Origin of the sequence: Haladaptatus halobius (assembly GCF_020618475.1) — an archaeon.
Taxonomy (GTDB): Archaea; Halobacteriota; Halobacteria; order Halobacteriales; family Haladaptataceae; genus Haladaptatus; species Haladaptatus halobius.
Window position 1 is genome coordinate 1107506 of the sequence record NZ_CP085335.1, and the last position, 57356, is coordinate 1164861.

A 57356-nucleotide genomic window follows, 5' to 3' on the forward strand; every position below is an offset into this window, starting at 1 on the left:
CCTTTGTCTTACCGGGCCCAAGTGAAGTAGTTTTGCTCGCACCACTAGATCTCGGACTTCCGCACTGGGCGCGTCTAGCAATCATCATGCTCTGTAGTGCTTTTGGTAAGGCTTTTGGGAGTTTATTGGCGTTTCATATTGGCCAAGAGGCGAAAAAAGCCGGGCCAATTGTTCGGTGGTTGCGTCGTTCTCGATTTACTGTCCTTGAGTGGTCCGAAAAACGGACTGTCAATTTGGCACAGTCCTACGGCTATTGGGGATTGGCAGGCGCTTTGTGTGTCCCCTTTTTCCCAGACACGATCTCGATCTATGCCTTCGCCATACTCGAAGAAAATTATTTTAAATTCGCTCTCGCCACGTTTCTCGGCAGTCTTGGCCGACTCTTGGTCACTGTTCTCTTCGTTGGAAGTACTTTCTCAATACTCTGACCAAATAAAGTCAATCTAGGCTATAAAACTAATGTTATTGATATGTGTTAAGTGATGTAAAATATCAAAACCGGGTCAAAAACCTCTAGTAAAGCAAATGCTTTTATGGCGGTTACGGCTCGGTTTCTGGTATGGATTCAGCGATGCCAGAGGATGCGATCGAATGGATGATTGCTGTAACGTTGCTCCTTTCGCTCCTCGGTATATTCAACGCGTTAATATCAGATAACAAATTCTTGCTCCTAGTAATTGTATTGACGATGCCGGTGCTGGTTGGAGGTGGTCTGTTATGGCAACGGTACGTGGCACCGTCATCAAGACACTAAATAGGAAAGATACTTCGAAGCAATCACAAAAAAGTCAATAGAATACAAAAATGTGGCCAACAAGTTTTGGTGGCCATATCGGAGAATTCATCTCTAGCGAATTCGCCCGCTAGGAGCATGTCGTTCTCCACTGTATCCAAATCAAGGATGAGTCCATAAACTATGAGAACTGTGGCCAGCAGGTGTTTGACGTTAAATTCCGATAACAGGTCTCGGGAGAGTTCCAGAAGAGCCCGAATCTTCGAAAAGGTATAAACACTGGCTGTACGACAATGATACACGAGTGTAAATGTCAGAACCTCCCTTTCCTCTAGTAATGGGTAACAACACCGTAGAAGTTCTCATAAGTTTAGGTGGCTTCAGTTCCGAAACGCTGATCACTGCCGTCGGGATCACTGTCCTTGTCGTACTGCTTGTGTTGTCTGCGTTCTTTTCCTCGTCCGAAATTGCGATGTTTTCGCTCACTAAGCACCGAATCGACGCTTTGGTTGAGAAAGGAACTCCCAGAGCGCAAACTGTGGCGAGTCTTAAATCGGATCCTCATCGCTTGCTGGTGACTATCCTCGTCGGAAACAACCTTGTGAACATCGCGATGTCCTCGATCTCCACAGCTATCGTAGGCTTTTACTTCAATCCTGGCCCGGCGGTTCTCATCTCAACATTCGGAATTACGGCGTTCGTCTTACTCTTCGGTGAAAGCGCCCCGAAATCCTACGCGGTCGAGAATACTGAATCGTGGGCACTCCGCATTGCACGCCCACTCAAACTTGCTGAGTACGTTCTTTTCCCGCTTATCATCACCTTCGACTATCTCACTCGAATGGTCAATCGCATCACTGGCGGACGATCGTCTATCGAGTCATCGTATGTGACCCGCGATGAAATCCAAGAGATGATTCAAACAGGTGAGCGCGAGGGTGTCATTGAAGAAGACGAACAGGAGATGCTTCAGCGTATCTTCCGCTTCACCAATACGATCGCAAAGGAGGTCATGACTCCACGATTAGACATCGTCGGAATCGAAGAAGAGAGCACGCTGACTGAGGCAATCACACGTTGTTTAGAGAGTGGCCACACCCGTCTTCCCGTCTATGTGGGAACGCTCGACAACATCGTTGGCACGGCTGACATCCACACTCTCGTGAAGGCACGACGTGACGGTATCGAGGGAGAAAATCCGTTGAATGAACTCGATCTATTAGTGCCACCTCAGCATGTTCCAGAGAGCAAAAGTGTCGGCGAACTGCTTAGCGATATGCAAGAGACACGAACCCAGATGGCCGTGGTGATTGACGAATTCGGAACGACTGAGGGTCTCATCACTGTCGAAGACCTCATAGAAGAGATTGTCGGCGAGATTCTTGAGGGGAAAGAAGAGAAACCGATTGAGAAGCTCGACGAGACGACAGCACTCGTTCGTGGTGATGTGGATATCGCCGAGGTGAACGAGACGCTCGATCTCGATCTTCCAGATGGTGAGGAATTCGAGACAGTTGCTGGCCTCTTGTTTAACCGAGCAGGCCGTCTGGTCGAACAGGGAGAACAGTTCGAGTGTGATGGTGTTCCACTACTTGTCGAAGCCGTCGAAAAAACACGCATTAAATGGGTTCGAATCCGGATGAAAGCTACTGGCGGACAGACAAAAATAGAAGCTGAAGCACCGGAGAAGGACGCTGTCTAACTATTAGCTGTCGATCAAATCGCTGATCTTGATCAGAGAATCGGAATTGAACTCAGGGATTAATCGCTCTGACTCCAGCAACTAATCCATCCTGTTCATTAATACTGGGAGGACAGGGATGGAGAACTTATCTCACTCTACCGTCCTTGGTTAAGCGATACCCGTTGATCTCCTCTTGTGACTGAAGGCGTAGGTGTTCATCTCAATAAGTGATTGTGTAAGCTATCCCTAGGAATCCCTTACGTATCATCCTCCACCATGGTATACACAACTGGCCATGTACGAGAATATCCTCCTCCCCGTTGATGAGAGTCCAGAGAGAACTGAAGTGTTGCATCACGCTAGTGAGATTGCACAGTGGACAGATGCAACCATTCAATTACTCTTTGTCGCCGATACAACTCGCGACAGCGTCACTGTCGCCCAAACAAATGTTATAGATGTTCTTGTCCAGGAAGGAGAAGATGTCGTCGAAGAAGCAGGGAAGATGCTCGATACACTCGGTGTTAGTTATGGCACCGACGTCGTTCAAGGCGGTCCGGCACCGACGATTGTGGAGTACGCTGACCGATACGGGTATGACCTAATCGTGATGCCAACGCATGGCCGCAAAGGTCTCTCACGATACCTGCTTGGGAGTGTCACCGAGAAAGTCGTCCGGCTATCGGATGTCCCCGTTCTTACTGCACGCATGCAACCCGATGAGGAATTGACGTTTCCATACGAGAACGTGCTCATCCCCACAGATGGCAGCACCGGGGCAATGAATGCTGCACAGCATGGGCTCGCACTCGCGGACTCCCTTGACGCAACCGTTCACGTCCTGTCGGTGGTGAACGACTCCGCGCTTGGCCCCGATATCCGGTCGACGCTCTCGGAGACGGAAAGTGAACAGGCCGCGACCGACGCCGTCGAGGATATTATGTCAGAAGCTCAGGCACGCGATATGACGAATGTCGTCAGCCACGTCACACATGGAACCCCTGATGAAGAAATTCTCAGCTTTATCGAATCAAACGACATCCACGCCATTGTCATGGGTACAACTGGTCGGCGTGGTGTCGACCGAATCCTGCTCGGAAGCGTCACCGAAAAAACTGTCCGCTCTTCCTCTGTTCCCGTAATTACCGTGGCTCGCGAGGAATAACGATCCGACCTTGATTGACGGCTCTGTTTTGATTCTCTTCTTCATACGTATTTTGATATGAATCAGTCGATCACTATGCGTGCATGGTTACCAAACTATTGCTGCCAGATGGACTTTGCTTATTCGCGTCCCACGACCTAAAGTGGGAGGGGCCAGTCGACCGATATCTAAACGCAGATTTGGTTCTATGAAGAACGGGATTCCGTCTCTGTTCAGATTTCTTATGCTACGTTTTCTCGGTCAAGCGGATCTTCGATTTGACCCATCACAGCCTCAAGGGCATCCGTTGCAGTGAGGAGACCAACAACCTCTCCCTCAGAGAGAAGAAGTGCGAGTTCTTGGCCTTCCGCCTGAAACTGGTCGATGGCACCGCTCACGCTTGTGTCGGTCGAGATCGTCATTGGTGGAGCAGCGATATCAGCAAAGTCAACGGTGCCGGATTGTAGCTCCTCTATCTGATCGATGATCGCGGGGACGTAGATGATCCCCTCGAAGTCGTCGTACTCGTCACCAATAAGCGGGTACCGAGTATAGTGTGTCCCCGAGATTCGATCAAAATTTTTGGCTGTCGAAATAGTCGTTGACAGACTCACGACATCATCGATATCAACCATAATTTCGCTCACTGGCCGTTCGTCGACGGCGAGTGCGCTGAGCACTTCCTCGTGGCGCTCATCGGAGAGTTCACCTTGTGCGAGGACTGAATCGACTTGGTTTCGAAGTTGGGAACGTGTCTCGATAATTTCTTCTTCGGTGTCGAGCCATGCACCGGTCATTTCGATCCCAAATAACCGAAGTGTCCACTTGGCCACGGCATCACCGACTCGCATCACAGGCGAGATCACCCAGGCGAACCAGTACAGCGGTGTTGCCCCATATCGACAGACCATTTTCGTTCGTTCAACACCGAGATACGTCGGCGTCTGCTCGCCATGGGTGAGATGGAGCAAGTTGATGATGAGGAATCCGAGGAGAGCACCAGTACCGACCGAGGCGAAGACTGTGTCTGCAAAAAACGGTTCAAACAGTGCTGCAAGAGCTGGCTCTGCGACGATTCCAACTGCGATACTCGACGCCGTAATGCCAACTTGACAGCTTGTCAGATATATCTCGAGGTCATCGGTCATCTCCCATGCTCGTCGAAGCCTCGGAGTATCAAACTCTGACTCGGGATACTGCCGAACACGCGTCAACGCAAATTCGATCGCGACGAAAAACCCGTTCGTCAAGATAAGCAGGAGACCAGCGACTAACCGGGCTCCGATTTCGAGAGAGTTCATCGTTCTAGCTGGTAAAGCACACTACATAATTTCTGTGGACTTCAATACTGAGATGCTCCTCTTCTCGTAATACTGCTCATAGAGAGTTATCGTTAGCGATTTGCTGAACTCGTGTATGTCTTTTGCTTAGGTGATCTCCCTAAATCATGGACTGCAGCCTTTATCAGCGAAGTACGCATACGAAGTAGACGATGCCCGAAGAAATCCTGTTCAAGAGCGAACGTACACAAAGCCGAGACGAGATCGCTAACTATCTCCGGACGGTTGCCGAGAAACTTGAAACCGGTGACGCAATCACGCTGCGTGCCGGTGAGGAGTCCGTAACGCTCGATGTACCTACTCGACCAACCTTTGAGGTCAAAGCCGAGCGGGAAATCGAAGGAAATGAGACGGAACTGAGCGTCGAATTTGAATTGGAGTGGGATGAAGGGGCGGATAGTGGAAACGGTACGCTCGAGATTGGCTGAAAGGAGCTGTCAGTGGCGTCTGAAGCCAATTTGTTCACGGCACTCGGTAGCAATGCTATCTTGGGCTTTATATGGAAGTGTCAGATGTACGTCTTTGATATCCGATGACCATTTTTAACTCTCTCGCCACGAAGACTTATCCATGCGTCACCTCATTTTGATGGCTCGAATGGCGATCGTCGGCTCTATTCTCTTTGCATTCTATGCCATTGCGGCGGTCATCGTGATGGGTGTGTTCGGCTGGCCGCTTTGGCTCGTCCTTGTCGAAGTATCGCCTTCGTGGGCGTGCAGTACAAAATTGGCAAGTGGGCCGCGATTCGCAGCGTCGGCGCCGAGGATATGTCGGAGTCCCAGTACAGGGAGATTCACCATCGCGTCGAACAACTGAGCGACGAGCTAGGCATTGAGAAGCCTCGGCTGATGGTCGCTCGGATGGGCGTGCCGAACGCTTTTGCGGTCGGGCGCAAAGGGGCAGGCACGGTCGTCGTCTCTCAAGAACTTATCCAACAACTCTCCCCGGATGAACTCGAAGGTGTCCTCGCCCACGAACTCGCCCACATCGACAATCGGGACGTTGTAATGATGATACTTGGGCAAGGAGTAGCATCCATTGTTGCAATCGTCGCACAGTGGGCAGTCTTGCTCACCGGCGAGAACGACCTCGCGGATTTCTTCCTCGCGATTGAGGTCGGTCAGATCACCCAGCTGTTGGTAATGCTGTTCGTCTTTGCGATCTCTCGGTATCGTGAGTACGTCGCCGATAGCGACGCTGCCGACGTCATCGGAAGTGGTGACCCACTTGCTCGTGCGCTTGAGAAGATTCAGCGCGGCAATGAACGGAGTCGTGAATCCTCGATCGACTCGCAGGTAAACGCATTAGCCATCTTTGGCGAGGAGCGAGGGCTTGCTCAATTGTTTGCGACTCATCCGCCGGTCGAGAAACGGATCAAGCGCCTGCGGGGCTAATGAGATGGCAGGTGTTCGGGAGACTCTCGCGGCCGTTCTCGGAATCGGAATCGGCATCCTCCTGGTTGCGTATCCCGAGGTTTTTATTCGTATACAGACCGTCGGGCGGCTGCCGTATGATCGCGGTGGGGAGTACGGAACGACCGCATCCCTGCCGACTCGCTGGCGGCGACTCGTTCAACTAGTGGGTATCGGGTGTCTCCTATTTGGGGTATATCTTGCAGTAACTGCCATCAGATGAAATCCCGCAAGTGATTTCATCAGTAGAAAATGTACCTTGCTGTCAGCTATACTTCAGATATCTTCACGACCACAGGATTAATTGTTTTGAATTTGTCAAATTCATAGCGCGTCTTCAACTCTTCGATCAGAAGATTTACTCCATCGACACCGGTAGATCATCATAAGATTCGCCGAGAGAACGGTTCTCATGAGAGATTCGTGATGCAGCCCGCTATTCTATTGAATATGGGTCAAGGGGACTTACAGGCCGGTACAACATTTGTACGTCTGTTTTCTGTCCATAAGGCAACACAAGTTATTCGTTAGTTCTGGCTCTTTGAACGGAGCTGTTGTCGGAAGAAGGTAACGAATCCATCGAAGTAGTCTGTCCCCCAGATAGCCACAATCGCTGCACCGACCGTATTGAAAATCATATCAGTAACAATGTCATCGATACCATAGACAATGACCGGTGACTGAGCACCGAGCACACGAGAAAGCTGCGTAGAAGCGAACTCAAAGACTTCCCAAATAACACCGAACGCGAGCACAAAGACAATGATGAACACTGCCCTGAACGCAGACGGCACGTCGATTTCGTCGGAGTGGCATTCGAACGCTCGGAGCACTGCATAGCCGATACCAGCAATAATCGTCGTGGAAATCGTGTGTGTCACTTCATCGTACCAGGAAAACCGACCATAGAGACTGAGTATGCCGACGCTGTTTAGAAAGATGGCGAGGGTGATCCACAGGACGAGTCCGGCGTCCATTGAATACCCGTACTCTCGGCGCAACACCGCCGGAAGAAGTGTCACGCCTAGTGCAAGCCCCCCGTTTACAGCCATCCCTAGCTGAAACGTCACAAGACCATAGAGGAGCAGCCCCAAAAGAGCAAGTTGCAGAACCCGGGCGAGAAGTCGTTCCTGGGGATCTGACAGCCCCAGTGTATCGCCGAGGGTCATGAGGATCTCACCGAATTCATTGACCGCTTGTATGATCCGACATGGCCAACCCGCTCGAAATACCATGTGAATACCCCACCCATAACGAGGGCAACGACCGTGACGATGACGATATCCCATTGAAGTTCAGTTTGCGAGCGCAGAAACTCGGTTCCCAGTAATTTATCTGAGACAAACTGGGCAATAATCCAAAGCCCCTGGAACGCCATGGTCGTCAGGACAGCGAAGCCGATAGCAAAGCGCCGACTCATATCGACTGGAGTAAACGCATCGAGTTCAGTGGCGACGATGAGTGCAAGCGATGCGACAGCGAGATACCCCGCTATCTCAAAGTATAATCCGAGTGCTCCAACAAGCATGGCTGTGGCTGCAACCAACAGGAGTGGCCAGGGAATCATTACTGTCCATTCTTTGGTTGACACCACTGGTACCATCGTAACGACGATGATGAAGAGCCCGAATCCTCCCCAGAGGAGTGCGTTTGTGAGGAAGCTCTCAACAACCGTGAGAGCCACAATGCTCGTTAGCACCCAGCCGATAACAGCGTTTACGCGTTCACTGTGGACGACTTTGAGTGGTGCCATATTGGATCCACGTGAACTGAACGGATAAATCGCGGGGCCACGCCTATCTTTACTCTATCGTATTCAAGCATGCTTTCTTCGATATTTAACAGCCTCTCCTAAGCGGTCTCTAGTTCTCCATATAGGAAGCGATTCTTTACGAGAGAGATCTAGGTAGCTAGTACAAATACACCAACAATAGATAGGGAGAGTTCGGTTACAGAAAGGGTGTTTTGAACTTCATGCGCCCGTAGGTACTCGACAGCAAGCAGAGCGAGAAACAAAGCGATGGATGCTGCATACCTTGCTTTAAGGTATTTCAGTTAATTCATTCTGATGTGCTGAATACATACCACCCGGCGCGAGTCCAAAGAGGAGCTTGCCGTCGCTCTTCTCACCACCACTGAAGTGATTTTTCTCCTTCGACGTATGTGATAAATTCTTGGTTCTCCTCGCATTAGTCAAGGCTATCCTGGAGTTCACAGCATCTCTTTCAGTACCTGGATCGGAATAACGCACATAATATATAGATTAATTATTTATGCAAATAATCACAGAGGTACTCAAATAAATCGGTTAGACCGAATATGAATTCCCCCATCACAATAAGAAATATATCGACTATTCTAAGTAACCGAAGGCAAAAGAGCAAGTATGGTACTGTTGGCAGTCATCAAGACAGGGTTTGGCGTTGCTGGACTTCTTACGCTCCTCATTGCAGGGCATTGGGGAATTGTTAGACAAGATCATCGACGCGCACTGCGAATTGGCGCTTTCGTAATTCTGTGGCTCGCGGCAATGCTGCTCAACGGATGGCAGAATATTCTCACCATGGCGGTTGCAATGGGGACATTGGTCTTTGTTTGGTTTCTCACACAGCGTAATGCCGAATCTTCACCGCAGTAAACGGATTACGTAGTAAACCATAATCTACCACTGCTGACCGCCTTTCGCGTCTGAAACTGAAGAACCCACAGGATAGTATGTAGATTGCCGTCAATGTCTGATAGAGTTAAAATAGAACATTCTTATTCTACTGATTTATGTATAACATAGTGCTTTGTGGGCCAACTTATCTGTTTTAGATATCGAAATCCAATGGCAAATAATCCCTGGCCGCAAAACAGCAAGAAGAGCAGTTTAATAGGCACATCGTATTCTATTATTAAGTGGATGGCTACTAGACTTATAAGTATACCACCAATTGTAAACCACGACAACATTTTCACAGTTTGTTCAGAGAAAATGAATTCAGTGAAGCGAACTTTGTCTGAGCGCACAAGCGAATCCTCCCACTCTTCTTGATCAGACTCTTGGATTGGCATCCCTATGTTGCTATAGGGTATCGCACCATATGAATTCCGTGGCGTATTAGCAGTCAAGGCTTAGATATAGCATCATTAATTACTGAGAAGAATTCTAGAGCATCACCATGGTGAAGTACGTCATACTAGCATAGATTGCCGAATAAGCTCCGTTCTTCCTCGTCGACTGCTTCTTTTTATTCGGTGCAGGAATCGAACAATGGCGTTCCTTTCATTGAGGTAGTCCGCAAATGATGCCATAATAAGCAGAGAGGAAGAAAACATCACAGCGTCTTCTTAGGTATCGTCTCTAATCTGCGTTCAATCTAGTTCTGTATCGGCAAGAAGTATAATGTTTTCCCGACCGATTGTGATTTTCTCTATCTGCCCATTATCTTCCATCTTCGAAAGGAGACGACTCACTTTCGATTTCGACCACTCGGTCTGCTTAATGATTTCACCTTGTGAAAGACAATCACCATTCTCGTGCAGGAGTTTGAGTACACGATCACTGTCAGTTACGATCTCCTCGGACGGAGGAGGTGACGGCATATCTGAATTAGAGTCGTACTGCTGGTTATCGGATACAGGTGGAACCTCGTCAGTAGAAGAGCGTTGGTACATGAATACAGTCCCTGCTAGAAGTAACGCGAAACCAAGATACAAACCTCCCGCAACAAATGGGTTTGTAGCACTTGTTCCAAACTGACGCTCAAACCCATCGTCAAGACCATCATTATCGGTATCAGCATCGGTTGGATCTGTCCCGATTTGGATCTCAGTGCTATCATCAAGCCCATCGCCGTCGGTATCGACAGCCAACGGATCTGTTCTTAGTCCGACTTCCCGTCCGTCGGCCAATCCATCGTTATCTGAATCGGGGTTTGTTGGATTCGTACCCAGATTCAGTTCAAAGAGATCTGTAAGCCCATCACTGTCTGTATCTGCTTTACTTGCGTTCGTCCCGAGTTCGTTCTCACGGCCATCTTTCAAGCTATCATCATCAGTATCCGGATCAGTTGGATCAGTTCCAGCTGAAATTTCTTCGCTATCACGAAGGCCATCATCGTCGGTATCAGCCTGTGTTGGGTCTGTTTGATACTCATCCACTTCCTCTTCATCCGTGAGACCATCCTCGTCTGTATCTGAGCCGTTGACGGCGGTTGCCCGTTCCAATTCTGCTTCGTTTGTTAACCCATCGTCGTCAATGTCACCGGTTTTAGTTAAGACATCTATTTCGGTCGTTTGCTCAGCGATAGACGTGTTATTGGACGAATTTGAGATCGTCGTCCTGACTGTTGTATTACCAGTCATATTTATCGGGATTCTATTGAAGGAAAAATTGACTTGCCGTGTTGAATTTGGAGACAGTGAAACGTCTTTGCATGCAAGTGACTGAGTGGAGTTGTTCGTAGGCTTGCGCAACGATGTACAGACAGTATATATTCCTGTTTTATTTCCAGTGTACAGAGAAACACTGAGATTATGTGGGTCAGACTGCCAAAGATGCGTGGAATCATATTCCCCATCAATAACTGCTTCTCCTGTGTATGATATTTCCTGAATAGCAAGCTGATTTCCAGAGGCTCCAATAATTGTCGGTGCACCACTAGTGGCTAGTAATAAACAGCTACAGAGTACAACGTGTGATCTGAGACTCATTCTGAGTTGCTATGGCGTGTTCTTCAAATCCATACGTATTTTTTGTTCCGACTAGTGCTTACTATAGCACCTTTAACGAGATGCCGTATCACTATCAGGAAGGGCTAAGTACTACCGTCTGCAAAACCTTTGGAGAAGTTCGACCGCTTAGTAATCAACGTACTCTTTCTTCTGTGGCCGCGTGAGGATCATTATTATCTCCTGTACGGGTTTCCTCAATTCCAAAGACGGTGCGACTTCATTCAACAAGATTTTCCCTTCGTGAGACATCCGCCACCCTTGAGTAGTTTGGCATGAACCGTTCTCAATAGGCAGTGTTTCAATAGGGTCACTGCGTCACTAAAGAAGCATCAGATCCGCTGTAGACGTATTTCGGCAGGTCACCGTCGGCGAAACCGCAATGAAGATAGGCACTAAGCAGTATTGGATTTACGCCACGATCTACGTCGAGACGAAACTGTTACTTGGTATGGCGATTCAGGATTGACGTGGAACAGATCCGATAGCTGAGTTTCTCGGCTAGCTGGCCAAGAATTACGATCGCACACACGATAACGCGAACCGATGATGAGCTCTCCCATCACCGCTTAACCACCAAGAGCGGGAATTTCTCGATCAAATACTTGCAAGGCTCCGTCGTCCGAACGCGTGATGAGTTCCACCAGTTCTGCGAGATTGCGCTTATAGCTTGCATTCACAACGTCGAATGGGCGATAGACGAGTGAATACACCAGAACTTATTGGATTCAATTGAGCCGATTCGGCCAGAAGATGCGACAGGATCTACCGAATTACTTAACCAATTGGAGTATGAGTATATTGATCACGAAATTCAATGGTAACTGACCTCCTTACTACCAGTATTGTCGTGCTAGCGATAGGGATTGGAGTGGCGTTCACGTACTTCGGCTACTCATTCGTGACGCGATTCACGTCGCTCCTTGGTGGGCTGGGCGGTGCGCTAGTCGGTAGTTTCGCCGCCCGGCTTTTCATTTCGTTCACGTTCGGCACTCCTTCCGCCTTGGACTTACTTCTCGTCTCGTTCGGTGGCGCTATCGTTGGCGGCATCGTAGGTAGCTATGTCGCCCTCTCGCTCCAGCGAGTTGCCATCATCGGAACCAGTTTCATCATCTCCTCGTCCCTCCTTTACTGGTTAATGACTCACCCAAAACAGACTGGCACAATTCCCTCTCTGTCACTCATCTCCGAGTCATTTCATCCACTTATCACTTCAATTCTCTTCGGTGGACTTGTGAGTATTCTTGTCTGGAAGTTCTACTTTCTGTTTTTGGCCGGTGCGACGAGTCTCCTTGGAGCGAGCCTCCTCCAGCAGTTTGCTCTCCATTGGAGTACACTACTTCCGATTTTTCAGGATAATACTTGGACGACTCTCGGGACGAGCCAGGTACTCTGGCTTCTACTTCTTGGATCGGGAATCATCGTTCAGTATCGACGATACCGTGGTATCAGCCCACACCAATCTCTCCGCCGCATAAACCCTCACCGACTGCGCTAACCCTATCTTGTCTAGTTTGATATTCGTACTCCAAGAATGCCAATATGGATCTGCAGATATTTTGAGCTAATATTGGATAAATCATTATCAAAATTTTGATATTACCTCTTCGCGTTAGTCATATCTGCCGTTGTCGGGTTAAGATGCCATAGGGGTCACATCCATGTTTCCCGATCCGTGGCCAAGCGTGCCTATGGGAGATCAATGACGAGCGGGCAAATGCGACCGAAATCAGCCAGAATTCACTTGTTTTAGTATCCGATCCTTACAAGTTCACCCATGATAATGAGAGACCATGGTAGATTTGATTTCCGTGGGCGGGTTGCTCCTTGCCTTCTTCCTCGTCGTCATGAACGGGATATTCGTGGCCGCCGAATTCGCCTTCGTGAAAGTCCGGCCGACCCGGGTGAATACACTCGTCGAACGAGGGAAGCCCGGTGCGGGCCTGGTGCAGGATGCTATCCAGAACCTGGATGGCTATCTTGCAGTCAGTCAGCTTGGGATTACGCTCTCCTCACTCGGTCTCGGGTGGATCGGTGAACCAGCTGTAGCAGCGCTCATCGAACCCGTTCTCGGTCAGGTGCTGCCCGCGGGAACGATTCATCTTGTCGCGTTCGCGCTGGGATTTGGCTTCATTACGTTTCTCCACGTCGTGTTCGGTGAACTCGCACCGAAGACGTTCGCCATCCAGGAGGCAGAACGGGTGGCGATCTTCGTTGCTCCGCTCATGAAATTCTTCTATTACGCGTTCGTGCCGGGCATCATCATCTTCAACGGCACTGCGAACTACTTCACCAGTCTCGTCGGTGTCTCGCCTGCGTCCGAAGGCGAAGAAACCCACTCTGAGGAGGAAATTCGGATGATCCTCACCCGCTCGGAGGAGACGGGGCACATCGACCTTGACGAGGTCGAGATGATCGAGAGCGTCTTCGAACTCGGGGATACGATCGCCCGTGAGATCATGGTTCCGCGCCCGGACGTGGAAACCGTGACGGCCCCCATGTCACTCTCTGATCTCCGGTCAGTTGCCGCCAACGGAACCTACACCCGCTATATCGTGCTCGACGAGGACGGAGAACAACCGGTTGGGTTCGTCCACGCAAAAGACATTCTTCAGGCGAGCGAAAACGAAACGGGTCACGATGGCCCGATCACTGCTCGTGACCTCGCACGAGATGTCCTCGTGGTCCCAGAGACGCGACGGATTGACGCGATTCTCGCCGAGTTTCAGACGCATGGTGGGGGACAGATAGCCGTGGTGATCGACGAATGGGGTGTCTTCGAGGGAATCGTGACCATCGAGGATATCCTCGAGGAGATCGTGGGTGACATTCGAGACGAATTTGACACGGCACCACAGGGCCCCGCTATCGCGAAACGAGACGACGAAACGTACGTCGTCGACGGCGGAGTACCAGTCCAAGAGGTGAACGAACGGCTCGACACCAAGTTCGAGACGGACGAGGTCGAGACGATCGGGGGATTCGTCTTCAGCCATCTCGGGAGAGAACCCGAGGTGGATGATCAGATCGAACACCACGGATATATCCTTCGAGTCGATGCCATAGACAATGCTCGAATTGAACGTCTCGTCATCCAACCGGCAAAACCGTCCCAAGAGACCTCTGGCGAGTAGCTAGGCTCACTCGCGATCCAGAAAAACACGTACTTCCTCGTGTTTTGCCACTATGCCGACAAACAACAAGCAGGAATCCTCGTTGACAGCTCTCCAGTGTAGTCATGAGGTTCGATACAGCGTCGGTTCAATGGATTTCATAGCATAAATCAATGGCATAGGATAGTTCTATGGCATCCTCTTTTGTGAGGTATGTGCTTCTGCCAGTCTCTCGTGCATTGGGGGAACCAGACTCAATTCTGTAGACACTGTTGTATTCACAGTTTCGGAGGATGGCGTAGTTGGTAGTCAGGGATTCAGTTTTCTAGTTTTGTTCCAGCGCCCCTGCTCACGGTTAACACGGGTATATCGGCGTGCCGAACGACTGTTTCGGTTACGCTCCCCCTCAGCGCACGTTTAACGCCTGTTCTGCCGTGCGTTCCCATGACGATGAGATCGATGTCGTGTTCGTCTGCATATGCGAGGATAGCATCCTGAGGGATTCCTCGGCGAACGGCTGTTTTCGTTTCGATACCGATATCATCGGCTTGCGCCGCAATTTCTGTCGTGGAGCGTTCGCCTTCTTTCTCGAACTGTTCCATGAGGTCGTACCACCAGCCAATCCCTCCGCCGAATTCAACAAACGGCTGTTGTTCTTTTACTACGTAAAGTACATGGATTGTAGCACCGTGGGTTTGAGCAATCTCAAATCCCGTCTCGGCGGCCGGAAAAACTTCCTCGCTGCCGTCAGTCGGAATGAGTATTTGGTTGAACATGCTCGGCTACTCCCTAGACTATGTTAGTGAGTACCATATAAGATAATGATGGTTTCCGCGATTTATCGATTCTTTTAGCAGGACTGTCGCGCCATCAGGTGTTTGGGGAGGATAAACAGAGCAGATATCGGCCCCCGGACGTGATCACGTTCGTCTATCCGATTACCGCGACGATTCAAGACTTTCTAGACGACGGTGAATACAGTGTTGAGGAGCTCAATTGCGATGTACCATGCCTAGTTCAAATCCGTCATAAATTATCCCCTCCTCATACATGTATAAGAATTTATTAATGGCCTTTGTTCTTAAATAGTTCCTGAGCGAGTTCTCTCGGTGAGTACTTGTACCACGTTCCGTGGAGCACCCAGTGACTCAATTCTATCGAAAGAAGAATCGGGTACGCAAACACCCTACTGAGGAGGACTGTCAAACCCTGTTTGGTCTTTTCTCGATGTTTAGCAGTCATTATTGAATACCCTCATTGGTTCTTTTTACTCCCTTAAAAATGGCCGTGCTATATCGACTACTTGCCATATTTGCCGGACGACGATCTTCAGATCAAACCAAAACGATGGCGCTGGATATACTCAAGATCGTACCGGAGTTTCGTCACAGGATCAGTGCTCTTGACATCATAAATTTGTGCTAAACCAGTCAATCCAGGCTTGACAAACCACCGTTTGCGCCATATATCAGTCTCAACCTCTAGTAACGGCTCTTTATCGATCCAGACTGCCTGTGGGCCAACAACGCTCATCTCTCCGGTCAGGATCGTCCAGAGTTGTGGAATTTCGTCCAGATGTGTCTTCCGTAGCACTCGTCCAATGCGTGTGATGCGGTCTATCTCTTCATCCTCCTCGGGCGTTGCCGACTCGCTATCTGGTAACATCGTCTGGAATTTGTATACTGGGAATGTCTCTCCGAGGATAGTTGTCCGCTTTTGACTGTAGAATATTGATCCAGAACTATCAATCGCTATTGCTATTCCAATAATGAGAATAAATGGTGTGAAGAATAACAGGCTGACGGTAGCAAAGAAGATATCGAAGATTCGTTTACAGACGTGATCCTGCCAATCCCAAGGATTAAGATCAATTTTGACGAAGTTCTTGTTCTCCGTTGTTGACGCCGTGATAACACAATCAACGTGCTGGTGATGTGCCATTGCAGTTACACCGTGCTCGTAGCAGGCATTGAGCGCACCAAAAAATTCGGCCCGATCAGATGTAGAGAAGGCGAGAAATACAGTATCAATATCATACTGAATTAATATCTCATTTAGACGTGAAAGACCGCCGAGTTGGTTAACTTCTGGTAACGGTTGTTCAGTGCCACCGTCGGCGATGGCCACCTCTTGATCACCAGAAAACCTGTTCGCCGAACTTGGGGGTGAGACGTATCCCACGATAGGGCTATCGATGAGAGTGAGGGCCACGAGATCTATTCCAAGAATGTATACGGTGTCTAGTGCGATTCGTATCAGGGCCAGCGGGCGTTACCATCATCGCCCCATGACGTTTCACTTTTACAGATAAAAGATGCAATCCCGTGTTCTCAGACGCTAGTAGCTCATACTAACCAGTGATTGCCGCTGTTTTATACGGGATAAGAGAGTAGACGCGCCTGCCTGTGAATGAAAAGTAGCAGGCAAAGAGGTATGCCACGCAAATCCTACCCAGGATTATCCGTGGCGCTCATCACCGCCGGCGCGACTATCGTCGCCAGTCAACAACAGGTTGGCTGGCTACTCGTCACTGCTGAGCTGTGGTGGGCAAAACGGGATCGGGCTGAGTGACGTCGGTTCCAAGGAAGCACTAAACCCGATTACCTCGTATTTGTTTACGACGCCGACCAGCGTGTGGTCGACAAGTGAGCCTACAGTAGAGAGGTTCATCAGTTTTTCGTCGGATCGTTGGATCACAACGATCGAAGTATGGGGAGGGTATGGTACCGTTCGGCTGACGCACGGAAGGTGTGTGACCGAACTGTGGCCTCCCCACTGTGCGGTGTGTGCTCTATCCACATGAATTCTTGGAGACACTGCTCTCTTCTATACTAAGCGTCAGTCGTTCCCTCCGTGACGATAGAGCGTGTCGATTGAGCAACTGGTTGGCGTCGTGTATACGTAATCGTCGGGGTGTCTTGCCCTCTCTCGAATAGATTTATTTCTATCCTATATAGAATGATTTATCAGAGGGGTTATTACGGTTAGCCCAGTAGCGGACAGCGACGTAGTGAGAAGATAACGCACATGGAATCAGAGAACAACTCACGCCGAACCGGCGGAACACGACCAGGGTGGCACAACGACCAATCACTTGCGACAGCCATTGTGGAGCGAGTCACTGCGCAGGAGGATAGCTTAGGTGACGATCTCAAGCCACTCTATGAGTCTATCGATCCCGATGCACTCAATGCACTCTTTGCTCCCTGCACTGATGGAAGTGACCGACCCGGTGGACAGGTCACGTTTACCTATGCTGGATATGAAGTAACGGTTACCAGTAATTACGGAATTGAAATCAATCCACTCGACAGATAAAGCGAGTAGTGCCGTCGACTCAACTACTCCTCATCGGTTTCTTCAGTCTCAAACGTAATCGCGACCGGTCGCAGCGATTATCACTGAATACATTCATGAGTTCGTCATCAATATCGTCGATCTGTCCGTTGATGGAGAAGGCGATTTGATCCCCCTCAGTTGAAATCCCCACGTCGGTTAGTACAAGATCATCCCCGTCCTGAAGTCGCACCGTGTACTCCATAAGGAAGATAGTTTACCATCGTCTCTTCTCTCTGTCGGTGGCTGTCTTCGAAGCGCTGGTGAGTGACCGTCCAGTCCGTATGGGTATTCTTGTGGAGGAAGTCGAGAGAGCTGTCGGAACGGGCGGTACACCCCTCGATAATTTCTGACGTTCGATGGCTCGCGCATCGATTACAGCGGCACTCCCGGGGCAGTTCTACTTCCGCTTAGTAAATTATGCGGCAGTACCAAAGACACCACCGCTTCCAGTGTAAAACGCCGATACAAGCCTTCTAACGTACGTTATTGGCCCTTTGGATATCTACAAATTGCATGCCGCTACATTAAACTCGTCGTGCGGAAGATGAGACTACACCGGCTATAGCGTCCCCAGAATGCACGATTTTAGCCAATCCACCCTTCTGCAAGCGCTTCAAACTGAACCTCAGAAGCCGTTTCTAACATTGAACAAAGTTTACGAAGCAGCACTCGCAATCTTTGTGCCTGTCCGAGATGGTCAAGAGAAAATGCCGGTATTCGCCGAAAATACGCAGGATTTCCCAGAACAATGGCTGAGTACTTATCTCGACCAAGCAAAGGAAACAGTTCGCTATGGCATGTACGGTGGCGATCGAGACGCTCCCTTCTTAGGTGGACTTGAAGGAACGACAACGGCCTACTCAGAAGCTATTTCTGGTATCCTCGGATCCGGCAACGATCCCGCTCAGGCATTGGTCGACATGGCTAACAAAGTTCGCGATGGCGTCAACAAAAAAATGGATTATAAGCTCTCGAGGAATAACAAGAAGCCCACACTGGAGAACGTCCCCGAGTTCGCTCAGCCGTGGATAAATGGCGACGGTGATACACCAAAAATCTGGAATCCTTACGAGTAACAAGTCTTCTCGAATCTACTTCGCAGCTACACTGAATCAGTCATTTGTTTCTGTCGGTAAGCTTGAGTTGTCTTTAACTGGCAGAGTAATCAAATTTGTCATCGTGAATAAATATATTATACATGGTGGGCACTGAAGTATCAGAACGGTTCTATCGAATCGAGTATAAGATTAATCTCGATCTAAATTCGTAATGAAAACCAATTATATATGATTAATTACTAATACATATCATTTTGAAGATGGACGTGTAATAGAAATTGATGTCCGTTACAGTCACTGATGACGAAATTGAGCAGTTCAGAAACAAGGGATATCTAGTGATCGAGGACGCATTCGATGAAGATGAGGTCGCGAAAATGCGGGCAGCAGCCGATCAAGTACTCGAACTAATGGTCAACTCTTCGCTTGCGAATGAGCGTACGAGTGGACGCTTAGCGCTCGTCGAACATGAGGATGGATCACAGATGATCAAGAAGATCCAGCCTGTCAACGATCTCTCCCTCGTGTTTTCCGAAATTGCCCTCGATGATCGGCTGACAGAGCGAATTAGCGAATTCATGGACGATCAACCACGCCTGATGGAGGAAAAACTGAACTACAAGCAACCCCTCCCCGAACCGATCGAAGGACTAGATACAAATCGTCCCTCCGAGGCGTGGCCCATTCACAGTGACTGGGCGTACTTCCGTGCTCAAGACTATCCGAAGAGCGTTGTCTCTTCGGCGATCGCGCTCGACGATCTCACTGCGAAGAACGGTACGATGCGTTTCTGGCCAGGTACCAATGACGAGTTCATCGAACACGAACGAACAGACAACGGTCTTGAGGTGCCACCCGAACATGTTGACGACGATGCTGCGGAGCTGCTGGAGGCACCAGCTGGCTCACTCATCTTATTCAATTCAGTCGTCTGGCATGACTCCTCACCAAACGAAACTGACGATCCTCGCCGACTGCTGATTTATAGCCACTACCCGGCAAGCGCAGGTCAGGAGCGCGGAATCGTCGAAGATGAGCGAAATGCACCTACCCGACGCCGCGAGAGTCCCTACGAGTGGCGCTATCAAGAACTGAAGGACGACGGCGAATTCGAGGACCGCTTCCAGGCGCCCGATACCGCTTAGCGATTCCCTCACAGCAAAGAGTTGGGGGGCGTCCAAATATTCATAAATAAAATATAATTATCATCAGTTCTGTAGATGTCAGCTTATATGATTACCGGCACGTAAATTAACGCTCAAAAGAATCTATTCAACTGTCATGACTGTACCCCCTACAAATGAGGAGATACAGACGTTCCACGATCGAGGGTATCTCATCCTTCAGGAGACACACCGTCGACAGCTGGTGGGCAATGGCAAATGTTGTCCGGTCATCGAGACTCTCCTTAATTAGAAGCTCGGTCCGATTGTCAACGTGGGAGGTCGCCTCGTCTAGCAGGAGGATTGCTAAATCGGTCAGTACGGAACTGCTTCAGATCAACCCTCAAACAGTCTTTCTTGCCTCACTAACGACTACTTCGATTGTTTCCCGAGATTACTGCCAGTGTTGCTACTCAACAAATCGGCGTTCGTCCGGAGTGAGCAGTTTTCTACCCGATTTCGGTCTGCCTTTTCAGCAGCGTGAGTGTGTTGTCGGCCATCACGATCGGCGAGTGCTCGTACTCGCCAGCCATAGCGGCTTGTATGAACAAGATAAAAATATGAGAGGCGAAATGACTAAGTATTGACCAACGGATCTCTGAATATGGTATCCGTTTCCTATCTCATGCGGTGGCTGACTTTCTGGGAAGCGGACAGTGCCAGTAACGCGGTTTTCCGAGCGTCACTCGGCTGATCGGGTGCGGGCGCTCCCTTCGCTTCTTTGGCTTGCACTACGTGCTGAGTACCTCATAACCCACAAACCATGATACAAACTACCGACGCGATCGAAGTATCGGCACATTGTTTGAAAGAGATCACGAATGACTGACAATCACCACGACAGAGAAGGTCAAACAGCAGATAGTGATCACCGCTACCTGGAAATCCATCCCGAGCGGTACTATGACGATCTGCACGAAGATGAATGGGAACGACTCAACTCGGGAGCAAAAGCCCGTTTGGAGTTCGAAAATACCGTCGACTATTTAGAGTCACATCTCCCCGATAAGGGGCACATTCTCGATGCTGGTGGCGCTGCTGGCAGGTACGCTATCTGGCTGGCAGAGCGGGGATACAACGTGACCCTCACAGATATCAGCAATGCACAACTCGATCTCGCTCGGAAGAAGGTTGCTGAACATGGCGTCGCTGAACAGGTAACCGTCAAGTATGGCGATATTCGGGATCTACCCTTTGACGAGAGAAGATTTGATGCAGTGTGCTGTCTCGGTGGCCCGCTTTCGCACGTTATCGATCCGGCAGAGCGACAGCGTGCTGTCCGTGAACTGTCCCGTGTTGGCACCGTGGATGCCCCTGTTTTCGTCTCCGTGATGGGCTTCATCGCGGTTGTCGAGCGGATGATGCAGGTCGCACCAGAATTCGAGCAAGGTGTTCGTCAACTCCCTGATCTCCTGGACTCACAGACGTATTCGGCCGATCTCCTTGCTGCGACTGATTGCGAGGGTCCAACGTTCGTCGAGTGCCATTTCTTCCGGGCAGATGAACTTCGACAACTCCTCTCAAAGAATGGGTTCTCTGTCGTGGCAGTCGCAGGGCTGGAGGGTGTTGCATCAAACTTCGAGCAGCCACTTGAGGATGCTTCCGACGAGGCACTTACATACATCCGTGAGATTGTCCGGGAGCCCTCCTTTCGGGAAGACCCGACTGTAGCAGATATATCAAATCATATCTTGGCAGTCGCCTACGCAACCGAGGATAGTCAACCATAAGACTGGATAGCAGATCAGAGAAACTGGAAATCTCGATTTTTCTTTACAGACTGAAGATGAGTCTCCAGAGCTACAAATGGCTATAAGTTCGCAGGAATGCTGAGCGGCTATTTCGACTGTTGAAGGGCGTGTTACGAAAACAACAAACGATGCACCTATTATGCATTGAGTGCGCCAGTCTCAACTTCTGAGCGACCGTGAGAAGATGAGACTACAGCCAGTATAGCAGCCGCAAAATGTACGATTTCGACTGATTCACCGATCTGCAACCACTTCACACTGGAGTTCGAAAGCCGGTCTATTAGTAATTTAATTTATTTACAATTTGATGCCATTTGAGCTAAAGCAGTGGGTTACCCAAAAATGAAGCCTAGTTGATAGCTCCCTGTACTTCCTATGGTGGATTACTCGCGGCGTTCAGTGGCTCGTAGGAGTCTGTATGATAGGCAACACGCCATAGTTTGAGAACAGCACGAGTGACGAGTGCTTCGACAGACTGCTTGATGCAGGACTCTTCAATGTCGTCAGGATCAGAGGTGGCGTCAGGAGGTGGGTGATAGTGTTCATGACCAGGGACATGGATGTAGTCACCGTCGTGCGGATGTTTGCCCCAGCGGAAGTTCACGCCGTCAGGATCCGTGTAGTGGAATTTGTAGTCTGCTTGGGTCGTCCACTGAACGTCAATCCGGGCGGATTCGGCATTACAGAGTCCGTCGTCGAGCGGGACTTCCAGAACCGTCGGATTGAGGTAGTCATCTAGCGATGGCGCTGCGAGCGGCTCTTCTCTCTCGATGATGTCACGAATCGTGAGGAGTGCTGACCGGTCGATCGGCCCTCGGAGCGAGTGAGACTCGTCTGTCTCATTTCTCTTCACCATCGGTTAGACGCGGACACTACCGTCAATTGTTCGTGAGTCACCGTCAACGAACCGTTCGGCGTTCGCAATCGAGAGTGCAGCGTTTGCGAATGCGAGATTTCGGCGCGTTGTCTGCCAGTCCTGGAGCGTTTCAGCGTCGATATCGGACTGGTCGGAGTCAGTCTCGGAGAGAATTTGATTTGTCTGCTCGATGGTCATCTCCTCGGGTGAGTCGACGCCGTATTCTGCCCGGTAGTCGGTGAGCCGATCACGCATCTCCGCGATGCGTGTGACGAGCTCGTCGGTCGAGACGTGTTCGAGGATGTCGGCGGCCTGCTCAACGACGAGCGACTCCGGCGACCGCTGATAGGTCGTCCCACCGTGTTCCCCCGTTGTGGTACCGACGAACCCCTCGTCGGCGAGTGCGTTCAGATGTTTCCGTGCCGTCTTCGGTGAGGTTCGCGCGTCTTCAGCGACAGTATCAGCCGACACGGGCGAGTAAGTGTGGGCGATAACGTGACGAACGCGCTCGTAGGGAGTTGTCTCCGACTCCCACTCTTCGCTAACCACCTCGTTAATGTCCTCGAATTCGTCCGGTGAAGTTGTGTCGGTCATGTCTTCACCAACGAGATAGAGGAGTATAGTTCTTTGGCAAAGCAGTATTCTACTTCTCGTTTGTGTGAGTTCAACGCGTATGCATTGAGCGCGCCGGTCGCAACTTCTGAGCAACGCTGAAGTTGAGACTACAGCTGGTTTAGCGGGGCTGTAATGCGTGGTCTCGGGCGAATCAGTGAGCGGGAGCTGCCTCATCTCGGCTCTTAATCGCGCTCTCCAGTCGTACTACCAACCACATCAATCAATTTCTGAGACTTCCGATAGCGTTGCCACTTAGAAATCCGCGCTATTCCGGATTAAGCGCCGTACTGCCCGATTTTTGTAGAACCTATATTACTTCGTCGAGAGCCAGGAGGTCTTCTTCAGAGACAGTACCCGCAGGGTCGAAATAGGCAACGAATACATCGCAGCCCTTGTTGAAACAGAGGCCATGTTCGAACTCAATCTAGTTAGACGAAAGTGATTCCGCAAAACCAGTGAGCGGAAGGGAAGGGGAACGGATGATGAATTCGGCAATAATCGTCATGGGACGGGTATTCGGTGCGAACACAGTTGATTTGCTTGCTTCTTAGAACGCTCAGAGCCGTATTGGCCACGATGTGCACGATTCCTGTAGGTGTTTTGCCAACACGATAGTGATCGAGTCACAGACTAGTTCTCTACGAACCTCATCGTAACCAGACCCACGCGAGCCGAGGCTGTGGCCGGCTCTCTCCACCCCCGAGACAGCCGTCGAACAGCGAGCTTGCGCCGAGTGCGAGGAGGGCACGCCGCTTCACACGGGCAGTCGCCAGCGAACCATAATGGTGGCGAACGATCAACCGGTCGTACTGCTGTGGTTACTACCTCTCTGCAGCAGCCCCGCAGGAACATCTCAACGATCGCGGGGTACCAGATTCAGACATGGACGGTCTCCTGCGATCGGCGACGGTCGCTCTCGGCATGCACTGGCTCGCGAGAATCCGGGTGCACCGAGCAAGCCGTGGCGTATCTTCTTGCAACTGGCCGCCGAAGCAACGGCGTATGGAATACGTAACTACCCAGGGTGTGGACGTCCCAGCGCTGGGCTTCGGGACGTACCCGATGAGAGGCGAGACGTGTCAAACCGCCGTCCACCAGGCGTTGGAAACCGGGTACCGGCACGTCGACACGGCCCAGATGTACAATAACGAGCGGGCAGTGGGCCAGGCAATTGCGGCTGCCGACGTGCCGCGCGACGATATCCTCCTCGTGACGAAGATCCTCCGCCAGAACCTTGCGCACGATGACGTCCTCGAGTCCGTCGAGGAAAGCCACGAGCGATTGGCCACCGACATCGATCTGCTATTGATTCACTCCCCGAGTCGTACCATCCCGATCGAGGAGTCGATTGCGGCGATGAACGACCTCCAGGAGCAGGGAACAGTCCGGCACATCGGGGTCAGCAACTTTTCTGTCGGCCAACTGCAGGACGCAATCGCGGCCTCCGACACCCCGATTCTCACCAATCAGGTGGAGTATCACCCGTTCAAGGAGCAGGCCGACCTGCTCGAGTTCTGCATCGAAAACGAAGTTATGCTGACCGCCTACAGTCCTCTCGCGGAAGGCCGGGTCATTGGCAATGACCGCCTCAAGGGGATCGGCGCTCGATACGGGAAAACCGAAGCCCAGGTCGCGTTGCGGTGGCTCCTCCAGCAAGACCAGGTCTCAGCAATCCCGAAGTCATCGAGCCCCGCACATATCCAGGCGAACTTCAACGTTTTCGACTTCGAACTCACAGACGAGGAGATGACGCAGATCTTCGATCTCCAGGGCGGGCTTCTCACCAGGCTCCAAACCGCACTTGGTCTCTGACCCAGCACCGGTGTGGCGCTGGGTCACCGGCAGGACGACGCAGTGATTCGGGCTCCTACCTGTTTGATCCTATTCCCAAATCCGTCCACCGTGCCTTCGAGGCAGCAGCCCCGCCGAAACCAAGCACCGACTGCGGAGTCCAGCAGGCCGGCTGATGCGAGCTGAGTTGGGAACGGGTGTAACGACGGACGCTTCACTCATGCATTGAGAGTAGCAGTTTCAGGTTCTGATTTCGTTGATAGGTTCGGAGGATGGCATAATACGTGCCAGTTGCAACAAGGCACTTTATGTTGTGACTCTTGGAAGCCGCTACCTTGTCCAATCGACCCGTCTTAATCGGTGTCATCGGGCGGGCGATCGCCTCCATTCGCAGTAGTTCGGTGAGGGGTCGACACTTCAACTGGTGTATGGCCGATCGACCCGTCGGCTTCGTCGGTACGGTTCGTAAACTCCCACGTATAGAGACTACTACGTGCCAGTTGACGAACTTCGGTGTCGTCGAGATCCGTGATGTCAACGGTTCCTAATTCCACCTCGCCGTGCTTGCTAAGGCGGTGTACCCCATCGTCACGCCACACAACCCGGCGGCCGTCCTCGGTGTCCTGCTCGCGAGCGAGAACACCGCGCTCGCGGAGATTTTCTAAGTGGTTGAACACCTGTTGACGGGAGAGGTCGACGGCCGGGTGGTCGACGACCTCGGCGGTCGTCGCCGTAGTGAGGTCCTCGAGGGCACAGACGACGTCCCGCATCCCGTCGCTCCAGGTAGTCACTACGCGTCCCTCGCCGGCAAGGGGTACCCACTCGGGGAGGGTATCGGTGTGTACGTAGACGACGGCGCCGTTTCCGTCGCGACCGAACCGCATGGCCGCCTGGAGGGTATCGTGCTCGCGCATATGCTGAAGGACGTCGTCGCCGATCCCGCTGTATGAGAGGCCGGCACCTTTCTCCTCGCCTCGGTTGACCGCCTCGCCGGCGTAGGCGCCCCACTTCTTGATATAGTGGTCGCCGTAGTGGTTCGACCCTATCACGGCGCCGAGCCGAGTGTCGTCGAACTCGTTACTCCCGAGGACGTTCCCGTAGTGTTTCGTCTCGGCGACGTACTCAAGGACACCCTCGCTGTCGTATTCATACTCTGCGGTCGACGTCGTAATTACCGACGCCCGCTCGCCGTGTTTCTCGGCGATAGCCTCGAGGAGGGCGGCGTCCTGCTCGGTGTTGACGTGGTCAGCCGAGTTGTAGGGTTTCACGTACTCAGTGGTCCGAACGAGATTGAGATTTAGAGCGTCACGGACGTACTCGGCGCGCTCCTTGCCCTGGAGCACCGATCGGTGGTTCAGTCGTCCGCCGAGGGCGAGCTCCCACATTCGTTTCGTCGGCGTCCCGTCGAGGGCGACGACACCGCTGGCGTACTCGAGCGCCGGCGCCTGGAGGACGGATACCCCGCCTCGCGCGCGGTCGAACACACCGAGACCGACGTCCCCGAGGTCGGCGCGTTCAAATCCGTTCCCGAGATCGTCGCTTGCGAGGAGCGTAAACACCGCGAGGGGCGCGGCGGCGTGTGCGCTCGTGTCGTCGAATACATGGGTTTCGTCGGGTTCGACATCGTGCTCGTCGAACCACAGCAGAGCGTCGGCACGTCGGCGTTCGTCTTCGCGGTTCTCAAGGAGGTCGGTGTAGTCGTCGAACGGGACGCCGTCGGTCGTCTCGAGCCAATACGATATGGCGCCCTGAAGCTCCGGTCCGAGGAGCGTTTCGTAGGCGTCGGGGAACTCGTCGAATACGACTGTCCGACCAGCGGCGACTTTCGCCTTGTGAGCGTGATTGTAGTGGCCGATGAGGACGTCGTACTCGTCGGGGTCGAAATCCCATTTCGAGGCGTAGGGGCACCGCTGACCCTCATGCTCCTGGCACGGGAGCGGGCGGTCGAGGACGTACTCGGCCGCCTTGTGAATCTCCTTCGGCGTCGCGCCTCGGTTGTACCACCCGTTGACGGTGTCGGCCCACTCATAGCCGTGCTCGCCGTTCGCCGTCTCACAGTCGCGGGTGAAACTCGGAAGGGTGTAATAGTCGAGGCCGTGCTCGTCGCACCACTCCCGGAATTGCTCGTACTGTTCTTTGTGTCCTCGGCCGGTGAGCACCGTCACTTGCTCGCCAGTGTCGGCGGCGGCTTTCACGGCGCCGTAGGACTTGCCCATCGTCGGGAGGGCTTCGACGAGCACCCGGTCGCCCGAGATGTAGGCGTCGGTGATAGCGTCGACCGTGCGCTCGCGGGCGTCCTCGACGGTGAGGGTCGCGTCATCCCGCTCGGCGGCGTGTTTCCAGTCCCACCCGCTCGCGGCCGTGGTGAGGTCGCGAACGGCGGCCGGGAGGACGGCCGTGTGCTCGCGCTCGCCGGCCGATATTTCGCCTCGGCCAGGGTCGGCGTCGTACTCGTCGCGAACCGACGCGAGGGCGCCGTTGTACGCCTGGCAGGGGAGTTTCCACCCGTCGACGAGGTCCTCGGTGTCAGCGAGGCCGTGCTCGCGAGCGACGTACTGGAGCGCTCGGTGAGGTATCGGGTCGTCTTCGGGGATGACCCCCTCCCGTTTCGCGTATCGCCAGGCCGCGAACACCTCGGCGTCCTCGAGTCGACCGTTCGGTGAGGCCGGCCGTCGCTCGCCGGCGTCGACGAGGAGGTACGTGAGGGCATTGTACGCGGCTTTGTACTTGTGGTCGTATGCGACACCGTGCTCCTTGAGGAGGACAAAATAGTTCTCACTCTCGCCGTGGTGGCCGAGCGGGTTCGGCCCTCGGTAATCCCACGAGATGCCGGTGACGTCCTGAATCCCGAGGTCGAAAAGCGCGGAGTGGTCGCCGTCGGTGTCGACCGCGTCGGTAGTAATCGTGCTCGCCTCGGCGCTCTTGAGGGCGACGTCCTTCGCGGTGTCGCGGTCATACGCCGGGTGTTGGTCGACGGGTTTCGCACTCGCGAGGAGTGGCGTGAGGTCGTCGCTCCAGCCGTGGAGGTAGTCGTCGAGGTCGACTTTGTCGAGGCCGCGGCGCGGTAAGTCGGCGACTCTCGCCTCGAGGCCGTGGTCCGACAGGTACGCGGCCGTTCGAACGGCACCTTTGACGCCGTCGCCGAATTGCTGGAGGGTGAGCCGGTCGCGGTCGTCAACATCACTCGTCGGCCGCTCGGCGTCCTGGATCAGGTACGCCCGGTCGACATCCCGCTCAGCGAGTGCCTCGAGGAGATCCTCGCGGTCGCTCGTTTTGAATTGAACCGTCACTGGCGAGAGGCAGGGATACCCGGCCTCATGCGCGGTGATCGCGTCGGCGATCCCTTCGGTAATAAGGACGGGCTCATCCTCGCGAATCGTATCGAGCCCGTAAATTGGCTCCTCGACTGTAACGTCCGTGCGCGTTACCTGGAGTTTGTCGTACTTGTTGCCCTTCCAGTCCGCCGGGTGTACTGGATCGGTCGCTCGAGAGATCGCGAACACCAACTGGCCGTCGGCGTCGGTGTACGGGAAGACGTACCGGCCGCTCCAGGTCGCGTATAGGTTCCCGTCGTCACGTTCGCCGAATAGCCCCGTCGAGAGGATCGCCTCGCGGTTGTGCCCTTGGTCGAACAGGTAGCTAATCAGCTCGTGTTTGTAGTTCGCCGGCGCGTACCCGAGGATCTTTTCGTCGATCGTCGCTGCATTCCACCCCCGCCCATCGAGATAGTAGTCGCGAGGCGTGTCATAGGCGACATCTTCGGGAAGTTCTCGATCCAGTTGCCGGTGGAACCATTTCAGAGCGTCAACGAGGGCGTCGTTATTCTCGACCGTTGACCCCGACGTATCCGCCTCAAGTGTAAGGTTATCGTCCTGAGAATCGTCCTCTACCGTGGTATTTTCGCCGTTCGAGGCGTGTTCAGGACAGGTGGCCGGCGACGTCGTTGGATCGACCGCCCTGCAAGAACAATTGGGGTGGTCGCATTGTCGCGCTGACGGAACGCCATCAGTCACGCCGACCACCCCCCGAGAAGCTGCCAGCTATTTAGTTGGGATACCCCCTTTTTACCGTGGGATTGTAAACAAAATCTTGTAAGCCGGTGGAGGGATTTGAACCCTCGGCCTATTCCTTACGAAGGAATCGCTCTAGCCAGTCTGAGCTACACCGGCGCGGTGTCGCTAACTGCACTCGAATATACAACGCACTGGAAGCATAAGGGTTGCGGAATCGCCGCGGGCTAGCGGGTTAGTCGCACGTCGAGACAGACGTTCAACTCGTGGGGCGCGTACGACCGCACGATCCGGCGCGTCTCGACCGAAACGTCGTACTCCGACTCCGCGGCGGCGCGGATGGCGCGCTCGCCAGGGCCGAAGTGGTCGTCCTCGTGCTGGATATCGTAGTAGTGGATGACACAGTTGTCGCCCGCGAGCGCGACCGCGGCGTCGAGGAACTCGTCGGCGCTGTGCGGGAGGTTCATCACGAGGCGGTCGGCCCAGTTCTCGTACTCCGGCGCGACGTCCCGGACATCCCCGCGGATGGCCGTCACCCGGTCGTCGACCCCGTTTCGGCGCGCGTTCTCGCGGAGATACTCGACGGCAACCTCGTTCACGTCCACGCCGACGACGCGCGCCCCGCGCTTCGCGAAGGGGATGACGAACGGGCCGACGCCCGCGAACATGTCGAACGCCCGCTCGTCCGCGTCGACCTGCTCGGCGACGCGGTGGCGCTCGGTGGCGAGGCGGGGGGAGAAGTACACCCGGGCAACGTCGAGGGCGAACTCGCAGCCGTACTCGCGGTGGACGGTCGTCGTTCGCTCGCCCGCGAGCACGTCCCAGTCGCGGACTCGGGTTTCGCCTTTCACCTTTGACGCCCGGTTCAGCACCGTCTCCACCGGGAGCGCGGAGTCGACGATGGCGTCGGCGACGAGTCGTGCGCGCTCGGGGTCGTCCTCGTCGACGAGGACGATATCGCCCAGTCGCTCGTAGCTCGGGTCGAATCCGAGCAGGTCGGCGGGGGTGTCCTGCGTCGTGCGAGCGGGGACGTCGCGTTCCACGACCGGTAATCCGTCGGGAACCGCGTCGGCGTCGGTCACGGGGACGTAGAGCCAGTCGTCTTCGACCACGATCTCGAGGTCGTCGGCCACGAGGTTCGCCTCCGCGAGTTCGCGGCGCGTCGCCTCGCCGCGTTCACGTTCGACGCGCACGCAGGGCGCTTCCATACCGTTCTCTTGCCGGAAGCGAGCGTTAACCCTGACGCTTCGGGTCGGGGCGCTTAAGCGTCCCACCTCCCAAGGGCGGATATGCTCACCTTCATCGGTCTCGGCCTGTACAACGAGCGTTCCGTCACCGTCGAAGGCCGCGACGCGATCGCGGACGCGGATCGCGTGTTCGCCGAGTTCTACACCAGCAAACTCGTCGGCGCGGACGTCGCCGACCTCGAACGGTTCCACGACAAGCCCATCGAGGTGCGAGACCGCGTCGGCGTCGAACAAGACCCCGAGGACATCCTCGCTGCCGCCGAGTCGGGCCGCGTCGCGTTCCTCACCGCGGGCGACACCATGATATCGACCACCCACGTCGACCTCCGACTGCGCGCCGAGGAGCGAGGTATCGACACCAGGATCGTCCACGCTCCGACCGCCGAATCGGCGGCGAGCGGTCTCACCGGCCTTCAGAACTACCGCTTCGGGAAGGCCACGACGCTCCCGTTCGACTACGCCCACGGCGCGGACGGCCTCCCGGCCAGCGTCACGGACGTGCTGGACGACAACCGCGACCGCGGCCTCCACACCCTCGTCTACCTCGATATCAAGGTCGGATGGACGCCGACCAGGAATCGCGGTTCCGGGAGTTCCGACGAGGGACGCCGCGACGAGTACATGACCGCGGACGTGGCGAGCGAGATGCTCGCCGAGGGGTACGAGGACATCTTGGCGGTCGTGGTCGCACGCGCCGGAAGTCCGACCCCGCGGGTCGAAGCCGACCGCCTGTCGGAACTCACGGGGCGGGACTTCGGCGACCCGCTCCACCTGCTCGTCGTTCCAGGCGACCTGCACCACATCGAAGCGGACGCCCTCGAATCGCTCGCGGGCGCGCCGCGCGAACTGCTCAGCGTCGAATAGAATCTAGTGACTATCGTAAATACCTTATAAAACCCCTAAATCAAGCCTGAGGCGTTGCTTCGTACTTCTGAAGACGCTATTCATCGAACCGTGTCAAGCCAAACGATATCATTTGTCACCGGACGAGTGAGGATGGACACAGACGTGCAGAACTCACGGTGCCGGATCCACGATCACCATCTCTTCGGCGAGTCCGGTCACCTTCACCGGGAACTGTCCCTCGTCCTCGACACAGACGAGCGCGTGACTGTAGCCTCGTTCTCGGGTTCCTGGCTTCGCCTGTCGGAGGAAATCGGCTTCCCACTCGTTCAACCCGAGTTGTTGTCGATGGTCGTCCGACAATCCCGGTAGTCGCTGGAGGATTTTGATCGACGATTCCTTTGCCAACACCTCTGCTTTCTCGTGGACGAAGAAGTCGCTCAACTCCTGCGTGACGAGATGGATGCTCAAGTCGTGATGACGCGAGTGGCGATACGCACGCTCCAGCCAATCGAGCGATCCCGCGTTCTGCATCAAATAGTGGGCTTCGTCGATGACGAGGATGACGCGCTTGATCGTCTGTTTTGCTCGCTCGTAGACGGTATCGAAGAGCAGTTGCATCATCTGGGCGATCTCGCGATCTGCTTCCCCCTGTTGGAGATCGAGATACGTAATCTTCGCATCGCGGAGGTCGATATCCGACTGTCCAGCAAGATTCGCGTACTCACCGTCGCCCATAAACGGTCGCATCCCGATTCGGAGATCCGCCGCTCGGTCTTCCCATTTCTCGAGTTCGTCCTGCGTCGGTGCGGTCTCGTCCTCGCCGCCGAGGAACGAACTTGCGTCCTCGGCCATCTGCCCGAGGATGTGGAACACATCTTGGACGGTCGGGCTCGTGTTCCCGTGTGTCGTCGGATCGCGGGTGATTCCGCGCCATTCGTACGCCTCTTGGACTGCCCGCTCGAGGACGGCTCGTGCGTTCGTATCGAGTCCTGCTCCGCTCGAATCGACGTGCGCGAAGTACGTCTCGAAAAAACCCATCACGCTCGACAGTCGCTGTGCATACGGATCGAGATCGTCCGTCGTTTCGAGGATGTAGGCCGGCGTCTCCTTGATTTCCAACGGATTCAGTTGACGCGTCCCGCCGACGACAATCTGGTCGGCGTCGAGGGCGTCCGCGAGGGAGCGAAACCTTCCAGTGGGTCGATCATGATGAGAATCACTTCGGAATCGGTTGCGATTTCGCGGAGACTCAGCAGTTTCGCGGTGACGGATTTTCCGGAACCGATCTCCGCGGCCGCAAGGACGTTGCAGCCGTTCGGTCATTGCCACCGGTCGACGACGACCGGTGCGTTCGTCGTCGCGTGATAGCCATATTGGACGCCGGTCTCCTCAATAACCGTCCGCGTCGAGAACGGAAACGCCGCACCGAGTGCCCAGCCGAGCATCGGCGTCCGAGCGCTAGGGAGTTCCCGACTGACTGCGTCGTCGGCCACCGGGCTCCCGCTGATGAGACCCTTCGTTTGGATGTAATCGACTGATTTCACCGTCAGCTGGCGTTTCGCCAGCCCCATCGAGACGCGTTGACACGTCTGTTCGACTGCGCGTTGCGTTGCACCGCGGACGGTGATGTACGTCGCAACGTCAAACACCGACTGCGAGCCGTCGGTGAGCTGCGTGAGGATCTCCTTGTGTTCCTTAATCCGCCGGTTGGTGAGACGAATGGACGGGTCGCCGTTTTTCTCCTTGCCGAGTCGCACCGTCTGGAGATCACGGATCGCGTCCTCGAACTCTGTGATACCACGCTCCGTTGGTCGTGGGCTCGCGTGAATCGAAAGGATCAGATCCACGACCCGATGAAAAAGAGCGGGAACCAGCCTTTGAGTCGTAGGCTCCGTGCTCGCTGAGCGGACACCGTCCCCGAGGGCAGGAAGACGCTCATTCGGAGCAACACCATCGAGAGCGCACACACGAGTAGGCCAGCGGGAAGACCGAGCGTGAGCCACTGATCGTAGACCGTATCCATCGGGGCGTTCGTCGGTCGGTCAACGAGTTCCATCGCGCCGTTCCGTTTCGGGACGGGGCGACTGACGAGGAACTCGACGGCCCACTCCGCGGTACTGCGTGCGAAATCAAGGAACTTCATGGCGATTTCCTTCAGCGCACTGAGGAAGCCGTTACAGAGCCAATTGCTGACCACACCCATCCCGGTGCAGGTGCCGTTGAATGCGGCAGTGCCGTTCGACAGACTCCTCGAATTATTCGTCCACGTATCGGTCGTGGTCGTACTCTGATTCGTCTCGGGAGTGGCCGGTGGTGTCGGAGTAGTCTGTGCATGGCTGACCGTACTCCCCCCCGGTGAGAGTCCCCACTACGACGACGGTGAGCAGACTGACCGCGACCGAGCGTGACCGAATCGTCGTCATCCGTCCTCCGAAGATCAGATGAACGGGACGATGTCCACACAGCCGGCGATGTCGACGCCCGTCGACCGGATGAGTAGGTCGAGCACGACTGCGAATAGCGGCGTCGTCACCGTCGCATACGCAGCGCGATTACGCCAACCCTTGATGGCTTCGACCGACTGTGGCTTCTTGGGGAACGCGGACGCATTGTGGAAGACGTACGCGAGTATCGCAGAGGCGATCATGGTAATTCCGACGAACAATGGGCGGCGAAGTTGACCGTGTCCGCGAGCGCCGTTCCACAGATATCGGAGCCGACGTTCTGCTGCGCCGCAACGGTGGTTGAAATCCCGAGGAGAAACGCGTTAGCAGTCACTCCTCAGATGATTGCCATCCGCATATCGTTCCGGGAGAACGATGGAAAACCAGTCGTCCAGCTGTTCTCGGCGTTCGGAGTTGAGGGCTTCTCTTGCATGGGGCTCCTCCTCCTCACCCGGCATTTCCCGTACTGACCGCCGACACCCGACGGCACTGCGTATTAGGGCGGTACTTGGGCGATAGTATTACTCTCCAATTCTATGACTCAAATATATATTGAGAAAACAAAATCATAATCAAGAAGTAATCACTATGTTCTCAGTTTAAAGAGCAGAAACTGTGAAATTACTCTTTCAGCCGGTTGACTTCGAGTAGGACTAATTTTCGAATTCGCTACGTATCGTGCCACCTACTTTGAAATCAACCCTCGTTCGTCCATTGCGTGGTGGTGTTCGGCGGCCGCGATGATGGTCGTCGCCGTCCGATTGATGCGCGACAGCCGATTCTGCAGTGTATCGACATCGTCCTCCTGCCAAACCACGAGATAAAAGCGTGAGTTCTCGGTGTCCAACCCGAAATACCGACTGACGAGATACGCGACGCTTTCGGCTTCCACCTCACGAGCAGCGCGTTCAGTGTCGTCGTGGGAAGGATCATGGAGTTTGGCGTGTGCGTATTCGTGTGCTAGCGTGTGAGCGACCATCGCTCGGTGCTGGTCTTTCACGCAGATCTGTGGTCGAGGCGTTTCGGGTCGAAACTAACAGACGCCGTTCGCGCTACCGTGTCGCCAGTTCTCTGACGAAACGAGCGTCGCGCGAACATCGAGCGTCGGTGCTGCGCCGAGAAGCGCGGGGACGAGCCGCGTTGCATCGCCATGGACACTCGTTTCGAGTTCCGGGAGTGGCTCGCCCTCCGTCTGTGCGATATCGAACACCGGCACCGGGCGAAAGCCGACGACGCCCTTCGTCCACTCGATCGGCGGTGTCTCATCGTACGAGCAGGAAGATGACGCACAGTAGGTCGGGCTGTTCCCACAGTCGGGACATTGCCGAGCGACGATAGGTGCCCAGATCCAGATGGCCGATTCACCCTTCTTCACCTGGCGGTCGAACTTCGTCTGCCACGTTCGATAGCCCGCGACCTTCGTCGCGTCCAGGCGTTGGATTCGGATGAGGATCGTGTTCCGAATCGAATAGTCGTGGAACTGGCTCTGCGTGTCGAGCCACTGCTGGAACTCCTCGCTCGCGGCGGCAGTGTCCGTCTGATCTTGGAACTCGGTGAGCCACTCTTCGAACACGTCGTGCATTTCATCCGGTCGGTCGTCGGGTCTGCTGTCGTTTTGGACATGGGTAGTCGGGCACTCGGAATTTGGAGAGCGCTTCGCCCCTTAGGGCGCAGAAAAACTTGTTTCGTCGCAACCCAGAAACAAGAAGGATATCCACGTGCCATAAATTGTAAATAAAGTGGTCATCGACGAAATCGTGCCTCTCATCGATTTCTGTGCTGAATTGGAAACCGACATCGACTGTTTTGTGGCTGCGATCAAGAGACCATCCTGAGCAGAATCGTGGCACGATTCTGCTGCGAGTTTCCCGTTAAAGCCTGTTCTGACCGTGTGGTTCTATAATACATGCATTTGAATAGTATATTTATGACCTGGCATATAAATCTCAATTACGATACATACGAGCAGGCACGTGAGGAGTTCGCTTGGAACCTCCCTGACGATTATAATATCGCATGGGATTGCCTGCGGAAACACGACGACCTCGACCGGCCGGCGCTCTACCAAGCCTACCCCGACAACCGTCGAGAGACATACACCTTCCGGGATCTGGATGAGCTCTCAAACCAAGTCGCTCATGCGCTCAGAGAGCACGGAGTTGAGCGTGGCGACCGTGTCGCAGTCGTGGTGCCACAGAAGCCGGCGAACCCGCTGACACACCTTGCCTGTTGGAAACTGGGTGCGGTATCGGTACCGCTGTCGGTGCTATTCGGGCCGGACGCACTTCAGTATCGTCTCAATGACAGCGGGTCACGTATTGTCGTGGCTGACGAGTCGATGCTCGAGACGGTTCGGGAGGTTTGTGATGACTGTCCAGATTTGGAATATATTGTCGCTGTTGACGCTGAAGAGCCATTCGAAGACGTTGAATCGTTTGATGCCCTACATGAGGATCAGCCGAGGACGTTCGATATCGAAGACACTGACGAGGATACACCGGCGATTATTCTGTATACCAGTGGATCAACCGGCCCGCCGAAGGGCGTCCTGCATACACACGGGCTCTGGTGTGGGCACTGCGCAGCCTTCTATATGTACTTCGAGCAAGATATCTTCGACTCGGTGTACTGGACACCGGCTGACTGGGCGTGGATCGGCGCACTGGGCGACTTGCTGTTTCCGGCATGGCACTACGGGCAGCCCATCGTCGGCTACCCGATGGAAGGATTCAACACCGAAACGGCCTTCGACCTCTGCGAGGAGTTCGACGTAACTAACACATTCCTCCCACCGACGGCCATTCGGATGATGAGGAATGTCGCGGATCCAACTAAGCAGTATGACCTCTCGTTGAAGACTATCTGCTCGGGTGGGGAGCCGTTGACGCCCGAAATCCTCGACTGGGCTGCCAAACAGTTGGAAGGTGTCACAGTAAACGAACTCTACGGGCAGACAGAGGCGAACTTACTGGTGACGAACTGCCGGAAGTGGTTCCCGGCACAGGCCGGCAGTATGGGTAAGCCTGTACCTGGGCACGAGGTGGCAATCGTCGACCAAGAGACCAGCGAGCGACTGCCGGACGACGAAATAGGCATGATCGCGATCCGCCATAGCGACGATCCGGTCATCTTTCAGGAGTACTGGAACGAACCGGAGAAAACCGAAGCCGCACGTGTAGACGCGGCCGACGGTGGGGAGCCGTGGCACCTGACTGAAGACCTGGGCTACCGTGACGAGGACGGGTACTTCTGGTTCAAGACACGAGACGATGACATAATCATCACATCGGGCTACCGGGTCGGCCCTGGTGAGGTCGAGAGTGCTATCCTCGAACATTCCGACGTTGAGCAGGTCGGTGTCGTGGGCATTCCTGACAAGACCCGCGGCGAGATAATCAAAGCATTTGTCCAGCCCGTCAGCGATGCCACCGGCGACGATGGGCTCTCCGAGGAGATACAGAAACTGGTCAAAGACCAGCTTGCGAAATACGAGTACCCTCGCGAAATCGAGTTCGTCGACGAACTGCCGACCACGACGACTGGGAAGATTCAACGGCGAAAACTACGTGACCGCGAGACAGAGTGAGAAGCCAAACGCTGAAGACTATCGCTTGTATCGCAATCGACTTCTGCATCACTTTCTTCACGCATTGAGGAACGTGGTCGAAGATACTCCAAGCGGGCACATCCTCGCTCGAAGTCCACGTGTTATCGAATCGGCTGGAATCCGCTCGAATCCCGTCAGCAACGTGGAGCCGAACTTCCGCGGGGTTGATCGGATTGTCGAATTCAGAATCGATGACGAGTGGTTCATATGCCTCAGCGACCGTCCTTGCGCTCTCCATAAGGGATGTATCGGGTGCACCAGTGTCGACCCACTCCCAGTCGTCGTCCATGGGTTAGGCCTCAACGAGTCGATGGGCTTCATCAACTTGGAGTGCGGCCTTCGTGAGTGCGAGATTCTGTCTCGTTGACTGCCAGCGTCCGATATCCGCCCATCCGTCATCACCGGCATCAAGCGCGATAGCGAGCTCCTCTGGACTGTCGACGTCGTACGTTTCGCGGAACTCACGAACCGTCTCTTTCATCTCTTGGATACCGCTCATGAGTTCTTGGTGCGAGTGCGTCGTCCGCAGTTCTTCGATTCGCTTGTCAATGCGTCTGCCTTCGTTTCGTATGTAATACGTCGTTCGTCCGTCCTGTTTGGAGACACAGATGCCGTCGTCGACGAATTCAGCGAGATACTTTCGAGTGGTCGGTTCGCTGGTGAGTGCTTTCGTTGCGATATCACCGGCTTTCGTGTACTCGGTCGTCTGTTCCACAATCTCTTTGACTCGTTCTCTGCTCGTACTGTTCTCTTTCCATTCTCGCTGTACTCGTTCGTTGATGTCCGTCTTACGTGGAGAGTGGCGATTGTAGGAAAAATATATTTCCCAAGTTCGGATTTCTTTCCTAGGGTGCTGGTCGACTCTTCCATTCTATACCGATAGTTGTCATTTATTTGCATCCGAATCACCTCAGTGAGGCGCTTGTTTAAGAACGCCTCGCACCCTTCAGGGGCAGAAAAACGACTGCTGTAGTGCTGACCGCAACTATCGGAAGAATCGGAAGCGACGCGATTCCGTTTATTAGAACGGGCGGAGAAGCGTCCTGTGAGACCATGATTCACGATGCTCGCGTCCTACAGTCCCAGTTCATTCCGGACGAAGTCGAGCATCGGAATGCAGAGATCAACGCTTTGTCGAACACGCTCAAACCCATCATGGATGGCCAAACTGGAGAGACGTCGCTCCTGTTAGGGCCGTCCGGTGCAGGGAAAACCTGCATCGCCAACTACACTGTCGAGCGCCTGCGCGAGAACGTCCTCGACACCAACACGCAGTACGTCAACTGTTGGCAGGAGTACACGCGATTCCAGGTACTGTATCGGCTCCTCGAGGGTATCGGCCAGACGGTCGATATCCACCGTCGGTCGACGCCGAAAGACGAACTCCTCGACCGACTCCAACGGTACGATGGCCCGCAGTTCGTCGTCATCCTGGACGAGGTCGACCAACTCGAAGATAAGAGCGTGCTCTATGACCTCTACCGGATGCGGAACATCTCGATGATTCTCATCGCGAATCGGGAGGAAGCGTTGTTCAATCAGCTCGACAGTCGCCTGACCAGCCGGTTACAGACCTGCGTCCGCATCCCCTTCGAGAAATACCATCTCGACGAACTCGTCGCGATCCTCGAATCACGCGCTCGATGGGGGCTTGCGGAAAACGCTATCGGAAACGAGCAGTTGGCCCTCATCGCCGACGCTGCTGCCGGGGATGCACGGATTGCGATCGGCATCCTCAGAAATGCTGCACGGCGCGCCGTTCAAGCGGGACGGGAAGCGATCACGACCGACATCGTCCACGAGGCGGTTCCCGACGGCCGCCACGAAGTGCGCCAGAAAACTATCGAACAGCTCAACCCGCATCAACGCGTCCTCTACGAGATTTTGGAAGCGAACGGCGAACTCGATCCGAGTGACCTCTACGCGGCGTACCGGGAGCGCGTTGACGAGCCGAAGACGAACCGAACCGTCAGAAACCATCTGGCGAAGATGGAGCACTACCGGCTCGTGGTCGCCGAGGGGAAAAATCGCGCCCGGACGTACCGACTTCGCTGATCGTTGCTTTCGGAAGCTTTGGAAACGACCCTGTCTTGGCTATATGGCTGACAGGAGATGCATCTACTCGTGATGCACCAGAGCCAGCCGGAACTGCCAACTCTCGATAGCGGAGTCACACTGCTCGGAACGGACGAGCGAGCGACCGGCGCGTTACAGTCGCTCGTGCTCGACCAACTCCTTCTTGACGGTGGCTCGGCCATTTGGGTGGACGCCCACGGTCACGGGACGACCCAACCACTCTCGCGGATCGCACCGTCGATGCGCGTTCTCGACCGTGTCCGAATCGCTCGCGCGTTCACGCCGTGGCAACACCAGAGTCTGCTCCACGATACGGCACCGGAATGTATGGCCGACACCGCTCTCGTTGTTCTCCCTGCCGTCGACTGGTTCTACCGCTCGGATGAGCTCGCTCGCGGCGACGGGAAACGGATGCTCTCGACTGGCATCGAACTCGTCGCGGAGATCACGAACGTGTTCGACGTTCCCGTCCTCCTAACCCAGCACACGGACGATGCACTAACGGAACCGGTTCGAGAGTTAGCGGACGACGTCATTCGCTGTGAACAGACGCCGTACGGCCCACGCTTTTCGGGCGAGGAGTACGAGACGCTGGTGTACCCGCTCGAGAACGGGCTCGTGCAGACGACGTTCGCGTTCTGGAAACGCGTTCTCACGACGCACCACCCGGCGGTTGTGAGTACGGATTCTCCAACGGAGGTGAGCGCGTATGGGTCGTACTAACCCGACCTATCGTGACGCACTGCGCGCCATGGAATCGCGATGGGAGGACTACCGCCGCGCGCTGCGACGTGCCGACCAGCAGGTGTTCGACCGGCTCTTCGAGGCCGCACGGGTGCACGACGACGCGAGTGGGCTTCAGAACCACCAGTTCGTCGAAATCCCTGCCTCATCTCGATCGTCCTCGAACAGCAGAAACGGATCGACGATCTCGAAGATCGACTCGACCACATGGAGGACGACCTGAACGTCGAGGGGTGACGCGATGGGGTACAAGTTCGATTATCTCGACGGAGACGTGCTTCAGTGGTCGCTGACCGAATCCGGTGCCGAATACGCGGTCGACGAGTCGTACACGCCGACCATCTACGTCTCTGCGCACAGGGGGGCTCGCTCTCGGCCGCACGCGCCGCGCTTCGTGACCACCCCGCCGTCGCTCACGTCAGCGTCGTCGAAGAGCGAGTGAGCTTCCGCTATGTGCCTGCCGCTATGCTCCGCGTTGATGTCGGTGATCTGGATGCAGTTACGACGGTCACTCGGATGATGAGCAAGTGGGGCGCGCCGGGCGAGTATCGGTATTATAACGTCGATTTCTCGCGCGAGTTCCGCTACTGTCTCGAGCACGATCTCACACCGCTTCCAAAGCGGGCGCTCTCCGAGATACACATCACCGTTTCCGAATCGGAACTCGTGTGCGAGCGCGTCACGAATCTCACGATCGACGACGAAGTCGTGACGGGCGACGGGCGGGACGTACTGGAAACGGTGGCTACTCGGGTCGAACGCGCCGACCCGGACGTACTCATGATGAACACGAGCGACCTCGTTCCCGTATTGTATCGGCAGGCTGACCGCCTCGGTATCGACTTTTCTCTCGGACGACTTCCCGGCTGGCAGCAGCTCGCCGGAGAGTCGACGTACACGAGCTACGGGCGCGTCGGCCACTCACCGGCTCGATACAACATCCCCGGACGCGTCATCGTCGACAAATCGAACACGTTCATGTGGAATCAGACGAATCTGGATGGCTGTCTCTACCTGGTTAAACAGTCAGGAAAACCACTGCAGGAGTTGTCGTGGTCGTCGATCGGGAACATTCTCACTGCGATTCAGATTCAGGAAGCGCGGGAACGTAACGTGCTCGTCCCGTGGCACTCGTGGCGGCACGAGAAGTTCAAGATGATGCGCCAATTGCACGATGCCGACCGCGGTGGATACATCTTTGCACCGGATGTCAGCCTGCACGAGGACGTTCACGAACTCGATTTCTCATCGCTGTATCCGAATATTATCGTCACGCGAAACGTGAGTCCCGAAAAGATCCGGTGTGACTGCCACGCCGACCGTGCGGACTTACCCGGTCTCGGCTATTCGATCTGCGACGAGCGGGGCTATCTTCCTGCCGTGCTCGAACCGCTCATCGACGATCGGGACGCGATCAAAGCTGAGATGCAGGCAACGGACGACCCTGAGCGGTACGACGAACTCGCCGGTCAGTCGAGTGCGATAAAGTGGATTCTCGTCTCGTGTTTCGGCTATCAGGGCTTCTCGAACGCGAAATTCGGGCGCATCGAGTGCCACGAAGCCATCAACGCGTTCGCTCGTGAGATACTGCTCGAGACGAAGACGATGCTCGAGGAACACGGCTGGTGCGTCGTGCACGGCATCGTCGACAGCGTCTGGGTCACGTCGATGGACGATACAGAGCAGACGCCACTCGATGACCTTACTACGGAAATCTCAAAGCAGGTCGACATCCGTCTCGAACACGAAGCGCGCTATGACTGGATTGCGTTCGTCCCCTTGCGTGATTCGGACGCTGGCGCGCTGACGAAGTACTTCGGTAAGGTGGCCGGCGACGACGAGTACAAGTATCGTGACATCGAGTATCGCCAGCGGAGTACGCCGCCGTTTGTCGACGACGCACAGAAGGCGCTCATCGCCGCCTTGAACGAGCACCGAGAACCGAGATCAGTGTGCGAAGAACTTCGCTCGTGGCTCGACCGCCTCCACCGAGGTGACGTCAATCCTGCTGATCTCGTCATCACGAATCGTGTCTCGAAGTCACGCGACGAGTACACGCAATCGACGCGAGGTGTCGCGGCACTGGAACGCGCAGCGGATCTCGGGCTGACGCGTGCGCCCGGTCAGAGCGTCTCGTACGTCGTCGTCGATGACGAGAAGCGGTCGTGTGACCGAGTGGCGCTGGTCTGTGAGAATCCAACCGAATACAATGTAGGATTCTACCGAAAACTACTGATTCGAGCAACTGAAAGCGTCTTGTCGCCGCTTGGTTGGCGCAAGTCACGCATCGAGCAGTATCTTTCGAATCACGAAGACTTCTCGCTCCAATCGTTCGTGTAGGTGCTGTCGTCCGACCCTCAGCACTGCCGCCCGAGTAAGAAGATGCCACGACGAGAGATAGTTCGGCCGTTCAGCAGACGCGGTTCTCTACAGTTACGTCTCGTCGGGGTTCGCATCTTGCACTTCGACGATCTCGGCCTGTGAAATGAACGTTTCGCCGCCGCTCGTGCGAATCTGAAGCGTCTGACCGGGGAGGTCGGGATCGTCGTCGTCAGCCGGTTCTTCCGGAACGGAGACCGCGGCGACCGCATTGATGGTGATGGATCGACGTTGAATCGGGTCGCCCTCGTGTTCGACCGTCTCCCACGTTTCGACGTCAAAATCGCTCATGCTTTTACCGAAGTATTCCTCTGCGTCCTTGTTGACGGAATCTTCGGTCTGAGACTCCCCGGCCGTTCGGTTGCCATCTTGAACCTGTTCGTGCTGGTACTGATAGAGGTGTGCGAGCATCGTCACAGATACAACTGCCATCGACTAAAGAATTCGGAATGAATAATTCTGTAAGACTATTTGCTCTCCGTTTTGCACCGACGTGATAACCGGCCACGTCTCACGATTACTGTACCATAGGCCGCTTTCACAGCACAATGGCTGGAGAATACAATCGTTCGAAATGCCGAAGACGGGTGTCCTCGGCGTGAACGAATAAATCGGCCATCTCGGCCGTTTTCAGGTCGAGTATCCTCCAATGTAAACCTTACTGAAAATAGCGATCGTGGCGGAAGTTAGGAGCGAGGGTAATGTCGCTTGCTCGTCAGCACGAATAGGGGGCTGATTTCACGTTCCCTTCGACGCTCCTACCGAGGTTCATTCGGCCGACGTATCGTCACTGGCGGGCGGTGAAGCGTCGACGAACGAACCATCGAACGGGACAACTTCGTCCGTAAATGCACTGTAGTACCGCTTGAGACACGCCTGTATCAGGCGATGACACAGGCGTTCACGCTGGGTCACCGTCAAGTCGTGCGGTTCACCGACGACGACGGTCAACGTACAGTCCTCCACGGCCAGCGTTCGAGCGGTCGTCGGACGGATTTCCAGAAGCGCGACGAAACAGTCTTGTGCGCGGTTCCACAGCTCCTCATCGGTCGTGCTGTCGAACACCGCTTTGGGAACGGCCAGCGTCGATCCGAGTGGCGTTCGAGCGACGATCTCCGTCTCGCCACAGTCCTTGATGGTCGTTTCGAGAGGCATCGTACCGACTGGATTTACCGCGAGCCAGCGATAGCGAGGATGGAGCACGAGGAACGTATTGATACGGGTCGCGATCCACGATTCGATCTGTGTTGTGGTCTCCAACTGGATTTCCGTCCCCGTGTTCATGCCACCGTCCAGCGGCGATCAGCGATGAACCGTCAGTTGTGTGTCCGCGTAGATGACATGCTCGCCGTTGTTCGTCACACCGACTGCGTACCAGCCCGTTTCAGGGGCATCGTACGCGGCGAGTGTCGGTGGTAGGCGAGTCATCGTCGACCTCGTTCGGGTTGGCACGTTCGGTGAGCGATTCGATGGTCAATGAATCGACGTTCATACATACTCGGTCACGAGGGCACGAATCATGTGCGCCTCACCGCCTCCCGGCGCACAAAAAGCGAATCATCCAGAGCGGACTCGTCGGTCAGCGTAATCATGGATGTATGTATCGAGTTCTCGTTCTCTCCGTCACATTCGCTCTCAAGCGACCGCTATCGCATCCCAAAAGTCGTACACTACTAGATTCCTTCCGTATCGGATTAATCGAGCTTCGCGTCGTCCTCTCGTATTACCGGTCACGGCTACGGAAGACGAAGCTCACCGTGTACGTCGTAGAGATAGCCCTTGTTTAGGAGTTCGTCGAGGGTGGTGCGAGCGAGTTCTGCATCGAAATCAATCTGATGAAGATGAGACCGTGCCTCTTCACGAGAGAGGTGGTCGTCGGTCTCCTCGATAACTGGGGCAAGCTCGTCAAGCGCCTCACGTGCGGAGGGACTGAGCGGCGTTCGTGAGTTGTCGTTTCCTTCCATTTTGAGTCTCCGTACGGTCTTCAGGAACTTGACTTCTAAGGGGGTGACAAATACACCGATCGCAAGTATTCCTGTAATCGCTCGACCGTCATCGATCACAGACCTATGGTTCTGGACTCCATGATTATGATTTCCAATTGAGAATGGGGTATCGCTCCCTTCCTCAGCCCCGCTCGTAGCAGGGAATCACACCTATGTGCTGTATCCTCAGCACCGACGGGATGAGTTCGTTGGTCGTGAAATTGCGCAAAGGTGACTCGCCAGCGGCGAGTGTACGTCGACGCAACCATCAAGAGCCATGGCCTCGTCATATGGTAAGTATGCGCATGGAACTGCGGGTGTGTAAGCATTGTTACGAGGGGACGCACGGTAACCCCGAGAAGACGGCAATAACGCAGGATATGGTGGAGTGCGCCGAACGCATCCGAGAGTATAAGGATCTCATCGGTATCGATTCGCTGTACATCACGCGAGTCGCCGAAGGTGACCCCGGGGGTGAAGAGACGCTCCCAGCAGTCGTTGCCAGTATTGAGAACGATCGTATCACCTTGACTGACACCCAACTCGTGATGGAAGACGACCAACAGAACATGCTCGTTTATCCGGAACCCACTGACATCCTCGACGTGCTGACGCGCAACATCGACCAGATCAGCCAGCAGACCAGACAGGACGTGAACATTGAGCTCTCTGAGGAGTCTATCGAACTAGTGAGGTAGTGGCGGAAGTATCTGCGAAGCCGGTGAGGTTAGTCACCGCCCCGCCCGTCGGTCATGGGCGTCTCACGGCGCTCTTCCCGAACCTGTCGCTCGTAGCGCCGCCGGAGGACGTTACCGTACATCGAGAGGACGAGCCCGACGAACAGTACCAGAATACCGATGTTAATGCCGATAGTCAGCAGGGCATTCGTTGGGCCCCCACCGACCGCGAGTTCGCGAGGCACCGGGTATCCCTCGTCGAAGAGGCTTCCAAGAAGGACGCTTACGATGCCAATGACGACAAATACGCCCATGAGATTTGCCACCCAGTTCCAATTCGAAGCAAGGGTTAGACGGTCGATCCCAGTCGTATCATGCGTTTCTTCGGATGAGTCACTATGATACGACGGTGTGATGTCCTTCGGGACGAACGCCTTGAGTTCGACGGGATAAAATGCCGGGTGAAAGCCGTGTTCGAAGATATGGAACATCACGCCCATCAGCATGATGACCCCGAGAAGGCCGTGGAAGACGACGAAGGCCATTGCTGCGGTTTTCGTGGCCATGATTTGGATTAGTCCCGTTTTGTTCCAGATGAGTAGCCCCGAAATCATCAGCAGGAACAACTCCACGGAGAAGATCCAGACGACGCCCTTCCCGACATACGTAAGCAGCGGCGCTTCTTCGGCGGCGTAACCGGAGAACTGACGGGCATTGGGGTGACGTTCGTCGGCACGCCCTAGCGCAAACTTCACGTCCTGTATCATCGCGTCTATGTCCGCTTTGCCCGGGAGGACTTCCCGAAAACTCCTGCGGCCGCCGGGCGTGAGTACAATTAACGCGATCCAGAACGATGTCAGCGCGACGAGCGTCATTCCAGCAAGTCGGTGAACCGCGAGGACACCAGTATTGCCGCCCATCAACTCGATCAACCACCAGAGTTCGTCGTTGAACATCACCGCATAGCCGGTGAAAAACAGCGCGAACACGTCGAGTGCGAGGAGCGAGTGAAAGACGGTTGTGACGCGGGCAAACTTACCGTGGTCAAGGTTCGTCATCGACGCTCGCCTCCCTCGCGAGCGGATTTTTCACGGCCAGCTCCGCTACCGTCGGTGACGACGGTCTCGCCAGCCTCGGAGCTCGTCGACGTTTGCATTTGATTTGCAAGACGTCGGAACGCTGCCCAGTGGAGGAACACCATTCCGAGTATGAGCACGCCCATGATGACGTCCGCCGCGTGCGTGATAGCGATGAGTGCATCGAGCCATGGGACGGTGTTCCCCGCCACCCAGTCGGATCCGACGCCGCCACCCGCTACGGTCGGCTGCACCCGAGCTAGGGTTTCGTAGAACACCTCGTTTCCGGCCCAGCCGTCGACCCACCAGTAGGCGAGGGCGGTGACGCCGATACCAACAACTGCACTGATGAGAATCGCCGTCCTTCCGGTTAGACCACCGTTCCCATCCGCTTTGCTGTCGTCGTTGTCGGACTCATCGTTCCGGTCACTCATCATCTAAACACCTCCGCATCATCACCGAAGATGATCTCCATCGCTTCGTCATTGAAGAACGGTTCCGCACCCCGTCGGTCGAGTTCGGTAGCGATTTCGTCGGGCGTACCGACGAGGATGGCATCGGTGCTGCACTCCTCGGCGCAGGCTGGTCCCTTGCCCGACACCTGCTGTCGTTCCTCGCACATGGTACACTTATCCATGATATCGCCGTTACCGATGATCGTGGCACTACCATCGTCGGAACTGGGGAACTGGGGCGCGCCGAACGGGCATGCAGACAGGCAGTATTGACAGCCAATACAGAGATCGTCGCGAACCTCCACGAACCCATCATCCTTCTTGATCAGCGAGTCGGTCGGGCAGACCGAGACGCACGGGGCGTTCTCACAATGGTAACACTGCATCGGGATGCTGGTCTCACCCGGCTTCTTGCCCTGCTTGAGTGCTTTTGCACTGTTAGCGTTGAGCCCCTCTGCGGCCTCCTGGCCCTCCATCATCGTGGCGATGCTGATGCGCTGTTCGTCGGCGGGAACGTCCCACGTCCGCTTGCAGGCGACCACGCATCCACCACAGTCAATGCAAGCCTCTACGTCCGGAAAGATTCGGGCGCTGTCGCCCGTGCTCATTACCCCCTGTCGCATGACCTCCTTGTTGGAACCGGGTTTGCCGTCCTGTGATTTGTTTTTTGACATTCACTCTCACCTCATTGCACGGTCGAGTTATCGCGTACGTCGAAGTCTTTCTGCGTCCCGATACCCTCGCGGTCTTGCGGGAATTCCGCGCCGAAACCGACTATCTTGCCGCCCTCCCACATGTTGAGATCCTCGAGCTTGGTCTTCGTCGCGGGTTGTACTTTCACCATCGCAGCCTTCGTCTCCTGCATCTGGGTTTCGGCGTCGTAACCCCGCGACGTGATGATGTTCACGCTGTCGCCGATGGCGAACGGCGCGAGACCGTCGGGGTATTTGTCCTCCAAGCTCTTGCCGTGGAAGACGCCGCCCCAGTGGAACGGGAGGAACACCTCCTTTTCGTTCGGTCGATGAGTCACTCGTGCCTTCACGAGAACCGACCCGCGGTCAGTCGTCGAGACGATCACCAGATCGCCGCCGTCGACACCCATTTGCTCGGCCATCTTCGGATGAATCTCGGCGTACATGTGGGGCTGGAGATCCGCGAGGAAGATGTTCGAACGCGACTCCGAACCGCCGCCCTGATGTTCGACTTGACGACCGGTCGTCATGATGGTATCCATCCCCTGTTTTTGAACCGCGGCGGTCGCTTGCGTTTGAATCGCCGCGTTGTTTTGGTCGAGTCCGAAGAAGTTCTGCTGTGCGCCGTTTGCGGGCCACTTCTTCACGAGATCCGGCCGCGGGCTCTCGATCGGTTCGCGGTGAATCGGCACCACGTCGAGGAAGTTCCACGCGACTGCGCGAGCCTTCCCGCGTCCGGTCGGTGCGTCCGGCTGTTTGTGGTCGTATTGTTCGTAGTCGGCGGGGTTGATATCGGAGACGGCCTGTTTGGGTTTGAGGTTCCCGTTCTGTTGCATCTGTTGTAGCTTCTTCGCGGCGTCGAACACCGACTTGTCTGCCCGAAGCGCGTATTCGTACGGCACTGAGAGCGCGTCGGGATTTCTGATATCCTGCGGCCAGACCGTCGAGAAACCGGGGTATTCGGGGACGCCCTGAATCTGTCCTTGCCCGTTCCACCAGTCAGGGTTGTACGGGGCGCGAAGGAGCTCCAGTCCCTTTTGTCCTTGCCGCTTGACCGTCTCCTTGAACGGATACTCCTTCTGGGACGGGGCTTCCCCAGTCTTCACCTCTTGTTGCCATTCCTGTCTGGTCGGTGCCTTGCCACCCCACCGAGCGCGGAAGTCCTGTCCGCCCTCCCGCGGGTCGAGATCATCTCGCCAGATGATGGGCGTCCCTGGATGCCCCTCTCCCCAACACGGCCACGGCAACTGCCAATACTCACCCTCGACCGGCCCGGACTTCGCTTCGAGGTCTTCGGTGCTGAACGCGTAATCGTACTCGTACTGGCGCTGGAGTCGCTGGGGATCCTGTTGGTAGCCGATGGTTCGCACGCCGAGGTTAATCTCCTTCAGGCACTGCTCGTAGGTGTTCTTCCCGTTGAACAACTCGGGGCCACCTCCCCAGTCGAAGTGCTCGCCGAAGCCGAGTTCGGCGGCCAACTCCTGAATTATCTGCATATCCGGCTTCGCGTTGTGGCTCGGCGGTCGAACCGGATTGCGCCACTGAACTGACCGGTGCGAGTTGGTCACTGTGCCGTGGTGTTCGTACTGACTCGATGCGGGAAGGATGATGACGCCGTCTTTCCGGTCGGATATCACCGATGCCAGTGACGGGAACATATCGACGATGACCAGTAAGTCAAGGTTCTCCATCGCCGCTTTCTGCTTACCCATCTCGCTGATGGAGTTGACGGAGTGACCGTGGAATATCGCCGCTCGGAGCCCCGTCGGCTGGTAGAGTTGTGCGTTGTTCAACCGCTTTTCCTTCGGGAGCGCGCCTTCAAACCAGCGGGCAACGGTCAACCCGTACTGGAACATCATCGACCTGTTGGAGACGTCAACCCCGCCCATGTTCTCGAACGCAGAGACCGCCTCTGGGGCTTGGTCTTGGAACTTCTCCTTGGACATCTTGTCGAATCGCTGGTATAAATCCTTGAACGACGTACTCCCGCTCGTCCACGGACTCTGGTTCCAAACGTCGGCCCAGTACGCCCACGAACCGGGCGACGTGACGCTGTAATAGCCCGGAAGGATGTGACTGTTCGGTCCGAGGTCGGTCGCTCCCTGGACGTTCGAGTGGCCGCGCATAACCTGGAGGCCACCGCCGCTCCGCGCCGCGGAGCCGGATGCGAGACTCAATAGCGCGTACGACCGGATGTTCTGAGTTCCGTTGTTGTGTTGAGTACCACCCATCGCCCACTCGATCTGGACGTTTGGCTTGTTCCGAACGATGAGATCGCCGAGTTCCTTGATGTCGGCCTTATCCACCCACGTGATATCCTCGACGGTGTCGAGATCGTACTGGTCAAGTTCGACGTCCACGTCCGGCCATCCTTGCACCCGCTCGTTCAGCATTTGCTGGTCGAGTTCGCCCTGCTCTTTCAGATACCGAATGAGACCCATGATCAGCGCCACGTCGGTGCCGGGCCGAATGCGGTAGAAATGGTCGGCGTGGGCTGACGTCTTGGTGTACCGTGCGTCCACCGAAACGATCGTTCCACCGCGGCGCTGGCCTTCGAGAATATGCTGCATCGCGATGGGGTGGGCCTCGGCGGGGTTTTGGCCGATGATAATGTCGAGGTCGTAGTTCCGATAATCGTTGATGGTGTTGGTCATCGCGCCGTACCCCCACGTGTTCGCCAGCCCTGATACCGTCGTGGAGTGACAGATTCGGGCCTGGTGATCCACGTTGTTCGTTCCAAAGAACGCCGCGAGTTTTCGGAAGGCGTAGGCCTCCTCGTTAGCGTGGTGGGCGCTGCCGAGCCACATTACACTGTCCGGGCCGTTTTCCTTTCGATACTTGTTCAGCTTGCTACCGACCTCGCCCATCGCCTCGTCCCACGACACCTTTTTCCATTCGCCGTTTTCGAGCTTTAGCGGATGCTTGAGCCGCTTCGGCGAATGTTCGCTCCCGTAGATGCCCGCTCCTTTCGAACAGAGCGATCCGTTATTGACGGGGTGCTCGTGCCACGGCTCTTGGCCGACGAACGCGTCACCCTTGCGTTCTCCCTTAAATCCACAGCCGACGGCACAGAAGTTACAGATGGTTTTGACCATCTCATTTTGTCCTAGTGCTCCTTCAGGTTCTTGCTCACCACCGTCTTCGTTTTGCGCCAGTATTTGCCCGGTAGCGCCACCGCCGAGTGCGACTGCCCCCGCGAGCGCGCTTGCCTTCATGAACGAGCGACGGTCGAGATCGAGCGAAACAGGTTCTGTAGGTTCCATACTCATACTATTTCACCTAGCACGCCCCATGCCAGCATGTGACAATGTCCCTAATGCCTTCTTTCGATAGTATCTATCATTAAGGTTCGGGTGCCGTGGAGTTCGCACGTGGTAACTGACGCATCCTGTGTCATATGGTGACTCTTCGCAAGAACTATGTTCGAGACAACGGTAGGAGTAGAGGAAATGAACACCGGGGCGTTCGTCTGTTCCTGCGCCGGAACGTGTGCAGTAGACTTAGAAAGCGTTCGGGAGGGGGTCGAAGGCGTGGACGTAGTAGCGAGTTCAAGTCTGCTTTGCGATGATGGGTTAGAGGCGATGGCACAGGTTATCGACGAATACGAACTCGACCAGCTCGTTATCACCGCATCGGAGGCGGGGTGCAAGCAAAAATTCCGCCAACTCGGGGTTGAGAAAGGGCTCCATCCCGAGGCGACTTCGTTCGTGAATCACCGCGAAGAAGCCGGCTGGGTTCACGACGAACCCGCCGCGACGGCCAAGACCGCTCGACTCATCAACGCCACCTACGCCGGTCTCCGCGAGGAAGCCAGCTCGCGGAACGTTTCGAAGGAGACTGGTGAGTCGGTTGCGGTGGTTGGCGACGCCGAAGCCGCCGCAGCGCTCGCGGATACCGCGAACGTGACGCTCATCGCGGACGGAACGGATTTTGCGGATTCCGACACTGACCTCGACGACGTGGCCGTTGAGCGCGGTCGCGTAATCGATGTCGAGGGGAGTTTCGGCGAGTTCGAGCTACGCCTCGAGTCGCGCGTAACTGAGGACTGCGTTGGGTGTATGAAGTGTGTCCGCGAGGGGCCGGACGGTGAGGTGACGCGGTATCCGGTCGATATCGCACCGGGCGTGGAAGACGGCGACTGGGTCGAGTGCTGTCCGACCGATGCTATCGCGCTGGAAGGCGTCGAGCGGACGTTGGAAGCCGACCAAGTCGTTTACCCTGACGCGGACGCACAAACGCGGGGTGGCCGTCTCGGCTTCCACACCGGTTCGCTCGACGCGGCCACCGCCGCTGCTGTCGAGAGTCTGCTCGGCGGCATCGAGAAACCCAAACACCTCGACTTGGAGATGGACGTGTGTGCCTCCGGGGCGTCGAGTCAGATGGGTTGTAACGAGTGCGTCGACGCCTGCCCTCACGGTGCAGTCGAGCGCCCTAACATCGACGAAGTGGCGTTCGACGAGGTGGCATGTCAGAACTGTGGTGCCTGCACGAGCGCGTGCCCGACCGGAGCGGTCGAACTCCGCGAGCCGTCGAACGAGCGAATCGCCCGCGAAGTCGAAGCGCTGCTCGAACCTCGGGAGACGGGCGGGTGGTTATTCGGCGGCGCTGACTCGCTGGGCGAACAGGTCATCGCATTCGTTTGTTCGGAGCGTGCTCGGCGCGCACTCCGCGAGTACGGTCGTAGAGCAACAGTAGGAGATGCCGATGAGTTTAGGTATCATCCCGTGCTCCCAGTATCGGTTCCCTGCACGGATACGGTCGGGGAGGCTCACGTGATGCACGCACTGGCAGCGGGTGCCGACGGGGTGGCACTGCTCGGGTGCGGCGAAGCGTGTAGTCACACCGGCCCGGAGCCGAAGGCGGACTTCGTCTCGCGGCTTAATCGCGCGACGACCGATTTCGGACTCGGCGAACGCGTCGCATTTCTCGCACCCGACCCGAACACCCCCGAAGCGTTCGTCGAATCGCTCTCGGCGTTCGTCGAGGATCTCGACGATTCACCGATACCCGCGGGCGGACACGTTGCGACCGGCCATCTGGTCGACGCCGACCGACCAAATCCGTCGTACGACAGTCACGGCTGGACGCTCGAGAGCGTCCGAGCTATTTTGGGTCACGTCGAGCCCGAGCGCGAAGTGATTCGCGGCCTGAAGGATTTCGGGTGGATGGAAGTGAACGACGACTGCGTCCTGACGCCAACCTGCACGAACCTCTGTCCGACCGACGCCATCCGTCGTATCGAAGGGAGTCTTCAGTTTAACCACGAGTTGTGCGTCAACTGTGGTCTCTGTGCGGAGGGATGTCCGGAAGCCGCCATCGAGATGGAGGACGGACTTGATCTCTCGTTACTCCCCGAGAACCGTGAGGGTGACGACCCCGCGTGGGTGACGGTTCGCGAGGGCGAGATGCGAAGGTGCATCCGATGCGGTGACCCATTCACTAGCGAGGCCTCGGCCCGGAAGATCGAAGACGAGGTCGGTGAAACGGTCGCCGGACTCTCATCGGACTCCGAACACAGCGTCTTCGAGTACTGCGGCAACTGTCGCGCGCGCTTTCTCTTCGAGGGGTAATATGAACGACCACGAAATCTACGACGCTCGACTCGAGATACTCGACTACGCCATCGATATTTTCTCGGACGCGCCGGGAGAGTCGTTTATCGGGACCTTCCTCGACGGAGAGAGTAGAATCCCCGAAAAGGAGGTCAACCCCGCACTGGACGAAGGGTTCGCTGAGGTGAAAGCGTTCATCGCGGAGAACGAAGGCCGGTCGGTTGAGGACGTGCGAGACGAGTTGGCGACCGAGTACACTCGGCTGTTCGTCGGCCCACGCCCACCGGTGCTCGCTCACGAGACGTACTACCGAGACGACACCGACTTTCTCGGTACGGGGCTTGCTGATGTGCAAGCCAGCTACGCAGCGGCGGGGTGGGCACCGCCGGAGGAATATCCCGAGGAGGCCGACTTCGTCGTGGTCGAGTTAGCCTTCCTTCGGTATCTCGTCGAGCGACAACGTCGGGGCGACGACGAGACGTTCGGCTTCGAACGGGTCTTCCTCGACGAGCACTTACTCGCGTGGGTCGACACGTTTTCCGCGGCCGTACTAAAGAACACTGACGAGTCGTTCTATCGCGCAGGAGCCAAAATAGTCGAAGGATTCGTCGAGTTTGAGGACGAGTTGGTCGCGCAGATGGTCTAATCTTGTCGCTTAAGTAGCAGGGGTTCACATCAGGCTCGCCCGGCGAGGCTCTGCGCCCGTTTCGACGTACTCCACGACCGGAGTCAGCGGGGAGAGCCCCGTTGCAATCCCCCACGAGATGATGGATGTTTCAAAAATACATCGGATTCGATAATTCGAAGGAGTTCAACAGGGCCGGGGAAGTCATTCTGTGACGAACAGAATCGACCCGAGGAGGGCGGCCAGCGATGTGACCGCCAGCGCCAGTGCGACGGGCGTCGCTGTGGCTATCACCTGCTCCATCCGGAAGTACCACCTCCACGTCTGCTGGGTCTCGGCGATGAATCCCGTGAATCCGACTCCGGCCACGACCGCGACGAGGGCGATGAGGAGGACAAGCGGAATCGTCTGCACCGCTCGCCGGAGGTTCATCTCACGCATCGCCCCACCGCCTCCGCGCGACGACGAATAAGCCGAATAGTGGGAGGAGCACGGCCAGCAGATACTGAACGAACAGGCCGACGTAGCTCAGTGTCGATTCGAGATGAATAGTCCAGTGCCACGTTCCTTTCGCCTCCGCGATGATGGCGATAGTGCCGATTATCAGTAAGGAGAGGCCGAGAAGTGCTGTCAGCGCATACACCGCCGTCCGGAGGGTGTCTAACAGTCGGTGTCGGGTCGAGCGGTCGCGTACGCGATGTTGGTCATGTGGGTCGTGTTCACCTTCCATGTGTTACCCCCAGTACGTCCGATACGCGTCGAAGACGATGAGACCGAAGACGAGTATACCAATCGCTACGATCACCGTCGCACTGTCGAGCGATAGTGGATAGTACGTCTCGGTTCCGCCGTGAATCGGACTGATTGTGGCCAATATTAATGCTCTTTGGGATACAACCGCTTAAACGCTTTTGCCGGCGGTTTTCTCGATGAGAGAGGCTTCGTTCCGTGAACTGCCTCCGGTGCGACTCCGAGACTACTCACCCTGAGATATCAGTATATTATCTCGTCCCTTCCGAACCGTGAATGTAGTTCCGATCAGTCACCAAAACGGATTCCGAGACGGCAGAATCCAGTCCACGATGACAACGTTCGCTCGAACCGTCCTTCCATCGACAGCGAGTGTTTCTGCAGGCTCCCGGGCTCGTTTCTTCAATCGGTTGACTCGTCGGGAAATCCTTTTGCTAATCCGGACGGTAGTCATTCCGACGATTGGTATGAGAACGCGACGCCGCCTGCTTCGAAAGCTGGCGGGGACGGCCGCTGGGGTAGGACTCGCCGGATGTTCGGCGCTCTTGGAGGACGAACCTCGGAAACGCGAGTCCCCGCTCAACCTTCCAACCAATCCGAACGCCAACCGAGTTCCAAGCCGCCAACACGCGTGGAACGGATTTTCGCGGTCGGACTCCGAGGGTAACCCGCTTTTGCCACGCCACCATCTCGTATTGCTTCTTACCCTCTCTTCGGAGCCGTCGGTCGAAGCCGCTCGACGCGTCGAGCGTGCGATGCGGACGTTGGAATCCGCCTACGACTGGTCGTCTGACGGTCTGATCCACATCCTCGCGTGGGGAACGCAGTACTTCGAACGCTTGGACGACCTTGACGCGGCTCCGATCCACCGCCCGACGGTTATTTCGCGAACTGACGACCCGAAGCTACTCGATTTCGATGCCGCGCTGGTGCTCGGAAGCGACGCACCCTCGCACATTCGGGCCGCCGAGTCGGCCATGTTCGGCGGAAAAGGAAGCCTCACCGACATCGAAGTCGGTGACCGCCTAAGCGATGTGTTCGACGTCGAAGAACGACGCACGGGGTTCAGAGGAGCGGGGTTGCCGGTCGAACACACCGACGCTGAGGGGATTCCGAAAAGTCCGCCACTTTCCGAGAAAGACCGGATGTTCATGGGGTTCCGATCCGGATTGCGGGGAACCCAGGCCAGCGAAGATCACGTGACCATCGACTCCGGTGCGTTCGCAGGCGGGACGACCATGCATCTCAGCCACCTCAAACAGTCGCTAGACGAGTGGTTCGAAGCGTTCGACGAGAGTGAGCGCGTCGCGCGGATGTTCTCTCCGGAATTTTCACCGAAGGATGTCGCGGGATTCGCCCACGACGTACCATTCACCGATGCGGTACGTGAACACGCTCGTAAGTACGATGTGGTCGGTCACCAGGAGAAGGTCGCCCAGACGCGACAGGACGATCAGCCGGTGATTCTCCGACGCGACTTCAACACGGTGGACGGCGGCCACGCAGGCGTCCACTTCCTCGCACTCCAGCGGTCGCTGTCGGACTTCGAACGAACCCGGAAGGCGATGAACGGCTGGTACGTCCGTGACGATAGTCGGAAAATCACCGAACGGAAGAACAACGGCATTCTGGACTTCATCACCGTCCTCTCCCGAGCCAATTTCTACGTCCCGCCGCGCGAGAAACGGGCCTTCCCACGGCTCTAAGGACTCTCGTCCTTCCGAATTGTTTGTACTTCCCGTGTTCCCCGGCGATGATCACTCTTCGAGTTCTTCGAGAAGTTGTTCCAATTCTTCGGGAAACTCGATCTCCCCGTCTACTTCACCGTGGTTGATCTCGTGCGGGCCGGTGCCGTGATCCCAGATTTCGTGCCCTCCGTACGTCTCGAACCCGACGCTAGGTCTCCAGCCGGAGTCTTTGTGCGTCATATGATATCATTCTACGAGGGACGACTTATGCGTTCCCCCGTTACATGGCTGAGAGCCGCTTCGCGGTACGAAAATGTTCGAGCGAACGATCACGGCAGATCTCCTTCCCATGGTGCGTTCGGCGGGCGGACGGTATCGTCGTCCCCAAACACGCCCGAGAACAGTTCGACGTGAAGCCCGAGGAGTACAGCTTCGGACACTCCTGTCTCGTCGGATTGGTGGCTTAACAACGTTGCCAGTTCGTCGCTGGGTTCGTGGCGAACGGTTCGGTTCTCGACTTCGAACGTCACGTCGGTCGCGCCGGAGACCACATGTTCGATTTCGAGCAACGCCTGTTCTACTTTGGTTTCGAACGCTTGGTCGTCGTCCATCAGGCGTCGATCACCCCACTCTTTGGCCGCCGCGACGAATCGGTTACCGACCTCGAATTCAACCGTCAAAACGACACACCTGCCCCATCGTCGGCGAACGCAATCTCCCAGGCAGTGGGTTCCTCGCACACCGGACACCGCCGTCGAACGGCGCTATCTTCGAGATACACGAAATCGGCGAGTTGGCCACAGTCCGCGCACTCGTAGTAGGTCATCGTTCTGGCGGGAATCGTTCCGGCGTCGGAGACGTTTCTTCGAGCGCACCGTACAGGGCGATCAGCAAGCCAATAAATACGAACAGAACTGCCAGACCGACCAATCCACTCAATGAGGATTGACCGACGAAGTCTCCACCGGACCAAATCGATGGAATGGTATTGAAGATTCTAAGCGCGCTCAACACGACCCACCCGGCGAAGAGTAGGATAGCAGCCAACAGTACGGGCGATTGCTTGCCAGCAGTTCGTAGGCTCATGGGTTCCTCCTATGCCACAACGTACCACGCCGACCGCCAAAAAACTACTCCGCGATCTCGGCTTCGACTGAGCCGCACATGTCGGGCGTTACTCCGCGATTTCCCAGTCGGCCTTCTCCGCGGCCTCAGCTAGCGGGACGAATTCCCAGTCGGCGGCGGCCGCGATTGCCTCATCCTCGCCTTCGATTCCTACGAGAACCATTCGCTCGGCGAAGAACATCGAGTGGCGGTCGATGTTTGCAAGGCGCTCCGCGGGCGCGGTTCCGCCGCCATTAAAGAAGTCGAGATCCACCTGCTTGTCGCGCTGGAATTTGTTGATAATGTGAGCGGGAACCTCGCCCACGAGGCCGACCCAGTCCGCCCAGCCAGCGACGTCGGCGGCGACGGTTCGAATGTCGGCAAGCCGCTTTGCCGCCTCGTAGGTGAATGCCAGCGTCATGTCGTCTACCCCGCCGCCGTGGGGGCCAACGGTCGACGGTGTCTCGGTCGATTCGTTTGACTGCTCAGAGGTACCTGCATCCACACGGTCATCGGACGCAGCCGTATCTGCAGCGGTCGGGGTTCCATCCGACTGACCACCGGCGGTGCCAGTGGCCCCAGCGCCGGCGCCGCCGGACTCGACTGGAACGCCGACCGGTTTATCCTCGTTTTCACGAGGGACGCGCGGAAGTGAATTCGAACCCGTGTTTGCCGTCGTTGAAT

The 57356-nt window shown here is 55.6% G+C and carries 55 protein-coding genes, 1 tRNA gene and 4 pseudogenes (2 of these 60 running past the window's edge); 26 read left to right on the forward strand and 34 right to left on the reverse strand.

Translation table 11 applies throughout. From position 1 onward, the window contains the following. From LIW51_RS06210 to LIW51_RS06220, 3 genes are all read left to right on the forward strand, one after another. Positions 1-428: the 3' portion of a YqaA family protein gene (locus tag LIW51_RS06210; RefSeq protein WP_227376339.1), read on the forward strand. It extends 124 nt beyond the left edge of the window; 428 of the gene's 552 nt are visible here — the last part of the coding sequence; its start codon lies beyond the left edge, outside the window; it ends in the stop codon at positions 426-428. 642 nt (positions 429-1070) lie between these two features. Then, positions 1071-2435 (forward strand): hemolysin family protein, encoded by a 1365-nt coding sequence (locus LIW51_RS06215; protein ID WP_227376340.1) that lies wholly within the window; start codon positions 1071-1073, stop codon positions 2433-2435. Between the two features lie 277 nt (positions 2436-2712). Further along, positions 2713-3582, forward strand: a complete 870-nt coding sequence (locus LIW51_RS06220; protein ID WP_227376341.1) for a universal stress protein — start codon at positions 2713-2715, stop codon at positions 3580-3582. Between the two features lie 221 nt (positions 3583-3803). On the opposite strand, the gene LIW51_RS06225 is transcribed toward LIW51_RS06220, so the two are convergent. After that, the gene (locus tag LIW51_RS06225) at positions 3804-4862 is read right to left on the reverse strand and encodes a CNNM domain-containing protein (RefSeq protein WP_227376342.1); all 1059 of its coding nucleotides are present in this window, start codon (positions 4860-4862) and stop codon (positions 3804-3806) included. Positions 4863-5053: 191 nt separating this feature from the next. On the opposite strand from LIW51_RS06225, the gene LIW51_RS06230 reads away from it, so the two are divergent. The 3 genes and pseudogenes from LIW51_RS06230 to LIW51_RS06240 all read left to right on the forward strand — a co-directional run bounded on the left by LIW51_RS06230 (position 5054) and on the right by LIW51_RS06240 (position 6536). Further along, positions 5054-5329, forward strand: a complete 276-nt coding sequence (locus LIW51_RS06230; protein WP_227376343.1) for an amphi-Trp domain-containing protein — start codon at positions 5054-5056, stop codon at positions 5327-5329. Positions 5330-5498: 169 nt separating this feature from the next. Then, a pseudogene (locus LIW51_RS06235) lies at positions 5499-6295 on the forward strand (M48 family metallopeptidase). 4 nt (positions 6296-6299) lie between these two features. After that, positions 6300-6536, forward strand: coding sequence for a hypothetical protein (locus LIW51_RS06240; protein ID WP_227376344.1), 237 nt, complete (start codon positions 6300-6302; stop codon positions 6534-6536). A 304-nt stretch (positions 6537-6840) separates the two neighbouring features. Here LIW51_RS06240 and LIW51_RS06245 read toward each other — a convergent pair whose 3' ends face one another. Beyond that, on the reverse strand, positions 6841-7482 hold the full coding sequence (locus LIW51_RS06245; protein WP_227376345.1) for a DUF2238 domain-containing protein: 642 nt from the start codon (positions 7480-7482) through the stop codon (positions 6841-6843). Continuing rightward, positions 7479-8066: a hypothetical protein gene (locus LIW51_RS06250; protein ID WP_227376346.1), complete on the reverse strand. Its 588-nt coding sequence runs from the start codon at positions 8064-8066 to the stop codon at positions 7479-7481. Before LIW51_RS06250 ends, LIW51_RS06245 begins: the two co-directional genes overlap by 4 nt. A gap of 633 nt (positions 8067-8699) precedes the next feature. Between LIW51_RS06250 and LIW51_RS06255 the strand changes: the two genes are divergently transcribed. Continuing rightward, on the forward strand, positions 8700-8951 hold the full coding sequence (locus tag LIW51_RS06255) for a hypothetical protein (protein WP_227376347.1): 252 nt from the start codon (positions 8700-8702) through the stop codon (positions 8949-8951). 719 nt (positions 8952-9670) lie between these two features. Here the strand turns inward: LIW51_RS06255 and LIW51_RS06260 are convergent. After that, complete coding sequence (locus LIW51_RS06260; protein WP_227376348.1) at positions 9671-10663, reverse strand: helix-turn-helix transcriptional regulator; 993 nt, start codon at positions 10661-10663, stop codon at positions 9671-9673. Between the two features lie 1183 nt (positions 10664-11846). Here LIW51_RS06260 and LIW51_RS06265 point away from each other — a divergent pair. Both LIW51_RS06265 and LIW51_RS06270 read left to right on the forward strand, forming a co-directional pair. Then, positions 11847-12527 (forward strand): hypothetical protein, encoded by a 681-nt coding sequence (locus LIW51_RS06265; protein WP_227376349.1) that lies wholly within the window; start codon positions 11847-11849, stop codon positions 12525-12527. 295 nt (positions 12528-12822) lie between these two features. Beyond that, positions 12823-14163 carry a hemolysin family protein gene (locus tag LIW51_RS06270; RefSeq protein ID WP_227376350.1) on the forward strand — a complete coding sequence of 447 codons (1341 nt, stop codon included), beginning with the start codon at positions 12823-12825 and terminating at the stop codon, positions 14161-14163. Between the two features lie 296 nt (positions 14164-14459). On the opposite strand, the gene LIW51_RS06275 is transcribed toward LIW51_RS06270, so the two are convergent. Continuing rightward, entirely contained in the window at positions 14460-14918 is a 459-nt protein-coding gene (locus LIW51_RS06275; RefSeq protein ID WP_227376351.1) for a universal stress protein, read from the reverse strand. 553 nt (positions 14919-15471) lie between these two features. Next, a complete protein-coding gene (locus tag LIW51_RS06280) occupies positions 15472-16269 on the reverse strand; it encodes a sugar transferase (protein WP_227376352.1) in 798 nt (265 codons plus the stop codon). Positions 16270-16575: 306 nt separating this feature from the next. Between LIW51_RS06280 and LIW51_RS06285 the strand changes: the two genes are divergently transcribed. The 5 genes from LIW51_RS06285 (at position 16576) to LIW51_RS06305 (ending at position 21432) form a co-directional block, all read left to right on the forward strand. Beyond that, positions 16576-16713, forward strand: a complete 138-nt coding sequence (locus LIW51_RS06285; RefSeq protein ID WP_227376353.1) for a hypothetical protein — start codon at positions 16576-16578, stop codon at positions 16711-16713. 456 nt (positions 16714-17169) lie between these two features. Next, the gene (gene ddfA / locus LIW51_RS06290; protein WP_227376354.1) at positions 17170-17460 is read left to right on the forward strand and encodes a DdfA family disk-determining factor; all 291 of its coding nucleotides are present in this window, start codon (positions 17170-17172) and stop codon (positions 17458-17460) included. 596 nt (positions 17461-18056) lie between these two features. Further along, positions 18057-18557: a hypothetical protein gene (locus LIW51_RS06295; protein ID WP_227376355.1), complete on the forward strand. Its 501-nt coding sequence runs from the start codon at positions 18057-18059 to the stop codon at positions 18555-18557. A 263-nt stretch (positions 18558-18820) separates the two neighbouring features. Beyond that, on the forward strand, positions 18821-19684 hold the full coding sequence (locus LIW51_RS06300; RefSeq protein ID WP_227376356.1) for a phytanoyl-CoA dioxygenase family protein: 864 nt from the start codon (positions 18821-18823) through the stop codon (positions 19682-19684). Positions 19685-20523: 839 nt separating this feature from the next. After that, a complete protein-coding gene (locus LIW51_RS06305; RefSeq protein WP_227376357.1) occupies positions 20524-21432 on the forward strand; it encodes a class I SAM-dependent methyltransferase in 909 nt (302 codons plus the stop codon). Positions 21433-21826: 394 nt separating this feature from the next. Here LIW51_RS06305 and LIW51_RS06310 read toward each other — a convergent pair whose 3' ends face one another. Further along, positions 21827-22309: a toxin-antitoxin system TumE family protein gene (locus LIW51_RS06310; RefSeq protein WP_227376358.1), complete on the reverse strand. Its 483-nt coding sequence runs from the start codon at positions 22307-22309 to the stop codon at positions 21827-21829. A gap of 3 nt (positions 22310-22312) precedes the next feature. Further along, entirely contained in the window at positions 22313-22903 is a 591-nt protein-coding gene (locus LIW51_RS06315) for a DUF7342 family protein (protein ID WP_227376359.1), read from the reverse strand. Between the two features lie 1023 nt (positions 22904-23926). Here LIW51_RS06315 and LIW51_RS06320 point away from each other — a divergent pair. Next, positions 23927-24736 carry an aldo/keto reductase gene (locus tag LIW51_RS06320; RefSeq protein ID WP_227376360.1) on the forward strand — a complete coding sequence of 270 codons (810 nt, stop codon included), beginning with the start codon at positions 23927-23929 and terminating at the stop codon, positions 24734-24736. 332 nt (positions 24737-25068) lie between these two features. Here the strand turns inward: LIW51_RS06320 and LIW51_RS06325 are convergent, their stop codons facing one another. The 3 genes from LIW51_RS06325 to LIW51_RS06335 form a co-directional block, all read right to left on the reverse strand. Next, positions 25069-28728, reverse strand: coding sequence for a hypothetical protein (locus tag LIW51_RS06325; RefSeq protein WP_227376361.1), 3660 nt, complete (start codon positions 28726-28728; stop codon positions 25069-25071). An 81-nt stretch (positions 28729-28809) separates the two neighbouring features. Continuing rightward, positions 28810-28884: transfer RNA gene (locus LIW51_RS06330), tRNA-Thr, on the reverse strand. Between the two features lie 68 nt (positions 28885-28952). Next, positions 28953-29933, reverse strand: coding sequence for a class I SAM-dependent methyltransferase (locus LIW51_RS06335; RefSeq protein ID WP_227376362.1), 981 nt, complete (start codon positions 29931-29933; stop codon positions 28953-28955). Between the two features lie 81 nt (positions 29934-30014). Between LIW51_RS06335 and dph5 the strand changes: the two genes are divergently transcribed. Then, positions 30015-30836, forward strand: coding sequence for a diphthine synthase (dph5, locus tag LIW51_RS06340; protein WP_227376363.1), 822 nt, complete (start codon positions 30015-30017; stop codon positions 30834-30836). A 153-nt stretch (positions 30837-30989) separates the two neighbouring features. On the opposite strand, the gene LIW51_RS06345 is transcribed toward dph5, so the two are convergent. From LIW51_RS06345 to LIW51_RS06365, 5 genes are all read right to left on the reverse strand, one after another. After that, on the reverse strand, positions 30990-32141 hold the full coding sequence (locus LIW51_RS06345; RefSeq protein ID WP_227376364.1) for a putative type IV secretion/conjugal transfer ATPase: 1152 nt from the start codon (positions 32139-32141) through the stop codon (positions 30990-30992). Further along, entirely contained in the window at positions 32138-32665 is a 528-nt protein-coding gene (locus tag LIW51_RS06350) for a hypothetical protein (RefSeq protein WP_227376365.1), read from the reverse strand. The genes LIW51_RS06345 and LIW51_RS06350 overlap by 4 nt, the downstream gene beginning before the upstream one ends. Next, positions 32656-32961: a TrbL/VirB6 family protein gene (locus tag LIW51_RS06355; protein ID WP_227376366.1), complete on the reverse strand. Its 306-nt coding sequence runs from the start codon at positions 32959-32961 to the stop codon at positions 32656-32658. Before LIW51_RS06355 ends, LIW51_RS06350 begins: the two co-directional genes overlap by 10 nt. A gap of 112 nt (positions 32962-33073) precedes the next feature. After that, positions 33074-33241 carry a hypothetical protein gene (locus LIW51_RS06360; protein ID WP_227376367.1) on the reverse strand — a complete coding sequence of 56 codons (168 nt, stop codon included), beginning with the start codon at positions 33239-33241 and terminating at the stop codon, positions 33074-33076. Positions 33242-33255: 14 nt separating this feature from the next. Further along, entirely contained in the window at positions 33256-33465 is a 210-nt protein-coding gene (locus LIW51_RS06365) for a hypothetical protein (RefSeq protein ID WP_227376368.1), read from the reverse strand. Between the two features lie 36 nt (positions 33466-33501). Here LIW51_RS06365 and LIW51_RS06370 point away from each other — a divergent pair, with 36 nt between their 5' ends. Then, the gene (locus LIW51_RS06370; protein ID WP_227376369.1) at positions 33502-33732 is read left to right on the forward strand and encodes a hypothetical protein; all 231 of its coding nucleotides are present in this window, start codon (positions 33502-33504) and stop codon (positions 33730-33732) included. A 215-nt stretch (positions 33733-33947) separates the two neighbouring features. On the opposite strand, the pseudogene LIW51_RS06375 reads toward LIW51_RS06370, so the two are convergent. Beyond that, positions 33948-34844, reverse strand: a pseudogene (locus tag LIW51_RS06375) (DUF955 domain-containing protein). 345 nt (positions 34845-35189) lie between these two features. On the opposite strand from LIW51_RS06375, the gene LIW51_RS06380 reads away from it, so the two are divergent. Then, positions 35190-36848: an acetate--CoA ligase gene (locus LIW51_RS06380; protein ID WP_227376370.1), complete on the forward strand. Its 1659-nt coding sequence runs from the start codon at positions 35190-35192 to the stop codon at positions 36846-36848. 313 nt (positions 36849-37161) lie between these two features. Here LIW51_RS06380 and LIW51_RS06385 read toward each other — a convergent pair whose 3' ends face one another. Beyond that, complete coding sequence (locus LIW51_RS06385; protein WP_438267367.1) at positions 37162-37707, reverse strand: DUF7342 family protein; 546 nt, start codon at positions 37705-37707, stop codon at positions 37162-37164. Between the two features lie 215 nt (positions 37708-37922). Here LIW51_RS06385 and LIW51_RS06390 point away from each other — a divergent pair, with 215 nt between their 5' ends. From LIW51_RS06390 to LIW51_RS06405, 4 genes and pseudogenes are all read left to right on the forward strand, one after another. Continuing rightward, positions 37923-38924, forward strand: coding sequence for a Cdc6/Cdc18 family protein (locus LIW51_RS06390; protein ID WP_227376754.1), 1002 nt, complete (start codon positions 37923-37925; stop codon positions 38922-38924). 57 nt (positions 38925-38981) lie between these two features. Then, the gene (locus LIW51_RS06395; protein ID WP_227376372.1) at positions 38982-39668 is read left to right on the forward strand and encodes a P-loop NTPase family protein; all 687 of its coding nucleotides are present in this window, start codon (positions 38982-38984) and stop codon (positions 39666-39668) included. Continuing rightward, positions 39655-39926 (forward strand): annotated as a pseudogene (locus LIW51_RS06400) (DUF8156 family protein). Before LIW51_RS06395 ends, LIW51_RS06400 begins: the two are co-directional and overlap by 14 nt. 4 nt (positions 39927-39930) lie before the next feature. Continuing rightward, positions 39931-42029 (forward strand): annotated as a pseudogene (locus LIW51_RS06405) (type B DNA-directed DNA polymerase). A 93-nt stretch (positions 42030-42122) separates the two neighbouring features. Here LIW51_RS06405 and LIW51_RS06410 read toward each other — a convergent pair. The 4 genes from LIW51_RS06410 to LIW51_RS06420 form a co-directional block, all read right to left on the reverse strand. Further along, positions 42123-42479 carry a hypothetical protein gene (locus tag LIW51_RS06410; RefSeq protein WP_368411774.1) on the reverse strand — a complete coding sequence of 119 codons (357 nt, stop codon included), beginning with the start codon at positions 42477-42479 and terminating at the stop codon, positions 42123-42125. Between the two features lie 357 nt (positions 42480-42836). Beyond that, a complete protein-coding gene (locus LIW51_RS06415) occupies positions 42837-43352 on the reverse strand; it encodes a hypothetical protein (RefSeq protein WP_227376375.1) in 516 nt (171 codons plus the stop codon). Between the two features lie 18 nt (positions 43353-43370). After that, positions 43371-43496, reverse strand: a complete 126-nt coding sequence (locus LIW51_RS38445; protein ID WP_255767297.1) for a hypothetical protein — start codon at positions 43494-43496, stop codon at positions 43371-43373. A 308-nt stretch (positions 43497-43804) separates the two neighbouring features. Further along, positions 43805-44032 carry a hypothetical protein gene (locus tag LIW51_RS06420; protein ID WP_227376376.1) on the reverse strand — a complete coding sequence of 76 codons (228 nt, stop codon included), beginning with the start codon at positions 44030-44032 and terminating at the stop codon, positions 43805-43807. A gap of 320 nt (positions 44033-44352) precedes the next feature. Between LIW51_RS06420 and LIW51_RS06425 the strand changes: the two genes are divergently transcribed. Continuing rightward, complete coding sequence (locus LIW51_RS06425) at positions 44353-44751, forward strand: hypothetical protein (RefSeq protein WP_227376377.1); 399 nt, start codon at positions 44353-44355, stop codon at positions 44749-44751. Positions 44752-44780: 29 nt separating this feature from the next. Here LIW51_RS06425 and LIW51_RS06430 read toward each other — a convergent pair whose 3' ends face one another. The 4 genes from LIW51_RS06430 to LIW51_RS06445 all read right to left on the reverse strand — a co-directional run bounded on the left by LIW51_RS06430 (position 44781) and on the right by LIW51_RS06445 (position 50222). After that, the gene (locus tag LIW51_RS06430) at positions 44781-45788 is read right to left on the reverse strand and encodes a cytochrome b/b6 domain-containing protein (protein WP_227376378.1); all 1008 of its coding nucleotides are present in this window, start codon (positions 45786-45788) and stop codon (positions 44781-44783) included. After that, complete coding sequence (locus tag LIW51_RS06435) at positions 45785-46240, reverse strand: hypothetical protein (protein ID WP_227376379.1); 456 nt, start codon at positions 46238-46240, stop codon at positions 45785-45787. Before LIW51_RS06435 ends, LIW51_RS06430 begins: the two co-directional genes overlap by 4 nt. Next, positions 46240-46884 (reverse strand): 4Fe-4S dicluster domain-containing protein, encoded by a 645-nt coding sequence (locus LIW51_RS06440; protein WP_368411775.1) that lies wholly within the window; start codon positions 46882-46884, stop codon positions 46240-46242. The genes LIW51_RS06435 and LIW51_RS06440 overlap by 1 nt, the downstream gene beginning before the upstream one ends. Before the next feature lie 62 nt (positions 46885-46946). Continuing rightward, positions 46947-50222: a formate dehydrogenase subunit alpha gene (locus LIW51_RS06445; protein ID WP_368411758.1), complete on the reverse strand. Its 3276-nt coding sequence runs from the start codon at positions 50220-50222 to the stop codon at positions 46947-46949. 180 nt (positions 50223-50402) lie between these two features. Here LIW51_RS06445 and LIW51_RS06450 point away from each other — a divergent pair, with 180 nt between their 5' ends. Then, positions 50403-52523, forward strand: a complete 2121-nt coding sequence (locus LIW51_RS06450; RefSeq protein ID WP_227376382.1) for a hydrogenase iron-sulfur subunit — start codon at positions 50403-50405, stop codon at positions 52521-52523. A gap of 1 nt (position 52524) precedes the next feature. Continuing rightward, positions 52525-53151, forward strand: a complete 627-nt coding sequence (locus LIW51_RS06455; RefSeq protein WP_227376383.1) for a TorD/DmsD family molecular chaperone — start codon at positions 52525-52527, stop codon at positions 53149-53151. Between the two features lie 183 nt (positions 53152-53334). On the opposite strand, the gene LIW51_RS06460 is transcribed toward LIW51_RS06455, so the two are convergent. Genes LIW51_RS06460 through LIW51_RS06470 form a run of 3 tightly spaced genes read right to left on the reverse strand, consistent with a single transcriptional unit; the run spans position 53335 to position 54004 of the window. Next, positions 53335-53571 carry a hypothetical protein gene (locus LIW51_RS06460; protein WP_227376384.1) on the reverse strand — a complete coding sequence of 79 codons (237 nt, stop codon included), beginning with the start codon at positions 53569-53571 and terminating at the stop codon, positions 53335-53337. Then, positions 53564-53860 carry a hypothetical protein gene (locus tag LIW51_RS06465; protein WP_227376385.1) on the reverse strand — a complete coding sequence of 99 codons (297 nt, stop codon included), beginning with the start codon at positions 53858-53860 and terminating at the stop codon, positions 53564-53566. Before LIW51_RS06465 ends, LIW51_RS06460 begins: the two co-directional genes overlap by 8 nt. 3 nt (positions 53861-53863) lie before the next feature. Further along, positions 53864-54004 carry a hypothetical protein gene (locus tag LIW51_RS06470; RefSeq protein WP_227376386.1) on the reverse strand — a complete coding sequence of 47 codons (141 nt, stop codon included), beginning with the start codon at positions 54002-54004 and terminating at the stop codon, positions 53864-53866. A 343-nt stretch (positions 54005-54347) separates the two neighbouring features. Here LIW51_RS06470 and LIW51_RS06475 point away from each other — a divergent pair, with 343 nt between their 5' ends. After that, positions 54348-55586, forward strand: a complete 1239-nt coding sequence (locus tag LIW51_RS06475) for a DUF7405 family protein (RefSeq protein ID WP_227376387.1) — start codon at positions 54348-54350, stop codon at positions 55584-55586. A 51-nt stretch (positions 55587-55637) separates the two neighbouring features. On the opposite strand, the gene LIW51_RS06480 is transcribed toward LIW51_RS06475, so the two are convergent. The 5 genes from LIW51_RS06480 to LIW51_RS06500 form a co-directional block, all read right to left on the reverse strand. Next, positions 55638-55808 carry a hypothetical protein gene (locus LIW51_RS06480; RefSeq protein WP_227376388.1) on the reverse strand — a complete coding sequence of 57 codons (171 nt, stop codon included), beginning with the start codon at positions 55806-55808 and terminating at the stop codon, positions 55638-55640. An 89-nt stretch (positions 55809-55897) separates the two neighbouring features. After that, complete coding sequence (locus LIW51_RS06485) at positions 55898-56248, reverse strand: hypothetical protein (protein WP_227376389.1); 351 nt, start codon at positions 56246-56248, stop codon at positions 55898-55900. After that, entirely contained in the window at positions 56245-56394 is a 150-nt protein-coding gene (locus tag LIW51_RS06490; protein ID WP_227376390.1) for a hypothetical protein, read from the reverse strand. The genes LIW51_RS06485 and LIW51_RS06490 overlap by 4 nt, the downstream gene beginning before the upstream one ends. After that, positions 56391-56654 (reverse strand): hypothetical protein, encoded by a 264-nt coding sequence (locus LIW51_RS06495; protein ID WP_227376391.1) that lies wholly within the window; start codon positions 56652-56654, stop codon positions 56391-56393. The genes LIW51_RS06490 and LIW51_RS06495 overlap by 4 nt, the downstream gene beginning before the upstream one ends. 88 nt (positions 56655-56742) lie before the next feature. Further along, positions 56743-57356 carry the 3' portion of a DUF7124 domain-containing protein gene (locus tag LIW51_RS06500; protein ID WP_227376392.1) on the reverse strand. 208 nt of this gene lie beyond the right edge of the window, so only the last 614 of its 822 coding nucleotides appear in the window; its start codon lies off the right edge, out of view; it ends in the stop codon at positions 56743-56745.

Bases quoted from the DNA above. Each gene is read 5' to 3' on its own strand.
- LIW51_RS06215 (WP_227376340.1), top strand. From the start codon at position 1,071: ATGGGTAACAACACCGTAGAAGTTCTCATAAGTTTAGGTGGCTTCAGT.
- LIW51_RS06220 (WP_227376341.1), top strand. From the start codon at position 2,713: ATGTACGAGAATATCCTCCTCCCCGTTGATGAGAGTCCAGAGAGAACT.
- LIW51_RS06225 (WP_227376342.1), bottom strand. From the start codon at position 4,862: ATGAACTCTCTCGAAATCGGAGCCCGGTTAGTCGCTGGTCTCCTGCTT.
- LIW51_RS06230 (WP_227376343.1), top strand. From the start codon at position 5,054: ATGCCCGAAGAAATCCTGTTCAAGAGCGAACGTACACAAAGCCGAGAC.
- LIW51_RS06240 (WP_227376344.1), top strand. From the start codon at position 6,300: ATGGCAGGTGTTCGGGAGACTCTCGCGGCCGTTCTCGGAATCGGAATC.
- LIW51_RS06245 (WP_227376345.1), bottom strand. From the start codon at position 7,482: ATGACCCTCGGCGATACACTGGGGCTGTCAGATCCCCAGGAACGACTT.
- LIW51_RS06250 (WP_227376346.1), bottom strand. From the start codon at position 8,066: ATGGCACCACTCAAAGTCGTCCACAGTGAACGCGTAAACGCTGTTATC.
- LIW51_RS06255 (WP_227376347.1), top strand. From the start codon at position 8,700: ATGGTACTGTTGGCAGTCATCAAGACAGGGTTTGGCGTTGCTGGACTT.
- LIW51_RS06260 (WP_227376348.1), bottom strand. From the start codon at position 10,663: ATGACTGGTAATACAACAGTCAGGACGACGATCTCAAATTCGTCCAAT.
- LIW51_RS06265 (WP_227376349.1), top strand. From the start codon at position 11,847: ATGGTAACTGACCTCCTTACTACCAGTATTGTCGTGCTAGCGATAGGG.
- LIW51_RS06270 (WP_227376350.1), top strand. From the start codon at position 12,823: ATGGTAGATTTGATTTCCGTGGGCGGGTTGCTCCTTGCCTTCTTCCTC.
- LIW51_RS06275 (WP_227376351.1), bottom strand. From the start codon at position 14,918: ATGTTCAACCAAATACTCATTCCGACTGACGGCAGCGAGGAAGTTTTT.
- LIW51_RS06285 (WP_227376353.1), top strand. From the start codon at position 16,576: ATGCCACGCAAATCCTACCCAGGATTATCCGTGGCGCTCATCACCGCC.
- ddfA (WP_227376354.1), top strand. From the start codon at position 17,170: ATGGAATCAGAGAACAACTCACGCCGAACCGGCGGAACACGACCAGGG.
- LIW51_RS06295 (WP_227376355.1), top strand. From the start codon at position 18,057: ATGCACGATTTTAGCCAATCCACCCTTCTGCAAGCGCTTCAAACTGAA.
- LIW51_RS06300 (WP_227376356.1), top strand. From the start codon at position 18,821: ATGTCCGTTACAGTCACTGATGACGAAATTGAGCAGTTCAGAAACAAG.
- LIW51_RS06305 (WP_227376357.1), top strand. From the start codon at position 20,524: ATGACTGACAATCACCACGACAGAGAAGGTCAAACAGCAGATAGTGAT.
- LIW51_RS06310 (WP_227376358.1), bottom strand. From the start codon at position 22,309: ATGGTGAAGAGAAATGAGACAGACGAGTCTCACTCGCTCCGAGGGCCG.
- LIW51_RS06315 (WP_227376359.1), bottom strand. From the start codon at position 22,903: ATGACCGACACAACTTCACCGGACGAATTCGAGGACATTAACGAGGTG.
- LIW51_RS06320 (WP_227376360.1), top strand. From the start codon at position 23,927: ATGGAATACGTAACTACCCAGGGTGTGGACGTCCCAGCGCTGGGCTTC.
- LIW51_RS06335 (WP_227376362.1), bottom strand. From the start codon at position 29,933: ATGGAAGCGCCCTGCGTGCGCGTCGAACGTGAACGCGGCGAGGCGACG.
- dph5 (WP_227376363.1), top strand. From the start codon at position 30,015: ATGCTCACCTTCATCGGTCTCGGCCTGTACAACGAGCGTTCCGTCACC.
- LIW51_RS06345 (WP_227376364.1), bottom strand. From the start codon at position 32,141: ATGACCGAACGGCTGCAACGTCCTTGCGGCCGCGGAGATCGGTTCCGG.
- LIW51_RS06355 (WP_227376366.1), bottom strand. From the start codon at position 32,961: ATGAAGTTCCTTGATTTCGCACGCAGTACCGCGGAGTGGGCCGTCGAG.
- LIW51_RS06360 (WP_227376367.1), bottom strand. From the start codon at position 33,241: ATGACGACGATTCGGTCACGCTCGGTCGCGGTCAGTCTGCTCACCGTC.
- LIW51_RS06365 (WP_227376368.1), bottom strand. From the start codon at position 33,465: ATGATCGCCTCTGCGATACTCGCGTACGTCTTCCACAATGCGTCCGCG.
- LIW51_RS06380 (WP_227376370.1), top strand. From the start codon at position 35,190: ATGACCTGGCATATAAATCTCAATTACGATACATACGAGCAGGCACGT.
- LIW51_RS06390 (WP_227376754.1), top strand. From the start codon at position 37,923: ATGATTCACGATGCTCGCGTCCTACAGTCCCAGTTCATTCCGGACGAA.
- LIW51_RS06395 (WP_227376372.1), top strand. From the start codon at position 38,982: ATGCATCTACTCGTGATGCACCAGAGCCAGCCGGAACTGCCAACTCTC.
- LIW51_RS06410 (WP_368411774.1), bottom strand. From the start codon at position 42,479: ATGCTCGCACACCTCTATCAGTACCAGCACGAACAGGTTCAAGATGGC.
- LIW51_RS06415 (WP_227376375.1), bottom strand. From the start codon at position 43,352: ATGAACACGGGGACGGAAATCCAGTTGGAGACCACAACACAGATCGAA.
- LIW51_RS38445 (WP_255767297.1), bottom strand. From the start codon at position 43,496: ATGACTCGCCTACCACCGACACTCGCCGCGTACGATGCCCCTGAAACG.
- LIW51_RS06420 (WP_227376376.1), bottom strand. From the start codon at position 44,032: ATGGAAGGAAACGACAACTCACGAACGCCGCTCAGTCCCTCCGCACGT.
- LIW51_RS06425 (WP_227376377.1), top strand. From the start codon at position 44,353: ATGCGCATGGAACTGCGGGTGTGTAAGCATTGTTACGAGGGGACGCAC.
- LIW51_RS06430 (WP_227376378.1), bottom strand. From the start codon at position 45,788: ATGACGAACCTTGACCACGGTAAGTTTGCCCGCGTCACAACCGTCTTT.
- LIW51_RS06435 (WP_227376379.1), bottom strand. From the start codon at position 46,240: ATGAGTGACCGGAACGATGAGTCCGACAACGACGACAGCAAAGCGGAT.
- LIW51_RS06440 (WP_368411775.1), bottom strand. From the start codon at position 46,884: ATGCGACAGGGGGTAATGAGCACGGGCGACAGCGCCCGAATCTTTCCG.
- LIW51_RS06445 (WP_368411758.1), bottom strand. From the start codon at position 50,222: ATGAGTATGGAACCTACAGAACCTGTTTCGCTCGATCTCGACCGTCGC.
- LIW51_RS06450 (WP_227376382.1), top strand. From the start codon at position 50,403: ATGAACACCGGGGCGTTCGTCTGTTCCTGCGCCGGAACGTGTGCAGTA.
- LIW51_RS06455 (WP_227376383.1), top strand. From the start codon at position 52,525: ATGAACGACCACGAAATCTACGACGCTCGACTCGAGATACTCGACTAC.
- LIW51_RS06460 (WP_227376384.1), bottom strand. From the start codon at position 53,571: ATGCGTGAGATGAACCTCCGGCGAGCGGTGCAGACGATTCCGCTTGTC.
- LIW51_RS06465 (WP_227376385.1), bottom strand. From the start codon at position 53,860: ATGGAAGGTGAACACGACCCACATGACCAACATCGCGTACGCGACCGC.
- LIW51_RS06475 (WP_227376387.1), top strand. From the start codon at position 54,348: ATGAGAACGCGACGCCGCCTGCTTCGAAAGCTGGCGGGGACGGCCGCT.
- LIW51_RS06480 (WP_227376388.1), bottom strand. From the start codon at position 55,808: ATGACGCACAAAGACTCCGGCTGGAGACCTAGCGTCGGGTTCGAGACG.
- LIW51_RS06490 (WP_227376390.1), bottom strand. From the start codon at position 56,394: ATGACCTACTACGAGTGCGCGGACTGTGGCCAACTCGCCGATTTCGTG.
- LIW51_RS06495 (WP_227376391.1), bottom strand. From the start codon at position 56,654: ATGAGCCTACGAACTGCTGGCAAGCAATCGCCCGTACTGTTGGCTGCT.